This window comes from Alsobacter sp. R-9 (assembly GCF_054612375.1).
In genome coordinates, this window is sequence record NZ_JBTSWJ010000015.1 from 55,238 (window position 1) to 110,163 (window position 54,926).

At 70.6% G+C, this 54,926-nt stretch carries 57 protein-coding genes and 1 tRNA gene (2 of these 58 running past the window's edge); 27 read left to right on the forward strand and 31 right to left on the reverse strand.

Translation table 11 applies throughout. The features are described 5' to 3' along the window. Both ptsP and ACX9GQ_RS20865 read right to left on the reverse strand, forming a co-directional pair. Positions 1-1,255 carry the 5' portion of a phosphoenolpyruvate--protein phosphotransferase gene (gene ptsP, locus ACX9GQ_RS20860; RefSeq protein WP_459631522.1) on the reverse strand. It extends 1,013 nt beyond the left edge of the window, so the window shows 1,255 of its 2,268 coding nt (coding positions 1-1,255); it begins with the start codon at positions 1,253-1,255; its stop codon lies off the left edge, out of view. A 179-nt stretch (positions 1,256-1,434) separates the two neighbouring features. After that, the gene (locus tag ACX9GQ_RS20865) at positions 1,435-2,670 is read right to left on the reverse strand and encodes an aspartate kinase (RefSeq protein ID WP_459631523.1); all 1,236 of its coding nucleotides are present in this window, start codon (positions 2,668-2,670) and stop codon (positions 1,435-1,437) included. Positions 2,671-2,820: 150 nt separating this feature from the next. Between ACX9GQ_RS20865 and ubiG the strand changes: the two genes are divergently transcribed. Continuing rightward, the gene (gene ubiG, locus ACX9GQ_RS20870) at positions 2,821-3,567 is read left to right on the forward strand and encodes a bifunctional 2-polyprenyl-6-hydroxyphenol methylase/3-demethylubiquinol 3-O-methyltransferase UbiG (RefSeq protein ID WP_459631524.1); all 747 of its coding nucleotides are present in this window, start codon (positions 2,821-2,823) and stop codon (positions 3,565-3,567) included. Here the strand turns inward: ubiG and ACX9GQ_RS20875 are convergent. From ACX9GQ_RS20875 to ACX9GQ_RS20900, 6 genes are all read right to left on the reverse strand, one after another. Then, positions 3,537-4,310, reverse strand: a complete 774-nt coding sequence (locus ACX9GQ_RS20875; protein WP_459631525.1) for a methyl-accepting chemotaxis protein — start codon at positions 4,308-4,310, stop codon at positions 3,537-3,539. The two genes, ubiG and ACX9GQ_RS20875, sit on opposite strands and share 31 nt — an antisense overlap. A gap of 113 nt (positions 4,311-4,423) precedes the next feature. After that, positions 4,424-6,016 (reverse strand): methyl-accepting chemotaxis protein, encoded by a 1,593-nt coding sequence (locus ACX9GQ_RS20880; protein ID WP_459631526.1) that lies wholly within the window; start codon positions 6,014-6,016, stop codon positions 4,424-4,426. Between the two features lie 229 nt (positions 6,017-6,245). Next, complete coding sequence (locus ACX9GQ_RS20885) at positions 6,246-6,710, reverse strand: DUF1178 family protein (protein ID WP_459631527.1); 465 nt, start codon at positions 6,708-6,710, stop codon at positions 6,246-6,248. Between the two features lie 16 nt (positions 6,711-6,726). After that, positions 6,727-7,590 carry a carbon-nitrogen hydrolase family protein gene (locus ACX9GQ_RS20890; RefSeq protein ID WP_459631528.1) on the reverse strand — a complete coding sequence of 288 codons (864 nt, stop codon included), beginning with the start codon at positions 7,588-7,590 and terminating at the stop codon, positions 6,727-6,729. A gap of 15 nt (positions 7,591-7,605) precedes the next feature. After that, positions 7,606-7,860, reverse strand: coding sequence for a glutaredoxin 3 (gene grxC, locus ACX9GQ_RS20895; RefSeq protein ID WP_459631529.1), 255 nt, complete (start codon positions 7,858-7,860; stop codon positions 7,606-7,608). Positions 7,861-7,967: 107 nt separating this feature from the next. Then, on the reverse strand, positions 7,968-8,735 hold the full coding sequence (locus tag ACX9GQ_RS20900) for a ComF family protein (protein ID WP_459631530.1): 768 nt from the start codon (positions 8,733-8,735) through the stop codon (positions 7,968-7,970). Positions 8,736-8,832: 97 nt separating this feature from the next. Here ACX9GQ_RS20900 and ACX9GQ_RS20905 point away from each other — a divergent pair, with 97 nt between their 5' ends. Beyond that, positions 8,833-9,738, forward strand: coding sequence for a methyltransferase domain-containing protein (locus ACX9GQ_RS20905; protein ID WP_459631531.1), 906 nt, complete (start codon positions 8,833-8,835; stop codon positions 9,736-9,738). Here the strand turns inward: ACX9GQ_RS20905 and ACX9GQ_RS20910 are convergent, their stop codons facing one another. Beyond that, on the reverse strand, positions 9,739-10,515 hold the full coding sequence (locus ACX9GQ_RS20910; protein ID WP_459631532.1) for an HpcH/HpaI aldolase family protein: 777 nt from the start codon (positions 10,513-10,515) through the stop codon (positions 9,739-9,741). Between the two features lie 113 nt (positions 10,516-10,628). Beyond that, positions 10,629-10,952, reverse strand: a complete 324-nt coding sequence (locus ACX9GQ_RS20915) for a DUF1476 domain-containing protein (protein WP_459631533.1) — start codon at positions 10,950-10,952, stop codon at positions 10,629-10,631. 312 nt (positions 10,953-11,264) lie between these two features. Here ACX9GQ_RS20915 and purC point away from each other — a divergent pair, with 312 nt between their 5' ends. From purC to grxD, 6 genes are all read left to right on the forward strand, one after another. Next, positions 11,265-12,059 (forward strand): phosphoribosylaminoimidazolesuccinocarboxamide synthase, encoded by a 795-nt coding sequence (gene purC, locus ACX9GQ_RS20920; RefSeq protein ID WP_459631534.1) that lies wholly within the window; start codon positions 11,265-11,267, stop codon positions 12,057-12,059. Between the two features lie 275 nt (positions 12,060-12,334). Then, the gene (gene purS, locus ACX9GQ_RS20925) at positions 12,335-12,577 is read left to right on the forward strand and encodes a phosphoribosylformylglycinamidine synthase subunit PurS (protein ID WP_459631535.1); all 243 of its coding nucleotides are present in this window, start codon (positions 12,335-12,337) and stop codon (positions 12,575-12,577) included. A 3-nt stretch (positions 12,578-12,580) separates the two neighbouring features. After that, positions 12,581-13,282 (forward strand): phosphoribosylformylglycinamidine synthase subunit PurQ, encoded by a 702-nt coding sequence (gene purQ, locus ACX9GQ_RS20930; protein ID WP_459631536.1) that lies wholly within the window; start codon positions 12,581-12,583, stop codon positions 13,280-13,282. Between the two features lie 61 nt (positions 13,283-13,343). After that, positions 13,344-15,569, forward strand: coding sequence for a phosphoribosylformylglycinamidine synthase subunit PurL (gene purL / locus ACX9GQ_RS20935; RefSeq protein WP_459631537.1), 2,226 nt, complete (start codon positions 13,344-13,346; stop codon positions 15,567-15,569). 12 nt (positions 15,570-15,581) lie between these two features. Next, positions 15,582-15,818 carry a BolA family protein gene (locus ACX9GQ_RS20940; protein ID WP_459631538.1) on the forward strand — a complete coding sequence of 79 codons (237 nt, stop codon included), beginning with the start codon at positions 15,582-15,584 and terminating at the stop codon, positions 15,816-15,818. 56 nt (positions 15,819-15,874) lie between these two features. Continuing rightward, positions 15,875-16,213: a Grx4 family monothiol glutaredoxin gene (gene grxD, locus ACX9GQ_RS20945; protein ID WP_459631539.1), complete on the forward strand. Its 339-nt coding sequence runs from the start codon at positions 15,875-15,877 to the stop codon at positions 16,211-16,213. A gap of 75 nt (positions 16,214-16,288) precedes the next feature. Here grxD and tlpA read toward each other — a convergent pair whose 3' ends face one another. Continuing rightward, positions 16,289-16,954 (reverse strand): thiol:disulfide interchange protein TlpA, encoded by a 666-nt coding sequence (gene tlpA, locus ACX9GQ_RS20950; protein ID WP_459631540.1) that lies wholly within the window; start codon positions 16,952-16,954, stop codon positions 16,289-16,291. A gap of 40 nt (positions 16,955-16,994) precedes the next feature. On the opposite strand from tlpA, the gene argH reads away from it, so the two are divergent. From argH to ACX9GQ_RS21015, 13 genes are all read left to right on the forward strand, one after another. Then, the gene (gene argH / locus ACX9GQ_RS20955) at positions 16,995-18,386 is read left to right on the forward strand and encodes an argininosuccinate lyase (RefSeq protein WP_459631541.1); all 1,392 of its coding nucleotides are present in this window, start codon (positions 16,995-16,997) and stop codon (positions 18,384-18,386) included. A gap of 59 nt (positions 18,387-18,445) precedes the next feature. Then, a complete protein-coding gene (gene lptM, locus ACX9GQ_RS20960) occupies positions 18,446-18,712 on the forward strand; it encodes an LPS translocon maturation chaperone LptM (protein ID WP_459631542.1) in 267 nt (88 codons plus the stop codon). Positions 18,713-18,722: 10 nt separating this feature from the next. Then, on the forward strand, positions 18,723-20,015 hold the full coding sequence (gene lysA, locus ACX9GQ_RS20965; protein WP_459631543.1) for a diaminopimelate decarboxylase: 1,293 nt from the start codon (positions 18,723-18,725) through the stop codon (positions 20,013-20,015). A 100-nt stretch (positions 20,016-20,115) separates the two neighbouring features. Then, positions 20,116-22,890 (forward strand): TIGR02302 family protein, encoded by a 2,775-nt coding sequence (locus ACX9GQ_RS20970; protein ID WP_459631544.1) that lies wholly within the window; start codon positions 20,116-20,118, stop codon positions 22,888-22,890. A 96-nt stretch (positions 22,891-22,986) separates the two neighbouring features. Next, entirely contained in the window at positions 22,987-23,178 is a 192-nt protein-coding gene (locus ACX9GQ_RS20975) for a twin transmembrane helix small protein (protein WP_459631545.1), read from the forward strand. A 131-nt stretch (positions 23,179-23,309) separates the two neighbouring features. Next, entirely contained in the window at positions 23,310-23,888 is a 579-nt protein-coding gene (locus ACX9GQ_RS20980) for an acyloxyacyl hydrolase (RefSeq protein ID WP_459631546.1), read from the forward strand. Positions 23,889-23,930: 42 nt separating this feature from the next. Continuing rightward, positions 23,931-24,512 carry a cob(I)yrinic acid a,c-diamide adenosyltransferase gene (locus tag ACX9GQ_RS20985; RefSeq protein ID WP_459631547.1) on the forward strand — a complete coding sequence of 194 codons (582 nt, stop codon included), beginning with the start codon at positions 23,931-23,933 and terminating at the stop codon, positions 24,510-24,512. A gap of 13 nt (positions 24,513-24,525) precedes the next feature. Further along, complete coding sequence (locus ACX9GQ_RS20990) at positions 24,526-25,215, forward strand: rhomboid family intramembrane serine protease (RefSeq protein WP_459631548.1); 690 nt, start codon at positions 24,526-24,528, stop codon at positions 25,213-25,215. 205 nt (positions 25,216-25,420) lie between these two features. Then, entirely contained in the window at positions 25,421-26,167 is a 747-nt protein-coding gene (locus tag ACX9GQ_RS20995) for an electron transfer flavoprotein subunit beta/FixA family protein (RefSeq protein WP_459631549.1), read from the forward strand. Further along, positions 26,167-27,105: an electron transfer flavoprotein subunit alpha/FixB family protein gene (locus tag ACX9GQ_RS21000; RefSeq protein ID WP_459631550.1), complete on the forward strand. Its 939-nt coding sequence runs from the start codon at positions 26,167-26,169 to the stop codon at positions 27,103-27,105. Before ACX9GQ_RS20995 ends, ACX9GQ_RS21000 begins: the two co-directional genes overlap by 1 nt. A 121-nt stretch (positions 27,106-27,226) precedes the next feature. Then, positions 27,227-28,108: a 3-hydroxybutyryl-CoA dehydrogenase gene (locus ACX9GQ_RS21005; protein ID WP_459631551.1), complete on the forward strand. Its 882-nt coding sequence runs from the start codon at positions 27,227-27,229 to the stop codon at positions 28,106-28,108. A 53-nt stretch (positions 28,109-28,161) separates the two neighbouring features. Continuing rightward, a complete protein-coding gene (locus ACX9GQ_RS21010) occupies positions 28,162-28,359 on the forward strand; it encodes a putative motility protein (RefSeq protein ID WP_459631552.1) in 198 nt (65 codons plus the stop codon). 111 nt (positions 28,360-28,470) lie between these two features. After that, positions 28,471-29,040: an HNH endonuclease gene (locus tag ACX9GQ_RS21015; protein WP_459631553.1), complete on the forward strand. Its 570-nt coding sequence runs from the start codon at positions 28,471-28,473 to the stop codon at positions 29,038-29,040. A 6-nt stretch (positions 29,041-29,046) separates the two neighbouring features. On the opposite strand, the gene ACX9GQ_RS21020 is transcribed toward ACX9GQ_RS21015, so the two are convergent. The 4 genes from ACX9GQ_RS21020 to ACX9GQ_RS21035 all read right to left on the reverse strand — a co-directional run bounded on the left by ACX9GQ_RS21020 (position 29,047) and on the right by ACX9GQ_RS21035 (position 32,551). After that, entirely contained in the window at positions 29,047-30,432 is a 1,386-nt protein-coding gene (locus ACX9GQ_RS21020; RefSeq protein ID WP_459631554.1) for an amidase, read from the reverse strand. Positions 30,433-30,505: 73 nt separating this feature from the next. After that, a complete protein-coding gene (locus ACX9GQ_RS21025; RefSeq protein WP_459631555.1) occupies positions 30,506-31,039 on the reverse strand; it encodes a disulfide bond formation protein B in 534 nt (177 codons plus the stop codon). Between the two features lie 7 nt (positions 31,040-31,046). Continuing rightward, positions 31,047-31,628 carry a YqaA family protein gene (locus ACX9GQ_RS21030; protein ID WP_459631556.1) on the reverse strand — a complete coding sequence of 194 codons (582 nt, stop codon included), beginning with the start codon at positions 31,626-31,628 and terminating at the stop codon, positions 31,047-31,049. 59 nt (positions 31,629-31,687) lie between these two features. Beyond that, entirely contained in the window at positions 31,688-32,551 is an 864-nt protein-coding gene (locus ACX9GQ_RS21035; RefSeq protein WP_459631557.1) for a dienelactone hydrolase family protein, read from the reverse strand. A 165-nt stretch (positions 32,552-32,716) separates the two neighbouring features. Here ACX9GQ_RS21035 and ACX9GQ_RS21040 point away from each other — a divergent pair, with 165 nt between their 5' ends. Beyond that, complete coding sequence (locus ACX9GQ_RS21040) at positions 32,717-33,586, forward strand: RNA polymerase factor sigma-32 (RefSeq protein ID WP_459631558.1); 870 nt, start codon at positions 32,717-32,719, stop codon at positions 33,584-33,586. Positions 33,587-33,593: 7 nt separating this feature from the next. Here ACX9GQ_RS21040 and ACX9GQ_RS21045 read toward each other — a convergent pair whose 3' ends face one another. After that, the gene (locus ACX9GQ_RS21045; protein WP_459631601.1) at positions 33,594-35,054 is read right to left on the reverse strand and encodes a M48 family metalloprotease; all 1,461 of its coding nucleotides are present in this window, start codon (positions 35,052-35,054) and stop codon (positions 33,594-33,596) included. A 40-nt stretch (positions 35,055-35,094) separates the two neighbouring features. Further along, entirely contained in the window at positions 35,095-35,856 is a 762-nt protein-coding gene (locus ACX9GQ_RS21050) for a hypothetical protein (protein WP_459631559.1), read from the reverse strand. Positions 35,857-35,982: 126 nt separating this feature from the next. On the opposite strand from ACX9GQ_RS21050, the gene ACX9GQ_RS21055 reads away from it, so the two are divergent. Beyond that, positions 35,983-36,059: transfer RNA gene (locus ACX9GQ_RS21055), tRNA-Arg, on the forward strand. A gap of 21 nt (positions 36,060-36,080) precedes the next feature. Here the strand turns inward: ACX9GQ_RS21055 and ACX9GQ_RS21060 are convergent. The 11 genes from ACX9GQ_RS21060 to ACX9GQ_RS21110 all read right to left on the reverse strand — a co-directional run bounded on the left by ACX9GQ_RS21060 (position 36,081) and on the right by ACX9GQ_RS21110 (position 46,520). Continuing rightward, complete coding sequence (locus tag ACX9GQ_RS21060) at positions 36,081-36,593, reverse strand: GAF domain-containing protein (protein ID WP_459631560.1); 513 nt, start codon at positions 36,591-36,593, stop codon at positions 36,081-36,083. Positions 36,594-36,692: 99 nt separating this feature from the next. Continuing rightward, positions 36,693-36,857 (reverse strand): hypothetical protein, encoded by a 165-nt coding sequence (locus ACX9GQ_RS21065; RefSeq protein ID WP_459631561.1) that lies wholly within the window; start codon positions 36,855-36,857, stop codon positions 36,693-36,695. Positions 36,858-36,992: 135 nt separating this feature from the next. Next, positions 36,993-38,039, reverse strand: a complete 1,047-nt coding sequence (locus ACX9GQ_RS21070; RefSeq protein ID WP_459631562.1) for an aldo/keto reductase — start codon at positions 38,037-38,039, stop codon at positions 36,993-36,995. A 67-nt stretch (positions 38,040-38,106) separates the two neighbouring features. Then, positions 38,107-39,315: an AGE family epimerase/isomerase gene (locus ACX9GQ_RS21075; protein ID WP_459631563.1), complete on the reverse strand. Its 1,209-nt coding sequence runs from the start codon at positions 39,313-39,315 to the stop codon at positions 38,107-38,109. A 4-nt stretch (positions 39,316-39,319) separates the two neighbouring features. Next, positions 39,320-40,168, reverse strand: a complete 849-nt coding sequence (locus ACX9GQ_RS21080) for a carbohydrate ABC transporter permease (protein ID WP_459631564.1) — start codon at positions 40,166-40,168, stop codon at positions 39,320-39,322. Further along, entirely contained in the window at positions 40,165-41,052 is an 888-nt protein-coding gene (locus ACX9GQ_RS21085) for a carbohydrate ABC transporter permease (RefSeq protein ID WP_459631565.1), read from the reverse strand. Before ACX9GQ_RS21085 ends, ACX9GQ_RS21080 begins: the two co-directional genes overlap by 4 nt. 52 nt (positions 41,053-41,104) lie before the next feature. Further along, complete coding sequence (locus ACX9GQ_RS21090; protein ID WP_459631566.1) at positions 41,105-42,400, reverse strand: extracellular solute-binding protein; 1,296 nt, start codon at positions 42,398-42,400, stop codon at positions 41,105-41,107. Between the two features lie 173 nt (positions 42,401-42,573). Further along, positions 42,574-43,833, reverse strand: coding sequence for an alkaline ceramidase (locus ACX9GQ_RS21095; RefSeq protein ID WP_459631567.1), 1,260 nt, complete (start codon positions 43,831-43,833; stop codon positions 42,574-42,576). Next, a complete protein-coding gene (locus tag ACX9GQ_RS21100) occupies positions 43,830-44,984 on the reverse strand; it encodes an N-acetylglucosamine-6-phosphate deacetylase (RefSeq protein WP_459631568.1) in 1,155 nt (384 codons plus the stop codon). Before ACX9GQ_RS21100 ends, ACX9GQ_RS21095 begins: the two co-directional genes overlap by 4 nt. Continuing rightward, positions 44,975-45,745, reverse strand: coding sequence for a sugar isomerase domain-containing protein (locus tag ACX9GQ_RS21105; RefSeq protein ID WP_459631569.1), 771 nt, complete (start codon positions 45,743-45,745; stop codon positions 44,975-44,977). Before ACX9GQ_RS21105 ends, ACX9GQ_RS21100 begins: the two co-directional genes overlap by 10 nt. Positions 45,746-45,755: 10 nt before the next feature. Then, positions 45,756-46,520: a glucosamine-6-phosphate deaminase gene (locus ACX9GQ_RS21110; protein WP_459631570.1), complete on the reverse strand. Its 765-nt coding sequence runs from the start codon at positions 46,518-46,520 to the stop codon at positions 45,756-45,758. A gap of 178 nt (positions 46,521-46,698) precedes the next feature. Between ACX9GQ_RS21110 and ACX9GQ_RS21115 the strand changes: the two genes are divergently transcribed. Next, the gene (locus ACX9GQ_RS21115; RefSeq protein WP_459631571.1) at positions 46,699-47,724 is read left to right on the forward strand and encodes a LacI family DNA-binding transcriptional regulator; all 1,026 of its coding nucleotides are present in this window, start codon (positions 46,699-46,701) and stop codon (positions 47,722-47,724) included. Here the strand turns inward: ACX9GQ_RS21115 and ACX9GQ_RS21120 are convergent. Both ACX9GQ_RS21120 and ACX9GQ_RS21125 read right to left on the reverse strand, forming a co-directional pair. Then, positions 47,711-48,865, reverse strand: a complete 1,155-nt coding sequence (locus ACX9GQ_RS21120) for a DNA topoisomerase IB (RefSeq protein WP_459631572.1) — start codon at positions 48,863-48,865, stop codon at positions 47,711-47,713. The two genes, ACX9GQ_RS21115 and ACX9GQ_RS21120, sit on opposite strands and share 14 nt — an antisense overlap. 82 nt (positions 48,866-48,947) lie before the next feature. After that, entirely contained in the window at positions 48,948-50,144 is a 1,197-nt protein-coding gene (locus tag ACX9GQ_RS21125) for a multicopper oxidase domain-containing protein (RefSeq protein ID WP_459631573.1), read from the reverse strand. A 537-nt stretch (positions 50,145-50,681) separates the two neighbouring features. Here ACX9GQ_RS21125 and ACX9GQ_RS21130 point away from each other — a divergent pair. After that, on the forward strand, positions 50,682-51,080 hold the full coding sequence (locus tag ACX9GQ_RS21130) for a hypothetical protein (RefSeq protein ID WP_459631574.1): 399 nt from the start codon (positions 50,682-50,684) through the stop codon (positions 51,078-51,080). Between the two features lie 82 nt (positions 51,081-51,162). On the opposite strand, the gene katG is transcribed toward ACX9GQ_RS21130, so the two are convergent. Continuing rightward, a complete protein-coding gene (gene katG, locus ACX9GQ_RS21135) occupies positions 51,163-53,370 on the reverse strand; it encodes a catalase/peroxidase HPI (RefSeq protein WP_459631575.1) in 2,208 nt (735 codons plus the stop codon). Between the two features lie 186 nt (positions 53,371-53,556). Here katG and ACX9GQ_RS21140 point away from each other — a divergent pair, with 186 nt between their 5' ends. Further along, positions 53,557-54,462 carry a LysR substrate-binding domain-containing protein gene (locus ACX9GQ_RS21140; protein WP_459631576.1) on the forward strand — a complete coding sequence of 302 codons (906 nt, stop codon included), beginning with the start codon at positions 53,557-53,559 and terminating at the stop codon, positions 54,460-54,462. 107 nt (positions 54,463-54,569) lie between these two features. Beyond that, on the forward strand, positions 54,570-54,926 hold the start of the coding sequence (locus tag ACX9GQ_RS21145) for a substrate-binding domain-containing protein (RefSeq protein ID WP_459631577.1). 366 nt of this gene lie beyond the right edge of the window; only the first 357 of its 723 coding nucleotides appear in the window; the start codon lies at positions 54,570-54,572; the stop codon falls past the right edge of the window.

A 54,926-nucleotide genomic window follows, 5' to 3' on the forward strand; every position in this document is an offset into this window, starting at 1 on the left:
CGCGGAAGGCCCCCTCGACGTCCGGCTGGGGCCGCAGGTGGACCTGCGCCATGCCGCCGTCGACGATGATCGCGTCGCCGCTCTCGGCCAGGCCGGTGACATTGTCGACGTTCCCGACGGCCGGGATGCCGAGCGCGCGCGCGACGATCGCCACGTGGCTCGTCGGACCGCCCTCCTCCAGCACGAGGCCGCGCAGGCGCGAGCGGTCGTAGTCGAGCAGCGCGGCCGGGCCCATGGCCCGCGCCACGATGATGGCGTTGTCCGGCAGCACCGACTGCGAGACCACGATGTCGCGCCCGACCAGCCGGTGGAGCAGCCGGTTGGCGAGGTCGTCCAGGTCGTGCAGGCGCTCGCGCAGGTACGGGTCCGTCTGGCGCATCATGCGCGCCCGCGTGTCCGACTGGACGCGCTCGACCGCCGCCTCGGCCGTCAGGCCCGAGGTGATGGCCTCGCGCAGGCGGCGCAGCCAGCCCTGGTCGTGGGCGAACATGCGGTAGGTCTCGAGCACGTCCCGGTGCTCGCCGCCATGGGCGACGTCGCCCCGGTCGATCATGTCGTCGATGGAGGACCGCAGCTCGGCGATGGCCGCGTCGAGGCGCTCCGCCTCGCGCGCGGGATCGTCTGCGATCAGGTTCGAGACGACGACGCGGGGCTCGTGCAGGACGACGTAACCGAGGCCGACGCCGTCGGCGAGCGGCTGGCCGGTGAGCGTGACGGGGCGGCGCAGGGCGATGTCGGCGCCCGGCCGCGCCAGGGTCTGCAGCTCGCCCGAGGCCAGCATCTCCGCCAGCACCATGGCGGTCGTCTGCAGCGCCTCGACCTCCTCCTCGGAGTAGAGGCGGTGCGCCCGGTTCTGGACGACGAGCACGCCGAGCGTGTTGCCGCCGCGCAGGACGGGGACGCCCAGGAAGGACTGGTAGATCTCCTCGCCCGTCTCCGGCTTGTAGGAGAAGGAGGGGTGCGACTGCGCGTTGGGCAGGTTGAGCGGCTGCGCCTGCTGGGCGATCAGGCCGACGAGGCCTTCGCCTGCCCGCATCGTCGTCAGGTGGACGGCGTCGCGGTTGAGGCCTTCAGTGGCGTAGAGCTCGAGGGTGCTGTCGGCCCGCAGCACATAGAACGAGCAGACCTCCGCCACCATGTTGTTGGCGATGAGGACGACGATCTTGTCGAGGCGCGCCTGCGCGCTGACCGGCTCCGCCATCACCTCGCGGAGGCGGCGCAGCAGCAGACGCGGTCCGCCAAGAGCGCTTCGCATCAGCCCCTCGCGCCTCGCATGAGCCGTTCCCCCGCGTCACCACCGCCCCGGAGGACGGAACGAGTGCCCGAATCGTGGATGGCGTCCCCCCGGGGCCCGCCGCCCTCCCGCTTTATCCTACCGCCGGGCGTGAATGCAAAGTCCGCACCGGACGCCACCCGGCACCACGTATCGCGGGGCTAGGCCTTGTCGAGGCCATAGAGCGAATGGAGGGTCCGGACCGCCAGTTCGGTGTAGGCGGCGTCGATCAGCACCGAGAACTTGATCTCGGACGTCGTGATGGCCCGGATGTTGATGCCCTTGTCGGCCAGCGCCCGGAAGGCCTTGGCGGCCACGCCGGCATGGCTGCGCATGCCGATGCCGATGGCCGACACCTTCACCACGTCCGTCGCGCCCTGCAGCGAGGCGTAGGCGATCTTGTCGCGAGCGGCTTCCAGGATGGTCCGGGCGCGATCGTAGTCGGCCGTCGGCACCGTGAAGGTGATGTCGGTCGTGGTCGTGTCGTCCGACACGACCTGGATGATCATGTCGACGTTGATGTTGGCGTCGGCCAGCGGACCGAAGATCGCCGCGGCGACGCCCGGCTTGTCCGCGACGCGCCTGAGCGTGATCTGGGCCTCGTCCTTGGAGTAGGCGATGCCGGTGACGATCTGCTGTTCCACGATCTCCTCCTCGTCGCAGATGAGGGTGCCGGCCTGGGGCGTCGCCGGATCGTCGAACGACGAGCGCACATAGGTGCGCACCTTGTGCACCATGGCGAGTTCGACCGAGCGGACCTGCAGCACCTTGGCGCCGAGCGACGCCATCTCGAGCATTTCCTCGAAGGCGACGCGGTCGAGCCGCTTCGCCTTGGTCACGATGCGCGGATCGGTGGTGTAGACCCCGTCCACGTCGGTGTAGATGTCGCAGCGGTCGGCGCCGATGGCGGCGGCGATGGCGACGGCGCTGGTGTCCGAGCCGCCGCGCCCGAGGGTCGCGATCTGGCCCGTGGGCGCATGGATGCCCTGGAAGCCGGAGATCACCGCCACCTCGCCCCGGCCGAAGCCGTGCAGCAGGCCCGACCCGTCGATCCCCTCGATGCGCGCCGAGCCGTGGGCGGCGCTGGTGTGGATCGGGATCTGCCAGCCCTGCCAGGAGCGGGCCGGGATGCCCATGTCCTTCAGCACGATCGCCAGCAGGCCTGACGTGACCTGCTCGCCCGAGGCGACGACGACGTCGTACTCGGACGGGTCGTAGAGGGCGGAGGCCTCCTTGACCCAGCCGACGAGCTCGTTCGTCTTGCCGGCCATGGCGGACACCACCACGGCCACGTGGTGGCCGGCCTTGACCTCGCGCTCCACGTGCCGGGCGACGTTGCGGATGCGCTCCACGGTGGCGACGGAGGTGCCGCCGAACTTCATCACGAGACGGGCCATGGCGGGCTCGGGTGTCTCTCGGTAGGGCTGCGGCGGATGCGTGCCTTGCGTCACGCGCGCAGCCGTTGGAAAAGGGCGCACACTCATGACGGCGGCGGTGGGGCCTGTCAACGGTCGCCCGCCTCCGCCTTCCTGCCGAGGGAAATCCTGATGACCCACAGCGCCGGCGCCACCGTCGACCCCTCCGAGGTCGCGCGCTTCGAGCGGATCGCCCGCACCTGGTGGGATCCGGACGGTGCCATGAAGACGCTGCACCGCTTCAACCCGGTGCGCATCGCCTTCATCCGCGACCGGGCCGCGGCCCGCTGGGGCCGCGATGTCCGCGGCGGCCGTCCGCTCGAGGGGCTCACGGTGCTGGACGTCGGCTGCGGCGGCGGCCTGCTGTGCGAGCCGCTGGCCCGGCTCGGCGCCACCGTCACCGGGATCGACCCCGCGCCGACCAATGTCGAGGTCGCCCGGCTCCACGCCGCGAAGTCCGGGCTGGCCATCGACTACCGCCAGGCCACCGTCGAGGACCTCGTCGCCGAGGGACGCCGCTTCGACATCGTGCTGGCCATGGAGGTCGTCGAGCACGTCGCCGACGTGGGGTTGTTCGTGTCGGCCTGCTGCGACGCGGCGAAGCCGGACGGCCAACTCTACATGGCAACGCTCAACCGCACGCTGCGCGCCTTCGCGCTGGCCATCGTCGGCGCCGAGTACGTGCTCGGCTGGCTGCCGAAGGGCACGCACCAGTGGGAGAAGTTCGTCACGCCGGACGAACTCGCGGCCGCGATCGAGGACGGCGGGCTGGCCGTCTGCGAGCAGACCGGCGTGGTCTACAATCCGCTTTCCGGCACGTGGCGGTCGTCGAGCGACTGCTCGGTGAACTACATGGTGCTGGCCGAGCGCGGAGACTGAATCAGGGTCAGCCAGTCGGGGGCACCCGCCTCGACCCTCGCAGCCACCGGCAGGCGGTGGGCCGTCTCCGCGAGACCCATCAGCCGCGCCGCCTCGGCCGTGCTCGCGGCGATCTCCGCGGTGGACGTCACCTGGACGAGCAGCGCCTCGGAGACGCGCGAAAGCCTGCCGTGCAGGTCTCCCACCATGTCGTTGAGGCCGGCGACGCCCCGGATGCTGCCGAGGGCGCCGGACCGCACGCGCTCGATGCCAGCGGCGGCCTTCTTCGTCGCGTCGTGGGTCGCCGAGGACAGCGCCTTCACCTCCTGGGCCACCACGGCGAAGCCGCGCCCTGCGTCTCCGGCGCGCGCCGCCTCGATGGCGGCGTTCAGGGCCAGCAGGTTGGTCTGGCGGGCGATCGCCGCGATCATCTCCACAACCTGCCCCACCTCGGCGAGGGCATCGCGCAGCGCATCCGCGCCCTCGAGCGCCGACTTCACCTGCCGCCGCGCCGCATCGACGGCGGCATAGGAGCCGCTGACCTGCTCGGAGATGGTCCGGCCGGTTGCCGTCAACTCGTCGAGCGCGCTCGCGATGGCGGTGACGCTGGCCGCGGCCTCGCCGACGACGGTGGCGGGCGACGCCGTCCCCGGCGCCGGTTCGCGCGGCGGGCCGACCGCGGCGGACGATTCTCCGGGGGACGATGCTTGGGGGGCAGAAGCCGGGACGAAATGGGTCCCGTCAGGCGTCAGGGCAAAGGACATGGGTACAATCTGCGAACTGAAAACGCCGCGAGACTGGACGCATCAAGTTAAGATTTCATCCCCATGGTCACCATTCGCTAAGGATGTGGAACGGCGGTTCTCGCAACCTTGAGTTATGCGACGAGGCCCGCCTCGACCAGCTGGTCGGCCGTGAAGACCAGTCGCAGGCAGCCCCAGTGGCGTCCGCCCACGAAGACCGGGGCCGAGACGTCGACGACGGCGACGGAGGTGCCGTCAGGCAGCGGAAGGCCATAGGACTGGATGAGCGACGGCCGCAGGTTGCGGGCCGCCGCGAGCCCGTGCACGTCAGCCAGGACCTGATGCTGAAGCGGCGTGACGACCGCGCCGTGGCCCCGGTGGCAGGGCACCGCGGGCACGGCATTGCGGTCGAGGAGGCCCGCCACCAGCACGTCCGGCGGTCCCGCCGCAGCGTGCGACAGCGAAGCGGAGCCGAAGGCGGCGAGCCCGCCGGTCCATGCCGCGGCGTCGCCGCCGTCCCGGAACACGTCGCGAACCCGGGCCTCGCCCCGCGCCAGCAGGTCGTCGATGCGGGTTCCGAGCTCCGATGCCGCCGCCCCGCAGCGGCGCACGAGGGGCGCATAGACGGTCGACAGCCGCTCCAGCATGGTCTCGAGGGCCGACCGCGACGTCTCGTCGCAGGCCACGATGCGCACCGCGATGCCGTTGCTGCGAGCCGACACGATCCGCACCTCGAACTGGCCGAGGCCCGGCACGGTCAGGACGGCGGCCTCGCCGGCGTGCTCGGCGAGCCGCTCCGCGGTCAGCAGGAAGGCACCGTCGGCCGAGACGTTGCCGGTCGAGACGGACAGCGTCCGCCCGCCCAGCGTGAGGGTCGCGTGGCGCACCAGCGGCAGCCGGTCCGGCACGATCTGCGCCGTGTCCGCCTGGCGCACCAGGATCGAGGCATGGTCGTTGAGCAGCGAGATCGTCGCGTCGGCACGGTCCGCGGCGCCTTCGGCATCGCGGGCAAGACCCGCCGCCTCGGCGCCCAGCCCCTCGATGGTCTCGGCCTCGCGGTTCACCTCCTCGGCGAAGGCGGCGGCCTCCGCCGCGCTGCGGCCGATCTCCACTGTGGTCTGGACCTGCCGGGACACCGCCTCCACGACCGCCTGGAACGACGTGCGCAGCGTGACGATCGCCTCGCCGAGCTCGCCCACGTCCTCCATGCTGGTGACGGCGTTGGCCCGCACCCGGTCGATGGTCGAGGCGATGCGGCTCGTCGCCTCCTGTGTCGCAACCGAGAGCGCCTTGACCTCCTGGGCGACGACGGCGAAGCCGCGCCCGGCTTCGCCCGCCCGCGCCGCCTCGATCGTGGCGTTGAGGGCCAGCAGGTTGGTCTGCCGGGCGATGGAGGAGATGAGGTTCACGACGTCGCCGATCTCGACGATCGAATCGCGCAGCAGCGCCGCGGCCTCGCGGGCGCGGCGTGCCCGGTCGCGGGCGGCATCCACCGTCGCGCTCGAATCCGTGATCCGGCTGGAGATGACGTGGCTGGCACCACCGAGATCATCGAGGGCCCGGGAGATCGCACCCGCGTTGTTCCGGGCGGCCTGGGCCATGCCGGAGAACACCTCGGCCCGGCCCCGCAGCCGCTCGACGAGGCGGAACGTCTCGCGCAGGCGCCGTCGCAGCTCGAGATTGGCGTCTCCGACCTCGCGGACGTCGCGGAAGACGTCCGCCTGCATCAGCCGGATGGTTTCGGTACCGTCGCGGGGAACCGGGCGGGGCGCGACTTCGGCGGCGGGTGCCGGAGACGGGGCAGCGGCAGTGACAGCCGTCGCCGGCTGCCGGCCCCACCACTTCGCCAGCCTCTGCGCCAACACACCCATAACGAGATCAAGACCACCTGCCGCAACCGTCAGGAGAATGCTCCTGCCGGGTTAAGAAATAGACGCCTGTGGCTTGGCCGTTCCGTCAGTTCGCCTCGTCCGGGAGGAAGGGAAGCGGCAGGGCATCGATGCCCTCCTCGGCCAGGGCCCGGGCCTCCTCGACGGTGGCCTCGCCATAGATGGCGCGGAATTCGGCCAGGCCCTCATGCATCTTGCGGGCTTCCTCGGCGAAGCGCGGGCCGACGTGCTCGGCGTTCTCGGCGACGTGCTTGCGCAGCGCCCGGACGAGTTCCCGGAACGCCCTCTCGCGCTCGGACATCAGCGCCATCGGCACGGGCGCCTCCGGCGTGGTCGCCGGCACGGGGAGCCCGCGACGCTCGTGGTCCGTGCGGGCCACGCTGGGCGCCATGATCTGCTTCTCGACCTTGGCGCTTCCGCAGGCCGGGCACGTCACGAACCCTGCCGCCTTCTGCGAGTCGTAGGACGCGCTGTCGCGAAACCAGCTTTCGAATTCGTGACCTGCCTCGCAGGCGAGGGCATAGCGGATCATGGGATCGGCAGGGGGATCAGGCCGTGCCGGTCCGGACGGTCTCGCCGTCCGCGACCGACACGACGACGTTGCGCGTGTGCTTGAGGGTCGGGATACGGCCGCGCGCATCGCCGACGGCCGCGGGGTCGATCTCGGCCATGATGACGCCGGGCGCATCTCCCGCCTCGGCCAGCACGCGGCCCCACGGGTCGACGATGATCGAGTGGCCGAACGTGTCGCGCCCGTCCTCGTGGTGCCCGGCCTGCGCCGCAGAGATCATGAACGAGCCCGTCTCGATGGCCCGGGCCCGCTGGAGGACCACCCAGTGCGCCTCGCCCGTCTGCTTCGTGAAGCAGGCCGGCGCCGACAGCACGTCGGCCCCCGCCTCGGCCAGCGCCCGGTAGAGGTAGGGGAAGCGGATGTCGTAGCAGATGCTGAGCCCCAGCCTCACGCCGGGCAGGTCCACGGCCACCGCGGACAGGCCACCCGTATAGGTGTTGGATTCCCGCCAGCTCTCGCCGTTGGGCAGGTCGACGTCGAACAGGTGCACCTTGTCGTAGCGGGCCATCAGCTCGCCGTCGGCGCCGATGACGAAGGCACGGTTGGCGACCTTGCCGTCCGGGCGCAGGATCGCGAGCGAGCCGGCATGGAGGTGGATGCGCAACTCGCGCGCCAGCGTCCGGAACGCCGCCAGCATCGGGTCCCGCTCCTCCGTCGCCAGCACGGCGAAGAGCCCGTCCCGGCTGCGGTTCACCGCGTTCGACATCTCCGGCGTCTGCACGTAGCGCGCGCCGGCAGCGGCCGCCTCGCGGATCATGCCGGCCGCGGCGTCGATGTTCGCCGCGGGGTCGGTGCCGGACCGCATCTGGACGCAGGCTGCGATGAAGGGCGCGGGTGCCATCGGCTGGGTCTCCGGTCAGGCTGCGAGGAGGGTGTCGAGCTTGCCTGCCGCGTCGAGCGCGTGCAGGTCGTCGCAGCCCCCGACATGGGTGGCTCCGATGAAGATCTGCGGCACGGTCCGGCGCCCGCCCGCCCGCTGCGCCATGGCCGCCTGCTCGCTCGGGTCGGCGACGTCGATCTCGGTGAATCGGACGCCCTTCTGCGTCAGCAGCGCCTTCGCGGCGTGGCAGTAGGGGCACCAGGCCTTGGTGTAGATCGTGACGTCGGGCATTCCAGGCTCCTCGGGCCGCGGGGTCGACCGCGTCCTTATATAGGGGAAGGCCCCGGCGGGTTTCAAACCACGCCCGCGCCATGGGGATGGAGGTCGGAAAGTCTCCGTCACGGCGCCGTACAGACGAGGGCGAAGGTCAGGACGTCCACTTCGGTGGCGCCTGCCCGCAGCAGAACCCGCGCCGCGGCGTTCGCGGTCGATCCCGTGGTCATGACGTCGTCGACGAGCACCACCCGGGCGCCAACGAGCCGGGGTGCCCGCGCCTCGTCGACGGCGAAGGCGCCCTGGAGGTTCTCGGCCCGCTCATTGCGGGTGAGGCCGACCTGCGGCCGGGTCGCGCGACGGCGGCGCAGCAGCCGGTGGTCGACCGCCAGGCCGCGACGGCCCAGCGCGGCGGCCAGAAGGCTCGCCTGGTTGTGCCGGCGTCGCCAGAGCCGCCAGGGATGGAGGGGCACCGGGACCAGGAGCGGTGAGTCCCGGAGGAGGTCCTGCCCCGCCGCCGCCATCCAGGCGCCCATGGCCGGCGCGAGATCCAGCCGGTCGCCGTACTTCAACCGGTGGACGAGATCGCGCGCGACACCCTCGTACCGCGCAACAGATCGCGCCCGGGCGAAGACCGGGGGCCGCGCCATGGCCGCGGGGGAGACCAGCCCTGCGCCTCCGTCATAGGCGAAGGGAAGCCCGAGCCGCTGGCAGAACGGCGCCGTGATCCATGGCATCGCCCGCCAGCACGGTGCGCACAGCCCGTGCGGCGCGGCCGTCGGCGCGGCGCAGGCGACACAGGCCGGCGGATAGGGCAGGTCGCACAGCCGCCCCATCCACGCCGAGAGGCGAGGCAGCAGTCGGATGGTCGGCGACAGGGCCAGCGGCGGCATTCCGAAGCCTAGCGTCGGAACACCGGCCCGGCATCACACCTTTGACGCGAAGGCCCTTGCGACCCATAAACCGCGCTCGCCACGACGGGAGACACCCGTGACCGCTGCACCCCGGCTCTTCGACCGCGTCCTGCAACGCAGGCGCCTCGCGCGTGCCCTCGCGGCGGGCGACGAGGCCTTCTTCCTCGTCCGCCGCGCGGCGGACGACCTCGCCGACCGCCTGGCAGCCGTGCTCCGCCGCTTCCCCGACGCCGTCGACGTCGGCACGCCGACCGCCGTAGCCGCGGAGGTGCTGGCCGCCGGCGGAAAGGTCGATCGGCTGCTGCGGCTCGCGCCGGTCGTGACGGTTCCGTCCACGACCGGGCCGGGATGCGTGCAGACCGTGGCCGACGAGGAGGTCCTGCCCCTCGCGCCGGAAAGCGTCGACCTCGCGGTGAGCCTCCTGGCGCTCCAGTCCGTCAACGACCTGCCGGGCACCCTCGTCCAGATCCGCCGCGCCCTGCGGCCGGATGGCCTTTTCATCGGCTGTCTCCTCGGCGGCGCCAGCCTGACGGAGCTGCGCCAGTGCTTCGCGGAGGCGGAGAGCGAGATGGAGGGCGGCGTCAGCCCCCGCGTAGCGCCGTTCGCCGACGTGCGCGACATGGGCGGGCTGCTGCAGCGCGCCGGATTCGCCCTGCCCGTCACCGACGTGGAGACGATGACGGTGCGCTACGCCGACGCGTTCCGCCTGTTCGCCGACCTGCGCGCCGCCGGCGCGACCAACGCGCTGGTCGAGCGCCGCCGCAGCCCGCTGCGGCGGGCGACGCTCATGCGCGCCGCCACCCTCTATGCCGAACGGTTCAGCGATCCCGACGGCCGGGTCCGGGCCACGGTCGAGTTCATCTGGCTCTCCGGCTGGGCGCCGCACGAGAGCCAGCAGAAGCCGCTGCGGCCCGGGTCGGCCCGCATGCGGCTGGCCGAGGCGCTCGGCGTTCCCGAGCAGCCGACGGGCGAAAAGCCCTGATCAGGCCCGGGCCTGGTCCACCATCGTCTTCACGCCGAGGCGGATCTGCTGCACGTCGTTGCCGATGGCGATGAGGTCGTAGCCCATCTGCCGCATCTGCTTGGCGCGCGCGCCGCTGGCGGCGAACATGCAGGCGGCCTTGCCGTGGGCGCGGCAGCGCTTGAGCACGTGGTCCAGCATCTCGTCGACGGCCTTGCTGCCGGCGTCCAGCCTCGGCGGGGAGGACAGGGCGATGGACAGGTCCGACGGGCCCACGAAGACGCCGTCGATGCCCGGAACCGCGAGAATGTCGTCGAGTATCGCGAGCGACTCGCGCGTCTCCACCATGGCGATGGCGACCGTGAGCTTGTTCGCCTTCTCGAGATAGTCCTGCATGCCGAGGCCGGACACGTTCAGCGCCAGCGGGGGACCCCAGCTGCGCTCGCCGACCGGCGGGAACTTCGTGTAGGCGGCGAGGCGCCTGGCGTCCTCCACCGTGTTGATCATCGGCGCGATGATGCCCGAAGCCCCCACGTCGAGCATGCGGGACGCCGTCTGGAACTCGCCGACCGGGATGCGGACGATGGCGGGCTTGCCGGCGAGCAGCACCTGGCCGATCCCCTGCACGGCGTTGCCGATGGTGACCGACCCGTGCTGCATGTCGAGCGTGACGGTGTCGACCTCCTCGCGGGCGACCAGCCCCGCGATCAGCGGATCGGGAAGGCCGACCCACCCGGTCAGCAGGCCGGACCCTCCCCCGATCGAGCGGGACAGGGCGGCGAAGGCGTCTGCGGTCATGGGCGTGGTCCCCCGGGAACGGGCCGGTTCGATACCGGCCTCTGCGCGCGGGAGACTAGAAGTGCGGCCCGCCCCGGGCAAGCCGGCAGCGGGACAGGGCGGCCATGCGCGGCTCAGCCGCTGGCGCGGATGTCCGCGATCGCCTTCGCGAGGAGCTCGCCCATCGCCGCGCGGATCTGCTGCTCGGTCACGCCGACGCCGGCCTTGGCGAAGTCGGCCGCCACCTTGCGCATCACGTCGTCGTCACCGGCCTCCTCGAAGTCGGCCAGGATGACTTCCTTGGCGTAGGCCTCGGCATCGGGGCCCGACTTCCCGAGTTTTTCGGCGGCCCACAGGCCGAGCATCTTGTTGCGACGCGCCATGGCCTTGAACTTCAGTTCCTCATCGTGGGCGAACTTCTTCTCGAAGCCTTCCTCGCGCTTCTGGAACGTGGTCATGTGCTTCCTCTCCGGCGTGCGGGTCCTTGCTCGATGGCCCCTCAGGGGTCCGCCGACGATATAGTCACGGCCCGGCCGCTTCGCCATGAGCAGGGTCAACAATTTGCGTTTTCCCCTGCAATGCACCATATAGCCGCCGAACCGGGCAGGACGGCCACGGCGCCATCCCCCGCGGGCGGCAGCCCCGTCGTTGTGCTCGCACCATCGATCGGCTAGCGTGCGACCAGGGTTTGGGACCGGGTTCGCCACCGATCATCCGTTTTCCGCCCGCCGTTCTGCCGCGGACGTATCCAAGGTGAGTCACGGCTTTCGATGGATTTCCTCAAGACACGGTACACGCCGATGAACCGCCGCCGTCGCATCTACGAAGGCAAGGCCAAGGTCCTCTACGAGGGACCGGAGCCGGGGACCTTGATTCAGCATTTCAAGGACGATGCGACCGCATTCAACGCCAAGAAGCACGAGGTCATCGACGGCAAGGGCGTGCTGAACAACCGCATCTCCGAGTACATCTTCCAGCACCTCAACGACATCGGCGTGCCGACTCACTTCATCCGTCGGCTCAACATGCGCGAGCAGCTGATCCGTGAGGTGGAGATCATTCCGCTGGAGATCGTGGTGCGAAACGTCGCCGCCGGCTCGCTGGCGACGCGCCTCGGCATCGAGGAAGGCACGCAGCTGCCGCGCTCGATCATCGAATTCTACTACAAGAACGACGCGCTCAACGACCCGATGGTGTCGGAAGAGCACATCACGGCCTTCGGTTGGGCGACGCCGCAGGAGATCGACGACATCATGGCGCTCGCCATCCGGGTCAACGACTTCCTGTCCGGCCTCTTCCTCGGCGTGGGCATCCGCCTCGTCGACTTCAAGATGGAGTGCGGCCGGCTGTGGGAAGGCGACATGATGCGCATCGTCGTCGCCGACGAGATCAGCCCGGACAGCTGCCGCCTGTGGGACATCAAGTCCAACGACAAGCTGGACAAGGACCGCTTCCGCCGCGACCTCGGCGGCCTCGTCGAGGCCTATGCGGAAGTCGCCCGCCGGCTCGGCATCATCACCGAGAACGAGCGCGTCGGCGCCACCGGCCCGAAGCTGGTGCAGTAGCTCCTTCGGTTCGGACGAGACAAAGGCCCGCCGCGAGGCGGGCCTTCTCATTTCAGGAGCCGAACGCTGGATCGATCCGCGCCCGTCGCAGCCGCGCGAAGGGGGTTTTCCCCGCTCGTCCTGCACGATCCGGGCTCCGTGCTGTCCCTGACGGCCCTTGGGGTTGCCTTGCCGCTCGCGAGCCTCTATCGCGATACCGGTCTCGCCTGACCGGGAGCGGTGGCTCCCGCACGGCCGCGCCATCCTGACCGAGAGCCGCCGAGGAGCCCCGCCCGATGAAAGCCCGCGTCATTGTCACGCTGAAGACCGGCGTCCTCGATCCGCAGGGCAAGGCCATCGAGGGGGCCTTGCGCTCGCTGGGCATCGAGGGCGTCGACAGCGTGCGGCAGGGCAAGGTGTTCGACATCGAGCTCGCCGGCAGCGACCGCGCCCGGGCCGAGGACGGCCTGAAGGCGGCCTGCGAGAAGCTCCTCGCCAATACGGTGATCGAGAACTACCGCATCGAGATCGTGGGCTGAGCCATGAAGGCAGCGGTCGTCGTCTTCCCCGGATCCAACCGCGAGCGCGACATCGGCAACGCGCTGAAGCGCTCGACCGGCCGCGAGCCGGCCTATGTCTGGCACGCCGACTCCGTGTTGCCGGCGGGGACGGACCTCGTCGTCCTTCCCGGCGGCTTCAGCTACGGGGACTACCTGCGCTGCGGGGCCATCGCCGGCCGCGCCAACATCATGGATGCAGTGCGCGCCCACGCCGCCCGGGGCGGGCTGGTGCTGGGCGTCTGCAACGGCTTCCAGATCCTCGTGGAGTCGGGGCTCCTGCCGGGCGTCCTGATGCGCAACGCGCAGTTGAAGTTCGTCTGCCGGATGCAGCACCTCAAGGTCGAGCGCGCCGCCGCGCCGTTCACGGCGGCCTATCGCCCGGGCCAGGTCATCGAGGTCTGCATCGCCCACGGCGAGGGGAACTACATCGCCGATGCCGATACCATCGCCCGGCTGGAGGGCGAGGGACGCGTCGCCTTCCGCTATTGCGACGCCGCCGGCACGGTCGGCGGCGCGGCGAACCCCAACGGCTCGCTGAACGACATCGCCGGCATCTACTCGGACCGCTTCAACGTGCTCGGGATGATGCCGCACCCCGAGAACCTGATCGACCCGCTGGCGGGCGGCACGGACGGCCGCGGCCTGTTCGACAGCCTCGCCGCGGCCAAGCCGCTGGCCGCCTGAGCGGCCGCACCCGACGTTTCGCGGGTCCACGGGCCCGCCGCCCGACGCGCAGGAGACCGGCGTGATCCGCAACGACATCAAGATCACCCCCCAGCTCGTGGCCGAGCACGGCCTCAAGCCGGACGAGTACCAGCGCATCCTCGACCTGATCGGGCGGGAACCCACCTTCACCGAGCTCGGCATCTTTTCGGCGATGTGGAACGAGCACTGCTCGTACAAGTCGTCCCGCATCCACCTGAAGACCCTGCCGACCAGCGCGCCGTGGGTCATCCAGGGTCCCGGCGAGAACGCCGGCGTCATCGACATCGGCGACGGGCTGGCCTGCATCTTCAAGATGGAGAGCCACAACCACCCGAGCTTCATCGAGCCCTACCAGGGCGCGACGACCGGCGTCGGCGGCATCCTGCGCGACGTGTTTACCATGGGCGCCCGGCCCATCGCCTGTCTCAACGCGCTGCGCTTCGGCGACCCGTCGCATCCGCGCACGCGCCACCTCGTGGCCGGCGTCGTCGCCGGCATCGGCGGCTACGGCAACTCCTTCGGCGTGCCGACTGTGGGCGGCCAGATGGGCTTCCACACACGGTACGACGGCAACATCCTCGTCAATGCCATGGCGGTGGGCATCGCCCGGGCGGACGAGATCTTCTACGCCAAGGCCACCGGCGTCGGGAATCCGATCGTCTATCTCGGCTCCAAGACCGGTCGCGACGGCATCCACGGCGCCACCATGGCGTCCGCCGAATTCGACGACAAGTCGGAGGAGAAGCGCCCGACCGTGCAGGTCGGCGACCCCTTCGCCGAGAAGCTCCTGCTGGAGGCCTGCCTCGAGCTGATGAAGACGGGCTCCGTCATCGCCATCCAGGACATGGGCGCCGCCGGCCTCACCTGCTCGGCCGTCGAGATGGGCGCCAAGGGCAACCTCGGCATCGAGCTCGACCTCGACAAGGTGCCCTGCCGCGAGCCCGGCATGACCGCCTACGAGATGATGCTCTCGGAGAGCCAGGAGCGCATGCTCATGGTGCTCGACCCGGCGCGGGAGAAGGAGGCCGAGGCCATCTTCCGCAAGTGGGGCCTCGACTTCGCCGTCGTGGGCCACACCACCGACACCCTGCGCTTCGTGGTGAAGCACCAGGGCGAGGTGATGGCCGACCTGCCGATCAAGGAGCTCGGCGACGAAGCCCCCGTCTACGACCGGCCGCACGTGCCGACCCCCGCCAAGGGCCCTGTCGACCCGTCGTCGGTCCCCTCGCCGGTCTCGAATGCCGAAGCCCTTCTGCGGCTCGTCGGCTCGCCGGACCTGTGCTCGAAGCGCTGGGTCTGGGAACAGTACGACCACATCATCCTCGGCAACACGATCCAGAAGCCGGGAGGGGACGCCGCCGTCGTGCGCGTCGAGGCGGGGCCGAAGGGCCTCGCCCTCACCTCCGACGTGACGCCGCGCTACTGCGAGGCCGACCCGTTCGAGGGCGGCAAGCAGGCGGTGGCCGAGGCGTGGCGCAACATCTCGGCGGTGGGCGGCCGGCCGCTCGCCATCACCGACAACCTGAACTTCGCCAACCCCGAGCGCCCCGACGCCATGGGCCAGTTCGTCGGCTGCATCCGGGGCATCGGGGAGGCGTGCCGGGCCCTCGACTTCCCGGTCGTGTCCGGCAACGTATCGCTCTACAACGAGACCAACGGGCGCGGCATCCTGCCGACGCCCACCATCGGCGGCGTCGGCGTCGTCGACGATGTGGCGGCCACCGCGACTCTCGCCTTCAAGGCGGCGGGGGAGTCGATCGTCCTCGTCGGCGCGACGGCTGGCTGGCTCGGCCAGTCGATCTGGCTCAAGGAAATCGCCGGCCGCGAGGAGGGCGCCCCGCCGCCCGTGGACCTCGCCGTCGAGCGTCGCAACGGCGACGCTGTGCGCAGCCTGATCACGGGAGGGGCGGTGACGGCGGTGCACGACCTCTCCGACGGGGGCCTCGCGGTGGCGCTGGCCGAGATGGCGATGGCCGGCGGCGTCGGCGCCACGATCACGGCGCTGCCGAAGGGCGTCCCGGCCCACGCCGCCCTGTTCGGCGAGGACCAGGGCCGCTACCTCGTCACCTGCCCTGCCGACCGGGTCGACTGGGTCATGAACACGCTGGCCGCGGCCGGCGTGCCGGTCCAGTGCATCGGCGACACCGGCGGCGACACGTTGACCCTGCCCGGCGAGAAGCCCATATCGGTGGCGGACCTGACCCGTGCCCACGAGTCGTGGCTGCCCGGCTACATGGCCGGCCCCGATGCCATCGTGGGCGCCTGAGGAGACGACGCCATGGCCATGGACGCCCGCGACATCGAGCGGCTGATCAAGGAAGCCCTGCCGGACGCGCGCGTCGAGATCCGGGACCTCGCCGGCGACGGCGATCACTACGCGGCCACGGTCGTGTCCTCGGCCTTCAAGGGCAAGACCCGGGTGCAGCAGCACCAGATGGTCTACGCCGCGCTCAAGGGGAACATGGGCGGCGTGCTCCATGCCCTTGCGCTGACGACGGGCACGCCCGACAATTGAGCCACTGAAACCCGCAACGGCGCGCCTTTGACCGCGCACGAGCAAGGACGAGAGCGATGAGCGTTCAGGACCAGATCAAGGCCGAGGTCACCGGCACCGACGTGGTGCTCTTCATGAAGGGCACGCCCCAGTTCCCGATGTGCGGGTTCTCCGGGCAGGTCGTGCAGATCCTCGATTACCTCGGCGTGCCCTACAAGGGCATCAACGTCCTCGAGGACGAAGCCATCCGCCAGGGCATCAAGGACTACGCCAACTGGCCGACGATCCCGCAGCTCTACGTGAAGGGCGAGTTCATCGGCGGCTGCGACATCGTCCGCGAGATGTTCCAGTCGGGCGAGTTGCAGCAGCACCTCTCCGAGAACGGCGTGCCGGTGAAGGCCCCCGCCAAGGCGTGAGGTGAGATTCACGCCTGAAACGAACAAGGCCGCCCGATCGGGCGGCCTTTTTTTGTGGGCTAAGCCGGAAGGCCCTCACTTTCCCAGCGCGGCGCGGATCATCTTCAAGGCGTCCTCGCTCGCCCACTCGGCCGGTCCGGCCAGCGTCGCGAGCTCGCAGCCGCGCGGGTCGATGATGAGCGTCGTCGGCATGCCGAAGGCCTTGCCGACCATCTTCAGCTCCTGGAAGACCTTGGCCGACGGATCGGCGTAGTAGCCGAGCGTCGTGATGCCGTTCTCGACGAGCCAGGCCTTCGGCTTGTCGAGGTTGCGGGTGTCGATGTTCACGGCGACGACCGTGAAGGCGTCCCCGCCCATCGTCTTCTGCAAGGTGTCGAGGGCCGGCATCTCCTTGCGGCAGGGGACGCACCATGTCGCCCACAGGTTGAGGAGCACCGTCCGGCCGCGGAAGTCCGCGAGCGTCATCGGCTTCCCGTCGGGCCCGGCGAAGGACAGGTTGGGCAGCGGCTTCGGTGTCTTGGCCACCTGGACGGCGGCAACCTCGCCGCGGGCCGTGGGCTGCATCGCGGCCGCGATGGGGGCGGCGGCGCTGCAGTCGGCCTCGGCGGCGTTGCCGGCGCCCCCGCTCGTCACGTATAGGACGACCACGGCAAGACCGGCAGCTCGGCCGATGCCCGCCCAGTAGCGCCAGACGCTCCAACCGGAGCGGCAGGGGGCGGTGGCGGCGGCTTCCGAGGACATGGCGGGTACGGGACCGGTCGGGCGAGAAGCAGGTGAGGTCATGAGCAACAAGATGTGGGGCGGGCGGTTCGCCAGCGGACCTGACGCGATCATGGAGGAGATCAATGCCTCCATCGATTTCGACAAGACCCTCTGGCGCCAGGACATCGCCGGCTCGCGCGCCCACGTCGCCATGCTGGCGAAGCAGGGCATCGTCACGGCCGGCGATGCCGAGGCGATCGATCGTGGTCTAGCAGCGGTCCACGCCGAAATCGAGGCAGGAACATTCACGTTCTCGCGGTCCCTCGAGGACATCCATATGAACGTCGAGTCCCGGCTGGCGGAGCTGATCGGCCCGCCGGCGGGCCGCCTGCACACGGCGCGTTCACGCAACGACCAGGTCGCGACCGATATGCGGCTGTGGGTGCGCGACACGGTCGACCAGCTCGACAGGCAGCTCGCCGACCTCCAGCAGGCGCTCGCCGAGAAGGCCCTCGCCTTCGCCGGGGCCGTGATGCCGGGCTTCACGCATCTCCAGTCTGCGCAGCCGACGACGCTGGGCCACCACCTGCTCGCCTATGTCGAGATGCTGGGACGCGACCGCGGCCGGCTGCACGACGCCCGGGCCCGCATGAACGAGTGCCCGCTTGGCGCCGCTGCGCTCTGCGGCACCTCGTTCCCCATCGACCGGCACGCCACAGCCGCCGCGCTCGGCTTCGACCGGCCGACCGCGAACTCCCTCGACAGCGTCGCCGACCGCGACTTCGTGCTGGAGACGCTCTCCGCCGCCTCGATCTGCGCCGTCCACCTGTCGCGCTTCGCCGAGGAGATCGTGCTTTGGGCGACGCCGCAGTTCGCCTTCGTGCGGCTGTCGGACCGCTTCTCCACCGGCTCGTCCATCATGCCGCAGAAGCGCAACCCCGACGCGGCCGAGCTGGTGCGCGGCAAGACGGGCCGGGTCATCGGCGCGCTCAACGCGCTGCTCATCATGATGAAGGGCCTGCCGCTCACGTACGCCAAGGATATGCAGGAGGACAAGGAGGGCACCTTCGACGCCCTCGCCACGCTGTCGCTCTGCATCGCCGCCATGGCCGGGATGGTGCGGGACATGGAGCCCAACACCAAGGCCATGAAGAAGGCCGCCGGCGCCGGCTACGCCACCGCGACCGACCTCGCCGACTGGCTCGTCCGCACGCTGAAGATGCCGTTCCGCGAGGCGCACCACGTCACCGGGCGGATCGTCGGGCTGGCGTCGGCCCGCAACGTCGGGCTGGAGAAGCTCACCCTCGACGAAATGCGCGGCATCGAGCCGCGCATTTCGCAGGAAGTGTTCGAGGTGCTCGGCGTCGAGCGGTCCGTGCGCAGCCGCGTCAGCTACGGCGGCACGGCCCCCGCGCAGGTGCGCCGGCAGGCGAGGCGCTGGCTGTCGAAGCTGGCGCGCGAGCGGCGCTGAGCCCGCTTCCGCCGCCCCGTCCTTTGGGTATGATGCCCGCCGTTCTGGAGACCAAGCCGGTGTCGTTGTCGCTTCCCTCCGCCGCGCGGATCGTCGTCGTGGCCCTTCTCCTCGGCGCGGCCCTCTCGGCCTGCGGCCGCAAGGGACCGCTCGAGCCGCCGCCCGGCGCAGCCGGCGAAGCCAAGCCGGATCCGCTGTCGCAGCAGAACGAGAGCGCCACCCCCGGGGTGAAGACGCTCGTTCCCACCGTCACCCCCGTGGGAAGCCGGCGCGGCAAGCCGATCACGCCGCCCAAGGACGACTTCATCCTCGACCCGATCCTCTGAAGGCCGCCCCATGCACCACTTCGATTACAGGGGCGGCGTCCTGCACGCCGAGGGCGTGGACCTGCGCACGATCGCTGCGGAGGTCGGCACGCCTTTCTACTGCTATTCGACGGCCACGCTGGAGCGCCACTACCGCGTGTTCTCGGAAGCCTTTGCCGACGTGCCCTCGCTCGTCTGCTACGCGATGAAGGCCAACTCGAACCAGGCCGTTCTGCGGACGCTGGCGCGCCTCGGGGCCGGCATGGACGTGGTGTCGGAGGGCGAACTGCGGCGCGCCCGGGCCGCCGGCGTGCCCGGCAACCGCATCACCTTCTCCGGCGTCGGCAAGACGGCCGTCGAGATGGCCTATGGCCTCGACGAGGACATCCTCTGCTTCAACGTGGAGTCGGAGCCGGAGCTCCACGTGCTCTCCGAGCTCGCCAGCGCCCGCGGGCAGGTCGCCCGCATCGCGATCCGCGTGAACCCGGACGTCGACGCGAAGACGCACCACAAGATCTCCACCGGAAAGTCCGAGAACAAGTTCGGCATCCCGATCTCCCACGCCCGCGAGGTGTACGCCCGCGCCGCGGCCCTGCCAGGCATCAAGGTGACCGGGATCGACATGCACATCGGCAGCCAGATCACGGACCTGCAGCCCTTCGACGACGCGTTCGCCCTGCTGGCCGATTTCGTCCGGGAGTTGCGTTCCGACGGCCATGCCATCGACCACATCGACCTCGGCGGCGGCCTCGGGATCCCGTACCGGGAGGACAACGAGCCGCCGCCCGATCCGCGGCGCTATGCGGAGGTGGTCAAGGCCAACACCCGCGGCCTCGACTGCACGCTGGTGTTCGAGCCCGGGCGGCTGCTGGTCGGCAATGCCGGCATCCTCGTGACGCAGGTCGTCTACGTGAAGCACGGCGACGGCAAGACCTTCGTCATCGTCGACGCCGCGATGAACGATCTCATCCGCCCGACGCTCTACGAGGCGCACCACGACCTGCGCCCCGTCGTCGCACCGGCGACGACCGCCGGCCGCATCGTCGCGGACGTGGTCGGCCCCGTCTGCGAGACGGGCGACTACATCGCCCTCGACCGGGAGATGGCGGAGCCGAAGGCCGGGGACCTGATCGCCATCATGACGGCGGGCGCCTACGGAGCTGTGCAGGCGGGAACCTACAATTCCCGCCGGCTGGTGGCGGAAGTCATGGTGACCGGCGCGTCCCACGCCGTCGTCCGTCCGCGCCAGACCTACGAGGAGCTGATCGGGCTCGACGTGCTGCCGCCGTGGCTGCGCGCCGATCCGCCGCTCGCGTCGCGCTGAGGGTTCCGACAGGCTTGTGAACGGGGCCGGGGCCACCGGGGGTGGCCAGCACGGCTCCGCGTGCTACCTTTGGTGTCTTGGGACGCCGAAGGATGCCGCGATGAGCGACGACGTGCCTGGACCGGTTTCCGCCAACGACCGCGCCCGCAGCGCCATGGAGACGATCACGTCCCTGGGCCGCCGCGCCGCGGCCGGGCTGCTCTGGGAACGGCTCTGGCCCCGCCTCACGATCACGCTGGTCGTCGGTGCCCTCTTCCTCATCGTCTCGTGGCTCGGCCTTTGGCTTGCCGTGCCGACCTGGGCCCGGATCGCCGGTGTCGCCGCCTTCGGCCTGCTGTTTGCCGGAACCCTCGTCGCCGCGGTCCTGGTGCCGCGGCCGACATGGCGGGAGATCCTCGGCCGGCTCGACCGCGACAGTGCGATCGCCCACCGGCCCGCGACCGCGATCGCGGACGAGAACGCCATCAACACCGCCGATCCTGGCACCCGCGCGCTGTGGGAGGCACACCGTGCCCGCGTGCTGGAACAGGCGGCCCGGCTCAAGGTCGCCCCGCCGTCGCCGCGGCTCAGCGAGCGCGACCCCGTCGCGGTCCGATTCGCGGTGGCGCTGGCGCTCGTCGCGGCGTTCTTCGTGGCGGGCCCGGAGCGCAACATCCGGCTCGCCTCTGCCTTCGACTGGAAAGGCCCGCCCCCCGAGGTGGCAGCCTTCCGCATCGACGGCTGGATCGATCCGCCCGCCTACACCCAGACGCCTCCCGTCCTGCTCGACCTGAGGCCCAGGGCGGGGCAGTCCGCCTCGATGGCGGTGAAGGTGCCCGCAGGCTCGACCCTCGTCGTCCGCGCCTCGGAGTCGGACGGCGTGGACATTGCGGTCACCGGCGGCGTGGCCGCGAAGGAGGACCCCGCTTTGGCGAGGCCCGCGGAAGCCGCAGCGCCGAAGGTGCAGCAGGCGGCGGTTCAGTCGAGGCAGCCGACGGCTCCGGGCCAGCCCCGCGTCGCGGGCCTCGAGAAGCGCTGGGAGATCAAGGGCGACGGCGCCGTCACCGTGAAGCGGGGCTCGGAGACGCTCGGCTCGATCACGATCACCGCCATCGTCGACCGTCCCCCGCAGATCCAGCCGATCGGCGAGGCCACGCCCGGCGAGGGCGGGACGCTGGCGCTGTCCTACGAGATCAAGGACGACTACGGGGTGGTCTCGGCCGAAGCCCGCTTCGGCCGCCCGCTGCGGGGCGGAAAGCCGATGGAGACCAAGCGGCCGCCGCTCGTCCCCGCGCCGACCGTTCCGCTGACCCTGCCCGGCGGCGACAACCGCGACGGCGAGGCGCGCACCACCACCGACCTCTCGGCCCACCCGTGGGCCGGGGCCCGCGTCGAGCTGACGCTCGTGGCCAAGGACGAACTCGACCAGCAGGGCGAAAGCGTCACCTTCAACGTGACCCTCCCGCAGCGCCCGTTCTCGAAGCCCCTTGCCAAGGCACTCGTCGAGCAGCGGCGCGACCTGATCCTCGATCCCGCGAGCCGCAGCCGCATCATGCAGGCACTCCTGGCCCTGCAGATCGCGCCCGACCGCTTCACGCCGGACGCTTCGGTCCACCTCGGCCTGCGCACCGCCACGACCCGCCTGCGGACGGCGCGGACGGACGCAGACCTGATCGGCGTCGCCGACTTCCTCTGGGAGATGGCGCTGCAGATCGAGGAGGGCGACCTCTCGGATGCCGAGAAGGCGCTTCGGGCGGCGCAGGAGAACCTGCAGCAGGCGATGGACCGCGGCGCCTCCGAGCAGGAGATCCAGCGCCTCATGCAGGAACTGCGGCAGGCGATGGACCGCTTCCTGCGCGAGTTCGCCGAGCGGATGATGCGCGAGCAGCGCGACAACCCGCAGCAGAGCGACCAGATGGATCGCAATCAGCGGGTGATCACGCAGCAGGACCTCAACCGCATGATGGACCGCATGGAGCAGATGATGCGCAACGGCCAGATGGCCGACGCGCAGCGGATGCTCAATGAACTCAAGCGGATGATGGAGAACCTGCGCACCGCCCGTCCGATGCAGGGTCAGCGCAACCAGGCCATGCGGGAGATGGACAAGAGCCTCGACGAGCTCGACCGCATGACCCGCGACCAGCAGCAGCTGCGCGACAAGACCTTCAACGAAGGCCAGCGCCGTCGCGACCAGACCCGCCAGGGTCAGCAGGGTCAACAGGGCCAGCAGGGCATGCAGCAGGGCCAGCGCCAGCAGCAGGGACAGCGCGGACAGCAAGGCCAGCGCGGTCAGCGTGGCCAGCAGGGTCAACAGGGCCAGCAGGGCGAGAACGGCGACGGCGAGATGGGCCAGGGCGACCAGGAGGGAATGGAGGGGCTGGGCCAGCGCCAGCAGGCCCTCCGCCGCCAGCTCGAGGAGCTCAAGCGGCGGATGCAGCAGAACGGCATGAGCGGCGAGCAGGGCCTCGACGACGCCGAGGACGCCATGCGCCAGGCCGAGGGCGCCCTCGGCGAGGGCCAAGACGGCCAGGCCGTCGATGCTCAGGGCCGTGCGCTCGACGGTCTTCGCCGTGGCGCCCAGGGCCTCGCCCAGCAGATGCAGCAGATGCAGCAGGGCGAGGGTCAGGAGATGGCGGGCGAGGAGGACGGCCCGGGCCAGCCCGGCTCTCCCAACCGACGCGCCCAGTCGTCGGAGCCCAACGACGATCCGCTCGGCCGCCCGACGCCCAGCACCGAGGCCGGCGACCGGTCGAAGTTCCGCCGCGCCGGCAAGGGCGGCACGCTGGAGCAGCGTGCGCGCGAGGTCACCGAGGAGCTGAGGCGGCGCCTCGGCGATCCGGCCCGCCCGCAGGAGGAACTCGACTACCTCCAGCGCCTGCTCCCGGCGAACTGACGAGGCGACCGGCGCTGGCACGCGCCGCCGCGCCTGATAAGGAGAGGGCGGGCCCGCCGGGATGAAGGGGAGGGTCTGCCAGTCCCGGAGTGAACCTTGTCACTGTCCTTCGAAAGCGTCGTGCCGTTCGCCCTGGCGGCGGTCACCGTCGTGCTGCTGCTCGGCCTCGTGAACATGATGCGGGGCGGCAGCGCCAACACCTCGCAGCGCCTGATGCGGTGGCGCGTCGGTCTTCAGTTCCTCGCCATCCTGATCGTGCTGGCCGCCATCTGGATGCGTGGCGGTTGAGCCACACTGGCCTAAAAAGCGAAACTGCGACGTAGAAACACAAGGGGCCGGATGCAAGGATCGTGGGCGCAACCTGCAGCATCGCGAATCGATTCATGGCCGGCCGCATGGCTTTCCGACACTTCCGTTTGTTGCCTGCCCTGATCCTCGCCGGCGCGGCCTCCGCGGCCAGCGCAGCGGACCTTCCGTCCCGCAGCGCGCCGCCCGCTCCCCCGAGCCCCGTGGCGGCTCCGGCTGCTTGGCCGAGCTACGAGGTGCGGCTGGGCGTCTTCGCGCACGATCCCTGGTCACCCGAGTCGGGCAGCGTCGACATCAACGGGGAAGTGCTGACCCCGCGCCTCTTCTCGCTGCCGAACCCCAGCTTCAACGCCCTCGCGCCGCGTCTCCATGCGGGCGCCACCGTGAACACCGCCGGAAAGACCAGCAGCGCCTATGCCGGCTTCACATGGACGGTGGACGTCGTGGCCGGGTTCTTCGTCGAGGCCTCGCTCGGGGGCGCCGTCCACAACGGCAAGACCGGGGACGTCATCTATCCGGACTGGAATGCCCTGGGCTGCTCGCCGCTCTTCCGCGAGTCGGCGTCGATCGGCTACCGGTTCACGGAAAAGCTGAGCGTCATGGCGACGGTGGAGCATCTCTCCAATGCCGGGACGTGCTCCCAGAACCGGGGTCTCACCAACGCCGGGCTTCGACTGGGCTACAGCTTCTGAGCTGACGCCCTATAAGTGCGAGTCCAATCGGAGACTCGCAGAATGGTCGTTCTGAACCGCATCTACACCCGCACCGGCGACGGCGGCACCACGGCGCTTGGCACCGGCGAGCGCCGGCCCAAGTTCGACCTGCGCATCGAGGCCTACGGCACGGTCGACGAAACGAATGCCACGCTGGGGCTCGCCCGCCTGCACACGGCCGGCGAGCATCCCGTTGTCGATGCCATGCTCGCGCGCATCCAGAACGACCTCTTCGACCTCGGTGCTGATCTCTGCACTCCCGACGACGGGACCAAGCTCGAATGGGAGCCGCTGAGGATCGTCGACACGCAGGTCGAGCGGCTCGAGCGTGAGATCGACGAGTTGAACGCGGAACTGAAGCCCCTGCGCTCCTTCGTCCTTCCCGGCGGAAGCGCCGCGGCCGCCGCGCTGCACCTCTCGCGGACCGTGTCGCGGCGGGCCGAGCGGCTGATGGTCGAGCTGGCGGGACGGCCGGGCGAGACGGTGGGCGAACCCGCGCTGCGCTACATCAACCGGCTCTCCGACTTCCTGTTCGTCGCCTCCCGCTACGTCAACGCCCGCGGCGAGGGCGACGTGCTGTGGGTGCCCGGCCAGAACCGCTGAGGTCGCGTCGCCCGTGTTCATCCCGCTGAGGGACCAGGTCCCGCTGCGCAGCCTCGCGGCGCCTCACGTGACGCGGGTGATCCTCGGCGTCACGGTGCTGGTGTGGGCGATCACGGCCAGCGGCATCGTGCCGGGCGGGATCGAGACCGCCGCCGTCATCGGCGGGGTGATTCCCGCCGTCCTGTTCGGCCATGCGGTGCTGCCGGCCGGCTACGACCTGCTGCCGCCCTGGCTGACGCTCGTGACCAGCCTGCTGCTGCACGGCGGCTTCCTGCACCTGCTGGGCAACATGCTGTTCCTGCAGGTCTTCGGCGACAATGTCGAGGACTCGATGGGCCACGTCCGGTTCGTCGTCTTCTACGTGACCTGCGGCGTGGTGGCGGGGCTTGTCCACGCCGCGATGGCACCCGGTTCGGAGCAGCCGCTCATCGGCGCGTCGGGCGCGGTGGCCGGCGTGGTCGGCGCCTACCTCGTCCTGCACCCCCACGCCCATGTCTGGGGGCTGGTGCTGAACGTCATCCCCCTGCGCATTCGGGCGGCCTGGGCGCTCGGGCTCTGGTTTGCCGTGCAGGTCTACCACGTGGCGGCGGGCGACGAGCCGTCGACGGCGTGGTGGGCCCATGTCGGCGGCTTCGTCGCCGGCGCGCTGCTCGTCCTCGTCCTGCGCAGGCCGGCCTCGCCCTGGGGTCCCGCGCGGGGCTGACATCCCCTTTTCGGCGCGTTGACAAGGCTTCCGGGCCACGATTACGGTCCCCCGCGATCAGTCGCCGTCGCAGGGGACGCGCCCGCCGGTCGCATCGAGACCAGCGGCCGCCCGCCAGGAGCCGAAAGTGCGACGCCCCGTCGCTGAGCGGCAGGCCAGGCGATGACAGTGGACGGAGCGGCCGCTCCGTCGTGGAGGTGAGCCGATGAAGATCCTCGTCCCGGTGAAGCGGGTGGTCGACTACAACGTGAAGATCCGCGTGAAGGCGGACGGGTCGGGCGTCGAGCTCGCCAACGTGAAGATGTCGATGAACCCGTTCGACGAGATCGCGGTGGAGGAGGCGATCCGCCTCAAGGAAGCCGGCAAGGCCACCGAGATCGTCGCCGTGTCCATCGGGCCGGCGCAGGCGGCCGAGACCATCCGCACCGCGCTCGCGATGGGCGCCGACCGCGGCGTGCTGGTGAAGACCGACGGCGTCGTCGAACCGCTCGCCGTCGCCAAGATTCTCAAGGGCGTGGTCGAGGCCGAGCAGCCGGGGCTCGTGATCCTCGGCAAGCAGGCCATCGACGATGACTGCAACCAGACCGGGCAGATGCTCGCCGCGCTGCTCGGCTGGCCGCAGGGCACCTTCGCCTCCAAGGTCGAGCTGGGCGACACCGCGACGGTGACCCGCGAGATCGACGGCGGCCTGCAGACGGTGGAGCTGAAGCTGCCCGCCATCGTCACGACGGACCTGCGCCTGAACGAGCCGCGCTACGCCTCGCTGCCCAACATCATGAAGGCCAAGAAGAAGCCGATCGACGAGAAGACGCCCGCGGACTACGGCGTCGACGTGTCGCCGCGGCTCAAGGTGCTCAAGACCGCCGAGCCGGCCGGCCGCAAGGCGGGCGTGAAGGTGGGCTCGGTCGCCGAGCTCGTTGGCAAGCTGAAGAACGAAGCCGGAGTGCTGTGATGCCCGCGCTGCTGATCGCCGACCACGACAACGCGTCCCTCAAGGACGTCACCGCCAAGGCGCTGACCGCCGCGCGTGCCCTCGGCGGGCCGGTGCACGTGCTGGTCGCGGGCTCGGGCGCACAGGCTGCCGCCGACGCTGCCGCGAAGCTCGAGGGCGTGGAGAAGGTGTTCCTCGCCGATGCCCCGGCCTACGCCCATGGCCTCGCCGAGCCGCTGGCCGCGCTGGTCGTGTCCCTCGCCGGCCCCTACGACGCCATCGTCGCGGCCTCGACCTCGACCGGCAAGAACGTCGCCCCGCGCGTCGCCGCCCTCCTCGACGTGATGCAGGTGTCGGACATCACCAAGGTGGTGTCGCCCGACACGTTCGAGCGGCCGATCTACGCCGGCAACGCCATCCAGACCGTGCAGGCCACCGACGCGAAGAAGGTGATCACGGTCCGCACCGCGTCGTTCCAGGCGAGCGGCGCCGGCGCGTCCGCCCCGGTCGAGCCCATTGCCGCCGCCGCTGACCCGGCGCTGTCGAGCTTCAAGGGCGAGGCGTTGTCGAAGTCGGACCGGCCGGAGCTGACGTCGGCCAAGATCATCATCTCGGGCGGCCGCGCCATGCAGAACGCCGAGAACTTCAAGACCTACATCGAGCCTGTGGCCGACAAGCTCGGCGCCGCCATGGGCGCCTCGCGCGCCGCGGTGGACGCCGGCTACGCTCCGAACGACTGGCAGGTCGGCCAGACCGGCAAGGTCGTGGCGCCGGATCTCTACATCGCCGTCGGCATCTCGGGCGCGATCCAGCACCTCGCCGGCATGAAGGACTCGAAGGTCATCGTCGCCATCAACAAGGACGAGGAGGCACCGATCTTCCAGGTTGCCGACTACGGCCTCGTGGGCGACCTCTTCCAGATCCTGCCGGAACTCGACAAGGAACTGGCGAAGGGCTGACACGGGAGGCCCCGATGTCGGCCAAAGGCTGACATGGGGCGAAAGTCCCCTCGCGCCGGCGCGGCGCGGGGGCTAAAGATGGAACGATCCAACCGTTCGACGCGAGCGCCAGGCAGGAACAATGTCGATCTCAATCCGACGCATAGGCATCATCGGCGCAGGACAGATGGGCAACGGCATCGCCCAGGTCTGCGCGCAGGGCGGCTATGACGTGTCGCTGAACGACATCAGCGAGGATCGCATCCACGCCGGCCTCGCCACCATCAACGGCAACATCGCCAAGCTGGTGCAGAAGGGCACGATCGACGAGGTGGCCCGCCGCGAGGCGCTGGCGCGCATCAGCGCCGCGCCCTCCTACGAGGACCTCGGCACCTGCGACCTCGTCATCGAGGCCGCGACCGAGAACGAGGAGGTGAAGCGCAAGATCTTCACCATGCTCTGCCCGGTCCTGAAGCCGGACGCGATGGTCGCGTCGAACACGTCGTCGATCTCGATCACGCGCCTTGCCTCCGTCACCGACCGGCCGGAGCGATTCATTGGCATCCACTTCATGAATCCGGTGCCGCGCATGCAGCTCGTCGAGCTGATCCGCGGCATCGCGACCGAGGATCCGACGTTCGAGGCGGCGAAGGCCTTCATCGATTCGCTCGGCAAGACGGTAACGGTCGCGGAGGATTTCCCGGCCTTCATCGTCAACCGCATCCTGCTGCCGATGATCAACGAGGCGATCTACACGCTCTACGAGGGCGTGGGTTCGGTCGACGCCATCGACACAGCGATGCGGCTCGGCGCCAACCACCCGATGGGCCCGCTCCAGCTCGCCGACTTCATCGGCCTCGACACCTGCCTGTCGGTCATGCAGGTGCTGCACGAGGGCCTGGCCGACAGCAAGTACCGGCCCTGCCCGCTGCTCGTGAAATACGTCGAGGCCGGCTGGCTCGGCCGCAAGACGAAGCGCGGATTCTACGACTACCGCGGCGAGAAGCCCGTCCCGACCCGTTGAGGGTCGGGGACTCCGACAAGGCTCCCTCAACCTTTGGTCGATAGGGTCGGCTCATGTCGACTATCGGTTCCAGCACGGACATCGCCGCCTCGCTCATCGCCCAGCGCCAGCAGATGACGCAGGAGCAGGTCGGCATCGCCATGATCCGCAAGGAGATGGAGGCGCAGCAGGCGCTGATCGCCCTGCTGGCCGACTCTGCCGGCCCGCCCCCGTCACCGGGGACGGGGCAGGTCGTCGACCGCCGCGCCTGAGCCGGCTGCGTCGTTTCCGCGCCGTCCGGGCGCTTCACATCGGCGTCACGAACCCTATAGACTATGAAACAGGGCGGGTTCGCCCTGTCGCGGTCAAGGGAGCCGGTGTCGGTGACGATACACGTTCACCAGCCCGTGTCGCCGGAGGCCTGTCCGGCACTCGTGCTCAACGCGGACTATCGCCCGTTGAGCTACTACCCCCTGTCGCTCTGGGGCTGGCAGGACGCAATCAAGGCGGTCTTCCTCGACAGGGTGAACATCGTCTCGTTCTATGACCGGACGGTCCGAAGTCCGAACTTCGAAGTCCGCCTCCCCTCCGTCGTTTCGCTCAAGACCTACGTCAAGCCTTCTCGCCAGCCCGCCTTCACGCGGTTCAACGTCTTCCTGCGCGACCGCTTCACCTGCCAGTACTGCGGCTCGCGCGACGACCTCACCTTCGACCACGTGATCCCGCGCAGCCGCGGCGGCCAGACCACCTGGGACAACGTCGTCGCCGCCTGCTCCCCCTGCAACCTTCGCAAGGGCGACCGCATGCCCCGCGACGTCGGGATGGTCCCCCACCAGATGCCCTTCGCGCCGAGCGTGCACGACCTGCACCAGAACGGCCGGCTCTTCCCGCCGAACTACCTGCACGACAGCTGGCTCGACTACCTCTACTGGGACACCGAGCTCGAGCCCTGAGCCGCGTCAGGCCGTGATCGGCCATGGCCGCTGCGGCGGCCTCCCCTCCTCGACCAGCCGTGCGAGCCGCAGCACGCCGACATCGTCGAAGCGACGCCCGACGATCTGCACCCCGACGGGCAGTCCGTCGCGGTCATAGTTCCAGTTGACCGACACGGCAGGGTTCTCGGCCATGTTCCACGGCACGGTGAAGCCGATGTGCTCGAAGGGCTTCTCCGGATCGTGCAGCGGCGAGGCCCATTCCGCTGCGAAGGCCACGCAGGGCGCCGTCGGCGACAGCACGACATCGACCTCGTGGAACAGCCGCGCCGCCGCGTTGCGCATGGCCACCGTCTGGTTGTAGCCGCGCAGCACGTCGAGGCCGGACCGGCGCTCGCCGGACTCGGCCCACTCCCGGATGTAGGGCAGGATCTGCTGGCGCCGCTCGGGCGTCAGGCGCGAGACATCGTCCCACGCCCGGACCCGCCAGAAGTCGTCGAGTCCGTCGAGCATCGCCCGCGTCAGGATGGCCGGGAGGGGCACGACCGTCGCCCCGGCGTCACGGAACAGCGCCGCCGCCTCGTGAAGCGCGGCGAGGACGTCCGGCTGGACCTCCATCCCCGCCGCCTCGGTCATCAGGCCGATGCGCAGCCCCCGCGCGGACCCCGCGAGGTCGAGCCACGGCAGGTCCTGCGGCGGCAGCGCGGTGGCGTCGCGCCAGTCGGGCTGCGACAGCACCGTCATCATCAGCGCGGTGTCGGCGACCGTGCGGGTCAGGGGCCCGGCGATCCGCCCCAGATAGGCGGGATCGATCGGCACGCGGCCGTGGCTGGGCTTCAGGCCGACGAGCCCGCAGAAGCTGGCGGGCAGGCGCACGGACCCGCCGATGTCGGTGCCGAGGTGCAGCGGCCCGTAGCCCGCCGCCCCGGCCGCCGCCGCCCCCGCGCTGGAGCCGCCCGGATTGCGGTCGAGGTGCCACGGGTTGCGGGTCAGCGGGTGGAAGCTCGACAGGCCCGACGTCAGCATCCCGTAGTCGGGCATGGTCGTCTTGGCGAAGATCACCGCCCCCGCCTCGCGCAGGCGTGCCGCCGGCGGCGCGTCCGCCGCCGCCGGTGACAGCCCGGTGGCCGCGGTCCCGAGCGGGACCGGCACGCCCTTCGTGGCGATGTTGTCCTTGATCGTCACGGGCACGCCGTCGAGCAGCCCGAGCGGGCGACCCTCCGCCCAGCGCCGGGCCGACGCCTCTGCGTCCCTCAGCGCCCCCTCCGGATCGAAGGCGTAGAGCGCAGCGAGCACCGGCTCCCGCTGCCGGGCCTGCGCGACGACCGCCTCCATGACGTGGAGGGGCGTGAGATCGCGCGTGCGGTAGCGCTCGGACAACTCGGTGGCGGACAGGGACAGGATGGCGGACACGGCGCTGGCACTCCGGATAGGGCGCCGCGAGAGTAGCGCCGGGGAGGCGGCGCAGGAAGCCGCAGCCGGCGCGTCAGCCCCGCGCCCGCAGCGCGCCGAGCGCGGCCCACCCCGCCAGCCCGGTCGCGATGACCGCGTTCCACGCGGCGAGCGACAGGCCGAGGATGCGCATGGCCACCTCGTCGCAGCGCACGACCTTCACCGTCTCGAGCTGGCGCAGGAAGTCCCCCATGCCGGAGGGCTTGGCGATCGCGCCGGTGCAGCCCGTCGGACCGGGCCAGAAGCCCCACTCCACGCCGGCGTGATAGGCGCCGAGCACGCCGCCGGCGAGGAAAAGCAGCGCCAGCAGCCCGAGCACGAGCGCGGTGAGCAATCCGCGGGGACGGCGCGATGCAAGGCCCGCCGCCACGAGCGCCAGCGGGATGCCCGCGTAGTAGGGGATTCGCTGCGTGAGGCAGAGCTCGCACGGCTTCACGCCCAGCACGTGCTCGATGAACAGGGCGCCGCCGATCGTGGCGGTCGCCACCGCCGCGATGCCGATGGCGGCGACCCGGCCGTCGACCAGACGGTCGAACGCGGAACGGTCGGACGCGGGGGATTCGCTCATGACTGCCTCAGAGGATCTTCGTGAGGATCCAGAAGCCCAGGACGATCACGCCGATGCTGCCCAGCGCGACCGCCGTCAGGTGACGCTCGATGAACGCCTTCAGCGGCTTTCCCCAGCGGTTGAAGATGCCGGCGATGATGAAGAAGCGCGCGCCGCGGGTCACGATCGACAGCAGCACGAACATCGGGAAATTGTAGCCCAGCGCCCCGCTGACGATGGTGACCACCTTGTAGGGGATGGGCGTCAGCCCCTTCACCAGGATGAAGAGGGCGCCCCAGGTCGCGTACCACGCCTTCACAGAGTCGATCTTGTCGGCGAGCCCGTAGAGCCTCAGCAGCCACATCCCCACGCTGTCGAAGAGCAGCGCCCCGATGGCATAGCCGAGAATCCCGCCTGCGACCGAGGTGACGGTGCAGATGGCCGCGTAGTGCCAGGCCCTGTCCGGCCGCGCCAGCGACATGGGCGCGAGCACCACGTCCGGCGGGATCGGGAAGAACGAGCTCTCCGCGAACGACACCGCTCCCAGGGCGTACGGCGCACGCGGGCTTTCGGCGAGGGAGACGGTCCAGTCGTAGAGGCGCTTGAACATGGGGGCTCCTGTCGCGCCGCGTGTAGCGGAAGCGACAGGAGCTGTCCAACGCGCCGGGCTCAGCCCAGCGTCTCCCGGAAGAACGCGACGGTGCGCTGGAAGGCGAGCTGCGCCGCCTCCTTGCTGTAGCGCTCGGCGCTGGTGTCGTTGTGGAAGGCGTGGTTCACGCCCTCGTACATGAAGGCCTGGTATTTCACCCCGGCCGCCTTCAGCGCCGCCTCGTAGGGCGGGAAGGTGCCGTTGACGCGCGAGTCGAGGCTCGCGAAGTGCATCATCAGCGGGGCCTTGATGCGGGCCGCGGCCTCGGCGGGCGGCGCGACGCCGTAGAACACCACCCCGGCGCCGAGCTCGGGCTCGCGGGTGGCGATGATGTTGACCATGCCGCCGCCCCAGCAGAAGCCGACGGCGCCGACCTTGCCGTTGCTCATGGGATCGGCCTTCAGGAACGCCATGGCCGCCTTGGCCTGCCGCACGACCGCTTCGCCGTCGAGCTTGGCGAACATGTCCCGCGCCGCGTCGGCATCGGCCGGCGTGCCGCCCAGCGGGGTGAGGAAGTCGACGCCGAGCGCCAGAAACCCTTCCGCCGCGAAGCGCCGCGTCACGTCCTCGATATGGGCGTTCAGCCCGCGGTTCTCGTGGATGACGATGATCGCGCCGGTCTTGCCGCCGGACTTCGGCTTGGCGAGGTAGCCGGAGAGGTCGACGCCGTTGACCTGCGTCTTCACCCGCTGCGTGACGATCCGGCCGTCGGACTCGGGAACCTGCTGCGCATGGGCATAGTTCGGTTCGAGGACGGCCAGCGCCGCCGCCGCGGCTGCCGGCGACCCGGCCATGAGGCCGAGCCTTTCGAGGAACACGCGCCGGGCGAGCGGCTTGTGCGTGTACTCGTCATAGAGGTCGATGATGCGTTGTTCGAGCGCCATGAAGTTCGGTCCTCTCCCGCGGATGTTTGGGCGGCTCTGCCGGCCACCAGCCCAACCATGGGACCCGTCGCCCGAACTTCAAAGCACAACTGCGCGAGCCCGGCCGGGTGATCCGAAACCGGCAACCATCCGTAAAGCTACCGATTGGCGTGGGAGATCCCGGTCATGGGCGAGATCGCAGGCGTTCGTCGCACCTTCGTGAAGGCGGCCATGGATGCCCCTTTCCTGACCCGGGAGGACGAGCATGCGCTTGCCGTCCGCTGGAAGGACGAGGGCGACGAGGACGCCCTCCACCGCCTCGCCGCCGCCCACATGCGGCTCGTGATCGCCATTGCCGCCCGCTTCCGCCATTACGGCCTGCCGATGGCCGACCTGATCCAGGAAGGCCATGTCGGCCTGCTGGAGGCCGGCGCCCGGTTCGAGCCGGACCGCGAAGTGCGCTTCTCCACCTATGCCACGTGGTGGATCCGCGCGTCGATCCAGGACTACATCCTGCGCAACTGGTCCATCGTCCGCGGCGGGACCAGCTCGGCCCAGAAGGCGCTCTTCTTCAATCTGCGCCGCCTGCGCGCCCGCCTCTCGCAGGCCGCGGCCGGCGACGACACGGTGGACATCCACCAGGGGATCGCCGACGCCGTGGGCGTGTCCCGCGCCGACGTGGCGCTCATGGACGCACGCCTGTCCGGCAGCGACATGTCGCTGAACGCGCCGCTGACCGACGAGTCCAACGGCGCCACGGAGCGGATGGACTTCCTCGTCGACACGGCGCCCCTGCCCGACGAGACCGTGGGCGAGGCGATCGACAGCGAACGCCGTGTGCGCTGGCTGCGCTCGGCCCTGACGGTGCTGTCGGACCGCGAGCTCAACATCCTCCACGCCCGCCGGCTGAGCGAGGAGGCGGCCACGCTGGAGGCCCTCGGCGACAGGCTCGGCATCTCGAAGGAGCGCGTGCGCCAGATCGAGAGCCGCGCGATGGAGAAGCTGCGCCGCGCCCTCCTCGAGCGTCACCCCGACGCTGCCGCGGCGATGGTGTGAGCGCGGCCTACTCGACGACGATCTTGTAGGTCTGCCCCGGTTTCAGCGCGCCGCCCCGATCGAGGCCGTTCAGCACCATGAAGCGCTCGACGGGTCGGTCGAGCCCGCCCATCCGTGCCGCGATGCTCTCCGCCGTGTCCCCGGGCTTTGCCACGACGAGCGCCAGGCGGAGCGGGCGGACCGCGGCGATCTCGGACGTCGTCATCGGGCGGAAACTGTCGATGGTCTGCCGGAAGGCCCGGTCGATGTCCGGCGTGATGGCGCGGGCCGCGAGGATGAAGCGGTAGACGCCGTTACCGGACTGGATGGCCGCCATCCGGAAGCTCCACTCCTCCCCCCGCGCCGTGGCCGAGACGCCCGGCAGGCCGCTGACCATGATCTCCTCGATCGGCCCGACGGTGGCGCCTTCGATCCACCCCGACTCGAGATAGGCCGCCAGCGTCTGCCCCGCCGGCAGCTTGACGCTGTCGAAGCGCATGGCCTGCGACCCGCCGGCCCCGACGCCCGCCACCGCCACCGCGGAGTTCTCCAGAACGAATCCGGGCGGGGCCGCGAAGGTGAAGCCCAGCTGCGGGTGCAGGAACCGGTTGGCGCGCACCATCCCTTCCGCCGGATCGTCGCCGAAGGTGATGCCGTCGATGGCGGAGAGATAGGTCTTCCGGTCGTTCTCGCCGATGCCGGGCCCGGAGATCGAGCGGGCGGCACCCAGCGCCAGCGCGACACGCTCGGGCGTCGAGGGATGGGTCGAGAGGAAGTTCATGCCCTGCTGGCCGGACTTCTCGCCCATCATCGTCGCCCGCATGGCCGTCTGCCGGCCGAGCGAGGCGAGGAAGCGCGCCGCACCGTAGGGATCGAAGCCCGCCTTGGCGATGGTCTGAACGCCGATCTGGTCCGCCTCGAGTTCCTGCGAGCGGGAGAAGCTGGCGATCGAGAAGCGCGAGCGTGCCTGCACGACCTCGCCTGCGACGGGGTCTTCCAGCACCTCGGACACCACCCGGCTGACGAGCTGGGAGCGACGTTCCAGTTCGGCCCGCTGGTACGCGTGGTTGGCGGTGACGTGCGCAACCTCGTGCGCCATGACGGCGGCGATCTCGGACGTGTCGTTGGCCAGCGCCAGCAGGCCGCGCGTCACGTAGACGTTGCCGTTGGGCAGCGCGAAGGCGTTGACGACGGGCGAATTGAGGATCGTGACCTTGGGATCCGGGGTGCCGCCTGCCTTCGCCACGCGTCCCATGACGTCGTTGAGCATGCGCTCGGCCTGGGGCGAGCGGTACTCGCCGCCGAACATCCCGACGAGCTTCTTGTGCTCGCGCTGGGCAGGGCTGTCGAGCCCGGTGACACGAGGCGCCGCGGCCGGAACGGCCGGACCGGCGGAGGTGGGCAGGCCGAGCCGCTCGGCTGCGCAGCCGGCGAGCAGCAGGGCGAGCGCAACGGCAAGCACGAGCCGGCGCCCCTGTCCCGTCCGCATCACCGCCAAGTCACCACGTCCAAACACCACTCGGGCGATCCTACTCGAGGCGCTCCATCGCCTCCGGAACGGTGACCTCGATCCGGGGCCGCCCCGCTCCGCCAACGACGACGCCGCGCACGCGGACCCGCCGTCCCTCCATCGCGGCCATCGTCATGCCCGATGCCTCGAATCTCCGCAAGGACCGTTTCGAAAGGGTAACGGTCAGGCTTTCGCCCGACATCGTGCCAAAATTGAGGTAGACGACGGCCCGCCCGGCCCGGAGTCGGGATATCCGCCCCTCCACCACCCGATAATGGCCGTCCGCGGCGGCGATCTCGCCCGGCCGGTCGGCCGCGAGCATCCAGCCGCGCCCCCAGATGCCCCGTGCGGCGCGGCGGGAGGATGCCTCGGCCGCCAGCCACTCGCGCACGCAGCGCGACGGCAATCCGTCCGGCCGCAGCACGGCATGGCCCTCGGCAATGAGGTGAGCCTGGAGCGGCGTGGCGCTGCGCATCAGCACCATCGCCGTTCGACCCCAGCGGTCCGGGGGTCCGAGCGACACGGCCGAGACGGGCCCCTCCGACAGCCACGCTGCCGCCGCCCGTTCCGCCGCGTCGTCCGGCCGGCCGGCCGGCCATGCCACGCCCGCGAGGACCGCGGGGTTGCCCCCCACCAGCCACTCGCCGTCGCCGACCGAAAAGACATCCCCCGCCGGCCGCGCGCCCGGTATGCACGGGGTGGCCTCGACGGTCGCGGCCGGCGCCGCCGCGGCCGCGTGGGACACCAGGGCAAGGACGATGAGGAGGCCGCGGACGTTCACCGGCCGCCATGGTCGCGGGCCCCGCGACGACCGTCCACGCACCGGGAGTTGCGGAGCCGGGCGCCGACGGCGACCCGTGCGAGTGGCTGCAAATCGCGGACGACTGTGCTAGTGGATCGCCTGCGCGGTTCCGTAGCTCAGCAGGATAGAGCAGCGGTTTCCTAAACCGAAGGTCACAGGTTCGAGTCCTGTCGGGACCGCCATCCCGCCGCCGGCGAGGCCGATCAGGCCCCGCGCGCCAGTTTGGGCGCGCGCGCCCCGAACTGCTTCAGTTCGTTCAGCGCGATATGCGCGATGTTCTTCAGCACCAGCGTCTCGGACAACGTCATCCCGCGCGGCTTGCGGTCGATGATGCACAGGGAACCGACCCGCACGCCGTCGCCGAGCACGAGGGGTGCTCCGGCGTAGAAGCGGATGTGAGGCTCGCCGAGGACGAGCGGATTGCCCCGGAAGCGGGGGTCCTCGAGCGCGTCATGGACCACCATCACGTCGTCCGAGCGGATCGTATGGTCGCAGAAGGCGATCTCGCGCGGCGTGCCCTGCATCGCGAGCCCCTGCCGGCCGGCAAAGATCTGGTCGTCCCGCGTGAGGATCGTGACGAGCGCGACGGGGACGTCGAAATGCGAGCGTGCCACCTCGGCCACGTGGTCGAAGACGGCGTCGGGAAGGAAGGGAACCACTCCCAGGTCCCTCAGCGCCTCCAGGCGCCGGCGTTCGGCAAGTTCGGTGATGGACATTCGCGCCCCCGGTGTCAGGGCTTCGCTCTAGCCCCGCATCCCCTAAGGTCCGGTTGAGGTCGCCGTCGAAAGACGCGCCAATGCAGCGCCCGGGCCCACTCAGCGGTCGCGGTTCGGACGGCTGCGGCGGGCCGCCGACAGGGCCACGCCCGAACCAGCGACGCCTGCGCCGATGGCGAGCCCGGCCGGCAGCATGCCCAGCACGGCCGCCACGTCGACGACGAGCAGGGCGAGCACCAGCGAGACGATGGTCGTGTTGGACATGATGGGCCGCGGGGGACGACGACGCGGCAGAGTTTACAGAAGGTTGACGGTCCCGACGCAATGGGACCGATGTCCCCCGCCCGCCGGGACGATCGAACCATGCCCCTGGCCGGACGTCCGGTGGAGGCGGCGCGCCTAACGGGCGCCGGCGCCGCCCTTGTTCTGGTTGGTCCACATGATCGTCGCGTGCCGGCCGCCCGGCTCCCGCTCCAGTGCGTAGCAGTCCCCCGCGGGACCCGGCGCGCCTGCTATGGCGGCAGCGATCTCGGCCTCGTCCTGCGCCGTGAGCCGCAGCGCGTCCACCGCCACGATGTCGGCCAGGTGTTCCGCCGTGCGGGCACCGACGATGGCCGTCGCGACGCCGGGCCGATCCAGCACCCATCGTGTCGCCACCGCCGACAGGCTGACACCGTGGCGCCGGCCGACGCCGTCCAGCGCGCGCAGCAGGGCCTGGAACCGCTCCCAGCCGCCGAACTCGTCGATGATCAGCCGGTACTTCACCAGCGAGCGGTTGGCGAAGGGCGGCTCAGGATCGGCCGCGCCCAGCCACCGCGCCGAGAGGAAGCCGCCGGCGACCGCGCCGTAGCACTGCAGCGCGATGCCGTTCGCCGCCGCATAGGCGGCGAGCCCGTGCTGGGGACGACGGTCGAGGACCGAGTACTGCAACTGGTTCGAGACGAGGGGAATGCCGGCCTCGATGAAGGCCTTCAGGTGGGCCGTGTCGAAGTTCGTCGCGCCGATCAGGTCGATCTTGCCGGCCCGCTTCATGTCCGCGAGCCATGAGAGCGCGTCGACGGCCCCGGGCACGGCATAGTCCCACCAGTGGAACTGGACCATGTCGAGCCGCTCCACGCCGAGCCGCGACAGCGACCGGTCGACCAGCGCCTCGACCTCCGGCCGCTTGAGCGTGGGCAGCGCGTCCCGGTCCGGGACGATCTTGGTGTGGATCTTGACCCCGGCCGCCAGAGCGGGGTGCCGGCGGCGGAATGCGCCGATGGTCTCCTCGACGCCGATGTAGTGGTCGGCGCAGTCGAACGCCGTGACGCCGGCCTCGGCGAAGTGGCGCATGTCCTCCACGGCCTGCTCCTGCGCCACGGCCGGCCCGTGACGCTCCGCCAGCTGCCAGTTGCCCTTGACGATGCGGGACACCCGGTAGCCGGGTGCGATCTCGACGGTCTGCAAGCGCCTGTCTCCTGATCCTCGGGGGCGGATGATGGTCCGGTTCGCCGGCGCGGGTAAAGCCCGCGGCTCAGGCCGCATCCCCCGCGACGCGCAGCGCAGCCAGCAGGCTCAAGCCCGTATGGTAGCCGGGATCGAGGTCGGGGGTTGCCGGCACGACGTCGATCGGCCCGTCCGCCGTCAGCGTCTGGAATGCGACGGGCGGATCCACCCGCCAGTAGCGGGTGAAGAAGGCCTCGTCGGCGCGGCGCCACAGCGCGAGCGCCGCGGCATCCCGCGTCCGCGCGTGGAGGAGCGCCGCCGCGCGGATCGTTTCCGGCAGCGACCACCACGGGCAGTTCGGCGACGTGGGCCGGCCGCTGGCCAGCGACACCTTCAACGCGATGCCGGGGCCGTGGAAGCCGATGCGGGCGGTGGCGGCGAGGACGTCGCCGAGCGCCCTGACGGTGGCGTCGTCGTCCTGTCCCTCCAGCCATTCCAGGCCGAAGCCGGCGAACTCGATCGCGTGGCCCGGATTGCAGCCGTCCTCGCCCGGCACGTCGGCGAGCGTGCCGCCGGTCGTGCGATGGCGCGCCAGCACGTGGTCGATGAACCGCCGCCCGAATGCCGCCGCCTCGGCGAACCCGCAGTGCCGGAGCATCGCCGCGGCGCCGAGCAGGATCATCCGGGGGCCGTACTCGTCGCGGATCGAGCCGCCGGCCGCGTCGTCGAGCCGCTGCCGCTCGTCGGAGACAAAGCGCCCGTCCTCGATCGCCCGCACCACCTCCAGCAGCCGTTCCACGTGGGCGGCCGCTTCCGCCGGGGCGTAGCGAGCGGCGGCCGCCACGAGGCCCTTCCGGACGAACGTGTCGGAGAAGGTGAACAGGTCGCCTGCATCCGCCTGCGGGTGCAGGACGCCATCCGCGTCCGGCCACACCGGCTTGAGGTCGGCGTCGTAGGCGAAGTAGCCGTGCCCGTGCCGGGAATGGAGGTCTTTCAGTCCCGCGTAGAGGGCGCGCCCGGCCTCGTCAAGCCGCCGCGCGAGAGCGGGGTCCGTGGACTCGAAGAACGCGGCATGCGTGGCGATGGCCTCCAGCGCCCGGCCCTGGATCCAGCCGAAGGTGACGTCCGGTCCGCGCCATCCGTCCCCCGGCCCGTAGTCGCGCAGGGTGACCGCGTTCATCTTGGTGTCGACGAAGGCGCCGTGCCGGCGGGGACGGTCGAGCATCCAGCGCAGGGCCGCAGCGTTCGCCGCGACGTAGCGGGCGCGAGCCGCCGCGAGAAAGTCCGCCGTCTCCATCCGCTCAGTCCTTCAGCCCGCTGCTGGCGACGCCCTGCACGAAGTTCCGTCGCAGCAGCGAGAACACGATGATGGTCGGCACCAGCACCACCGTCGCGGCCGCGCTGAGGCGGCCGAGGTCGACGGTGAAGCCGGTCTGGAACAGGGCGAGGCCCACCTCGACGGTGTAGCTCTCCTTCGTCGTCGCGACGATCAGCGGCCACGTGAAGGCCGTCCACGCCTGGAAGAAGGCCAGCACGCCGAGCGCGCCCAGCGGACCGCGCAGCAGCGGCACGACCACCCGCAGGAAGATCCACCACTCCCCCGCCCCGTCGACGCGCGCCGCCTCGAGGAGTTCGTCGGGGATCGAGGCGATGACGTTCTGGCGGATGAGGAAGATGCCGAAGCTCATCACGAGGTAGCCGACCAGCAACCCAGCCGTGCTGTTCAGCAGGCCCATCTTCTGCACGTTGAAGAAGAGCGGGATCATGTAGACCTCGAACGGCACGATCGCCGTCGAGAGGATGATGGCGAAGATCACGTCGAGCGGCCGTGAGCGGAACTTCGCCAGCACGTAGCCGGTGATCGCCGAGGTCACCATGATCGCCGCCGTCGACAGCGTGGCGAACAGGAGGCTGTTCCACATCCAGCGCAGCAGCGGCGTATCGGCGAGCACCGCCGTCAGGTTGGAGAGCGTCGGGTCGCGCGGCAGGATGGCCGGCGGCCAGCGCAGGATGTCGGGCGGCGTCTTGAACGCGTTCGAGACCAGCAGCACCAGCGGCAGCAGCATCGCGAGGCAGAACAGGATCAGCACTGCATCGATGAGGCGCGCGGTGATCCGCTCGCGCGTCCGCGGTGACAGCGCGCCGCTCATGCCCGCCCCCGCTCGCGCAGCAGGCCGAACTGGATGCCGGTGAGCGCCAGCACGACGAGCAGCAGCACCACCGCCTCCGCCGCCGCGTAGCCCACGCGGTAGTTGCGGAAGCCGTTCTCCAGCATGTCGAGGACGAGCACCCGCACCAGATGCCCCGGCGCGCCCTGCGCGTCGGATGCGAGCACGAAGGCCTGCCCGTACACGTTGAAGCCGGCGACGAGAGTCACCACCGAGACGTAGAGCGTGATCGGCTTGAGCAGCGGGACCGTGACGTAGAGGAAACTCTGCACCGGCCCGGCGCCGTCGAGCTTCGCCGCCTCGTAAAGCGACACCGGCAGGTTCTTGATGCCGACGAGGAAGATCAGCACCGCGTAGCCCAGCGTCTGCCAGGCGCACAGCACGATGATGGAGACGACCGAGAGGACGGGATCGAACAGCCATGCCTTCGGCGCGACGCCGAACACCGACAGCACCGCGTTGAGGGGACCGAGGCGCGCGTCGAAGATCCATTTCCAGGCCATCGCCGCCGGCACCAGCGACACGACGTGGGGCAGGAAGATCGACGTCTCGTAGAAGGCCGAGAGGCGCGACGAGGTCCGCGCGTGGATCAGGGCCGCCAGCACCATCGCCAGCGGGATCGTCAGCGCCAGAACGCCGAAGGCGATGATGGTGGTGTTGCGCAGCGCCTCGAGGAAGAGGGGATCGGTGGAGAGCTCGACGAAGTTCTCCAGCCCGACGAAGGGCCTGACCTTCGAGATCAGGTTCCACTCGTGGAGGCTGAGGAACAGCACGTCCCCGATGGGATAGAGGCGCACCCACGCATAGATGGCGAGGGTGGGAAGCAGCGCGGCGACAATGAAGGTCCAGCGCGCGCGAGCGATCATCGGGGGAATCCGCGGCCGGACGGGGAGGCGTTGCCGCCTCCCCGCTCGAAGGTCACTTGGACGCCAGAAGGCCGGCGCGGCGCAGGATCGTGTCGGTCTCCGCCGCCGCGTCCTTCAGAACCGCGTCGATGGCGGCGTCGTTGCCGGCGAGCGACGGGTCGCCGAACGCCTTCACCAGCCGGGCGGCGAGGCGCGACAGGATCTCCTCGACCGGGGCGATCGCCGGCAGCGTGAAGAACGCGTAGTCCTTCGGGTAGCTGACGAAGGCCTTGAAGGCAGGCTTGCGGGCAACGACCGGGGCGTAGTCCACGTCCTTGCGGTTCGGCAGCCAGCCGACGTTGTCGAGCAGCCACACGGCGTTCTCGGGGCTGTTGGCGGCGAGCGCGAAGTCCCAGGCCACGCGCGCCTTCTCGCCCTCGTTCGGCGTGTAGATGAACACCGGCGCGACGATGGTGCCGCGCGGCAGCAGCGCCGTGGCGTACTTCAGGTTCGGCGCCTTCTGCGCGATGTCGCCGATCACCCACGACTCGCGGATGAACATCGCCGTCTGCTCGCGCTCGAAGGCGTCGGCATCCGCCGGCATTTCCGGCGTCACGACCTTGTGGACGTGGACGTTGTCGATGTACTGGCGCAGCGTCTTGCGGCCGGCCTCGGTGGCGTAGGTCGTCAGCCACTTGCCGTCGGCCTGCTCCTCGATGAGGTTGCCGCCGTTCTGGAACAGGTTGATCCAGAACTTCTCGGCGATGCCCGCTCCGCCGCCCGAGAGGCGCATGCTCCAGCCGCTGACGGTGGCCACGCCCTGCGCGTTGCGCTGCGTCAGCTTCTTCGCGTACTCTGTGTAGTCCGCGAGCGTCTTCGGCGGCTCGGCGAGGCCCGCCTTCGCGAACATCTCGGTGTTGTAGAAGAGAGCGCCCTGGCCGCGGAACAGCGGCATGCCGTAGACCTTGCCGCCGACGCTCGCCGTCTTCTGGATGAAGGCGTCGTAGTAGGTCGTGTTTCCGACGAACTGGCCCACGTCGGCCGGCGCCGGCTTCAGAAGCGAGGCCTCGATGTAGCGTTGCGCGGTCGAGTTCGCGAGTTCGATCACGTCGGCCGCGGAGTTGGAGGGCAGGGCGAGCGCGAGCCGCTTCTCGTGCTCGCGCAGCGGGATCGCCTCCACCTTCACCTGCAGGTTCGGGTACTTGCCTTTCAGGCTCTCGCCCACCTTCTGGTAGAACGGCACCATCTCGGGATAGCCGCTCCAGACCGTGAGGGTCTGGGCCTGCGCCGAGGCCGCGCCGAGCGCGAGGCCCATGGCGGTGGCGGCGAGCGCGAGGACGGCGCGGCGGGACGTGTGAGCGATGGCCATGGGTCTCCCCTCCGGTAGGGATGAACGACGCTGGATGAAGCGCTGCGGCGGCCGGGCCGGGTCCCCGCGGGGCCGGGGCGACCGGGCCTCGTGGGCCTGCGACGGACGTCGGAAACAGGATGCAAGGCTGTCGTGCAACCGGTTGCGTGTCAAGCGAACGCCAGCACGGTTCATCACGCCTCCCGGACCCCCGTCCCGAGGTTGATGACGGCCTCCGCCAGTCGCTCGGCCGAGCCCGCCGCATAGCCGGCCGGCATGCCGTAGTAGCGGTGCGCCTCTTCGACCTCGTAGCCGCCGCTGGCATACTCGCCCACCGGCGGCAGATAGCCGCGGCACTCGTGCGCATACCCCACGACCATGCAAGGCGCCGGCAGCGCTGCGCGCACCGCGACGCCCGTTTCTGCAAAGATTTCCCCGGGCAACGCGGCGAGCGTGAACGCTCCCCAGCGCAGCACGCCGACCCGCGTGGGGAGCGGCAGCAGCGGCTCGCGGGCCAGCGTGCGCGACCAATCGAGCCACGCGGCGAAGAGCGCGCGGCGGCCGGGATCGGGCTCCGACAGGGTTCTGCGAGTCCACTCCGCGGCCAGCTCGGACAGCCGTCCCTCCTCCCGGCGGTCGAGGTGCAACAGGACGTCCGCGGCAGCACCAGAGCAGGAATTCAATGCAACCGGTTGCATGATCGCGGTCAGTGCCGAGGCCGCCACGCGCCCGCCGACGCGGTCCGCCTCGGCGAAGGTGCGGGCCGGATTCGCGGCGGTCGTGATCGACCCGTGGGCGGTGTGGCCCGTGTTGGCGTCGCCGGCGCAGCCGGTGAGGAACAGCGCGACGGTCCCCGGATGCGCCGTCTCCACCGCCTCACGCACGACGGCGGGATAATCGGCCGTGTAGAGCCGGTTGTCCGCGCCCAGCACCACCGGGTGGCAGGCGTGCGAAACGAGATGGGCGATCGGCGTGCCGTCGTCTGCCATGACCGAGAGCACGGGGACGTCGGAGTCCGTGAGCCCTCCCGCATGCCGCCGGTTGCGAGCCACCCCGGGGTCGCCGCCACGGCCGAAGGCGAGCCGTGCCGGCCGCCGTCGCGCCAACGCGGCGAGCGCCGCCTCGACGCAACCGTCCTCCAGCCGCTGCAGGAAGACCGGGTCGGCCGCCGTGCCGAGCCCCGTCAGGGTCGAGACGGGACCGCCGTGGTTGTGCAGCGCCGCCGTGACGATGGCTGCGTCCGGCAACGGGATGCGCCGGCGGATGCGGGCGCTCGTCTCCGGCGACAGGGCGACGACGTCCGCCACCACGAGCACGGTGTCTCCCACCGCCAGCGCCCGCGCGGTCAGGGGATCGTGTACCCCGGTGGCGGGTTCCGAGCGTGCCACGAAACCCGCCATGAGAAGGCCGGGCGGCGGCGTGATGTCGACGACGGCCGCGCCGGCGCCGATCACGATGCATCTCCAGCGAGTCGTCCGGTGGCGAGATCGACGCCCTGGCCGGCCACGACCACCGCCTCGAGGCGAGGCGGGCCGGCACCGCCCATCCCGGACAGGAGGACGAAATCAGCCGGCATCCCCGGGTCGAGCGTCCCGGCCTTCAACCCGGCCGCGCGGGCGGGGTTGCCGGAGACCATCGCGATCGCTTCATCCGGCCCGAAGAGCCTCACCAGCAGCGGCAGCGCATCGAAGAGCGTGCGGGCGGCGCCCGCGAGGTAGGGCGTGCCGCGCACGCCGAGCCGCCCGTCCGCCGTCAGCTCGACCTCCCCGCCGATGGGCTGGCGGTACACGCCCGGCGGCAGCCCGCCGAGCGCCGTGACGTCCGAGACGGCGACGCAGCGCCCTGCCCCTTTGGCGCGCGCCATCGCCTTCAGCGTATCGGCAGGCAGGTGGTGCCCGTCGGCGATGAAGGTCGCCGTGAGCCGATCCTCGGCGAGTTGCGTCCACAGGATGTTGGGATGGCGCGGCAGCGTGGCGGCGATGCCGTTGCCGAGATGGGTCGAGAAGGTGGCCCCCGCGTCGACGGCCGAGAGCACGTCGGCCGGCGAAGCGTCGGTATGGCCGATGGCGACGCGGATGCCCTCGCGGGCCAGGGCGGCAACGTAAGCCGCCGTGTCCGGCCAGTGGGGCGACAGCGTCACCATCCGCACCCGGCCGCCGCTCGCCTCCTGCCATCGGCCAAACAGCGCGAGGTCGGGCGGCCTCACGTCCGCCAGCGGATGGGCGCCGCGCGGCCCGTCCACCGGGGAGATGTGCGGCCCCTCCACATGCAGGCCGGCCACCGCGTGGCCGACCTCCGGGAAGGCCTCGCAGGCCTCGGCGATGGCGCGCATGGCGCGCAGCATCCGCTCCTCCGGGGCCGTGATCAGCGTCGGCAGCAGGGTCGTCGTGCCGGTCGCCCGCAGGGCACGCACAAGGTCCAGCACGGTCCGCGGCGTCAGGTGTTCCCCGTTCAGGTCGTGGCCGGCATAGCCATTGACCTGGAGGTCAACGAAGCCGGGCGCGAGCCAAAGCCCGGAGCCGGCATCGCCGGGACCGACCGCGCGGATGCGGCCGTTCTCGACCTCGACGGAGAGGTTCGACGCGGCAATCCGCGTCACAGCCACCGCACGCGCTCCCGGAAGCGGTGCAGGAAGCGCGCGTTGGCCTCGTCGCCGCCGGGTGCGTTGCCGCTGCGCCAAACCGGGGGCTCCACGCCCCGCTCGACCAGTTTCGCCACCGTGCGGATGACGAGGCAATTGAGCGCGAAGGCGTTGGCGAAGGTCGACACCGCGGCGATCCGCGATTCGAACCCCGGCACGGAGACGGCGACGTCACCGATGTCGACCTTGGTGTCGACGGCGATGTCGACGAGGTCGTGCAGGTTCTGCTTCGTGGGGTGGCGGGCCGGATGCTCCGGCGCCGTCCGCGACGCGTGCCGGCGCGAGCTGATGCCGATGAGGAACACGCCGCCGTTGCGCGCCTCGATGGCCGCGTCGATCAGCGCCGCGTTGATGCCGTAGGCGTTGACAAGGATGAGGAGGTCGCCTTCGCCCAGCCGGCGGTCCGAGATCACGATCCGGCCATAGCCCGGCGTCCGCTCGACCGCCATGGAGCGCAGCGCGCCGTTGGAGAGCAGCGTGCCCTCGTCGAGGATGGCGGAGACGTGCATCAGCCCGCCGGCGCGGAAGAAGATCTCCTGTGCCGCGAGGTTGGAATGCCCGCCGGGGCCGTAGACATGGACGAGCCGGTCCGCGGCGATCTGATCCGCCACCCGCGTCGCGGCACGGTCGAGCGGATCCCGTTCGTCGCGCAGGATCTCGCCCATCAGGGCCGTGACGCTGGCGAGGTAGCCCTCGCAGAGGGCGTCGGCGTCGATGGCGGTCATGGCGTCTCCCTCACCGGGGGTCGGACTGCGCGTCGAGGTAGAGCGTGCAGTGCGGATGGCGGCGCAGCGCCGTGGCGGGGCAGGCCTCGCCATAAGGTCCGAAGAGCGTGGCCCGCACGGCATCCCGCTTCTGCGGGCCGGGGACGACGCAGACCATGCGGTCGCAGTCCAGCAACCGCGGCACGGTGAGCGTCAGCGCATGGGTCGGTACGGCGGCCAGCGAGGGGAAGCAGGCGTCGTCCACCTGCTGCTGCCGGCAGATGGCGTCGAGTTCCACCACCTTGACGGCCAGCGGGTCGCGGAAGTCGGCGACCGGCGGATCGTTGAAGGCGATGTGCCCGTTCACGCCGATGCCGAGGCAGACGATGTCGACGGGTGCCTCGGCGAGACGCCGCGCGTAGTCGGCCGCGCACGCCTCGGGCGATGCGAAGGCTTCGGGCCGGATGAGGTGCACGGCGCCGAATGGCAGGCGTTCGAACAGCGCGCGTGTCAGCCAGGCGCCGAAGCGTTCCGGCGCGCCGGGGGCGAGGCCGACATACTCGTCCATGTGGAAGGCGGTGACGCGGCTCCAGTCGAGCCCCGGCGTCGCGACCAGCGCATCGAGCATCTCCTGCTGGCTCGGTGCCGCGGCGAACACCATGCGCGCCGCGCCCTTGCGGGCCAGCACGTCGCGCAGGTGCGAGGCGGCCTCGGCGGCCGCCGCCTCGCCCATGGCGCGCCGGTCGGGGAAGCTTCTGACGGGAATCGACGCCTCGGCGGCGGGCGCGGACGACATGGTGAGGGTCCTGTCGAGGCCTCGCTGGCGGCTGCGCCGGCCGGGCCCCTGCGACGTCGAGCATTCTCTGCAACCGGTTGCATGTCAAGGCGACGAGCCCTCTGCGCCCATAGCGCAACCGCGACGGTCGGTGCTACGACAGTCGGGGCCGCGCCGGGGCGGCCGGAGGGTCGGTGGCATGGACGAGCCCCGTCGCGGAAGGCCGACGATCCGCCAGGTGGCGGATGCTGCGGGCGTGTCCCGCGCCACCGTCTCCCGCGCCTTCACCCGGCCGGCGATGCTCGGGCAGGCGACGGTCGACCGCATCCGGTCCATCGCCGCCGAGATCGGCTACCAGCCGAACCAGGCGGCCCGTGCGCTCAGCACGGGGCGGCACGGCAACATCGCGCTGATCGTGCCGGACGTGGCCAATCCCTTCTTCCCGCCCCTCATCAGGGGAGCGCAGGCCCGCGCCGACCTCGATGGCCTCTGCCTCTTCCTCGGCAGCTCCGACGAGACGCCGGAGCGCGAGGACATGCTGGTCGGCAAGTTCGCCGGGCAGGTGGAGGGTATCATCCTCGTCTCGTCCCGGCTTGACGAGGCCCGCATCCGCCAGCACGCCGAACGGGTGCCAATCGTGCTGATCAACCGTGACGTGGAGGGGCTGCCCCGCGTGCTCATCGACAGCACGCCCGGCATCACCGCCGCGGTCGAGCATCTCGCCGGGCTCGGCCACCGCTCGATCTGCTACGTCGCCGGTCCGGCGGGCTCGTGGTCCAACCAGCAGCGCCGGAAGGCGGCGCGGGCCGCGGCCAAGCGGCTGGGGATCGAGCTCGTGGCGGTGACGGCACAGCGGGCGAGCTTCGAGGCGGGGCGCGACACCGTGCCCGCCGTGGTCGCCACCGGGGCGACCGCCGCCGTCGCGTTCGACGACGTGACCGCGCAGGGACTGCTCGTCGGCCTCGCGGAGCGTCGGATCGGCGTGCCCGACCGCTTCAGCGTGATCGGCTGCGACGACGTGCTCGGGGCCACGACCTATCCGTCGCTCACTACCGTCTCGGCGAGGCTGGACGAGGCCGGCGAGGTGGCGCTCGACGTGCTGGGAGACGTGCTGCGGCGCCGCTCGATGCGGGAGATCCGCTACGTGCTGGACACCCACCTCGTCGTGCGCGGAAGCACCGGCCCCGCCCCGCGCGCGCCCGGCCCGCGGATCACGCCCCTCTGACGCTCTTCCCGTGCTGCGCGGCAGAGGCTGCAAGCCGCCGCGCCAGCGAAGCCCGCGGCGGCCGCGCGTCCTGCAGCCGCGCGCGCAGAAGGTCGAGAAGGGCGACCTCCTCCGGACGCAGCGCGGTGCCTTCCTCGGCCAGTCCCTCCTCGATCTCCTCGCTCACCTCGGCCAGGAGCGAACCTTCGAGATACGCGTCCACCACATGGGGATGCACGTAGCACTTGCGGCAGATCGTGGGGGTGTTGCCGAGCCGTGCCGCCACCCGCTCGATCGCCGCCTTGACGCTCTTCTTCGTCCGCGCGTCGGGATCCAGCTGCTCGAACTCCCGCAGGGCCAGCGCCGCCAGCACCGTCCCGTGCCAGGTTCGCACGTCCTTCGCGGTGATGTCGCGTCCCGTCGCCTCCCGCAGGTAGGCGTTCACGTCGGAGGAGCCGACAGGCTGCCGCGCGCCATCCTCGTCGATGTACTGGAAGAGGTGCTGGCCGGGCACGTCCTGGCAGGCCTTGACGATGCGTGCGATCCGCCGGTCGCGGACGCTGAGGCGCCAGGTCCGTCCGCTCTTGCCCTTGAAGGCGAACCGCAGCTCGCCCCCCTCGACCGCGACATGCCGGTCACGCAGTGTCGTCAGGCCGTAGCTGCCGTTCTGCCGCGCATAGTCGGGATTTCCGACGCGGATGAGCGTGCTTTCGAGGAGATGCACCACCGTGGCGAGCACCTTCTCGCGCGGCAGTCCCTTGCGGGCCATGTCCGCCGCGACACGCTGCCGAAGGGCCGGGAGCGCGGCCGCGAAGGCCATCATGTGGTCGAACTTGGCGCTGTCGCGGATCTCTCGCCACCGCGGGTGGTAGCGATACTGCTTGCGTCCGCGTGCGTCGCGCCCCGTCGCCTGGATGTGCCCGCGCTCCGACGGGCAGATCCAGACGTCCGTCCACGCCGGTGGGATGGCAAGCGAACGGATGCGCGCCAGCGCCGCCTCGTCGCGTACCGGCCTTCCGCGGTCGTCGCGGTAGACGAAGCCCTTGCCCGCCCGGCGCCGTCTCAGCCCCGGCTCGCCGTCATTGACATAGACGAGGCCGGCCGACATCGCCGCGTCCTGCGGGTCGACGATGCCCTCTTCCGCGTCCGTCCTCTCGTCCACGCCCGTGTCCCGGTCCGGCCAGGACGGGACAACGGGGTGCAGACCTGCCGGTTCCGGCCGGAGCCGGGGGAAGGCGTGCCGCTCAGACGATGTCGATGTTGGAGAAGGCGTAGCCCTCGTAGACCGGGTCGCCCGCATTGTGACGGCGGCCGGTCACCCAGTCGAAGAACTCGAACTCGGCGCGGAAGCTCCGTCCCTTCGTCGCAAGCGCCCGGTTCTCGGGCGAGCCGAGGTCGATGATCACCTCGTAGCGCGTGGCGGTGGCGAGCCTGAAGTCCTTGACCTCGCGGGTCGGGCCGACGGGCTGCGGAGCGTTCCACGGCTGGTTCAGCGCGTGCCCGTCGACCGAGACGATCGTCGCGTCGAGCCCGCCGAGCGCCACGCGCATCTGCGAGTAGGACGCGTTGATCATGCGGATCAGGATCTTCTGGCCCGGCCGCGCCGTGATGCGGCCCTTGGCATTGGCCACGCCCGCCCGTGACGGCGTCCCCGTGACGAGGAAGTACTTCGGCTCGAAGATGTTGAGGCCGACGTCCTCGCCGCACAGGCCGTCGCCATGCTCGAGCAGGTGCCAGCGTGGATCGATGTCGTCGAAGACCCACATCTGCTCGACGTCGTAGAGCGGGCCGCCCTCGAACACCGCGATCCGCCCCGACGCATCGGGCTTCGGATCCACGATGATGGCGCCGTACAGACCCATCTCGAAGTGCAGCGGCGTGTTGACGTGGCAGTGGTAGATCCACGTCCCGCAGGTGTTGGCCTGCCACTGGTAGATGTACTCGTCGCCCACCTCGAACGAGACGTGGCCGACGCCGTCGTTGAACGGCGTGGGCTCGATGCCGTGGTGGTGGATGGTATGGGCGCCCTTGGCCGACTTCAGCCGCACATGGACGAGGTCGCCCTGCTGCACGCGCATCAGGGGCGACGGGACCGCACGCGACTTGCTGCCGATCCGCTCGTCCTGGAAAACCCAGAAGTCGAGGATCTTGCCGTCCGGCATGGTCATCGTGTGGCTGGCGATCTTGCGGTCGAACCACACGGTGGCGGTCTGCCAGTCCGGGGTCGGCGGGTCGGCCTTGTAGACCTTGCAGCCGAACGTCTCGTAGTTCTCGAGGCCGCCCGTCGACAGCGTCCTGAAGTCAGGCATGCCGCCGCTGTACGGCCCCGGGCCCGGCGCGCCCGTCGTCTTCGGGCCGAGGGTGGCGGTCTGGGCCAGGACCTCGCCGGCAGCGAGGGTCGAGGCTGCGGTCACGGTCGTGGCTGCTGTCGCATTCGACATGGGGGGTCCGTCCTGCTCGCAACTGCGTCGCAGACCCGACATCTCAACGCGGGGAGCGGGAGCGCGGCCGGGCCGCTACTTCGCTTCAAGGTTGAGAAAGCCTGAACCTGCTCATGAAAGCTGTAGCGAAAACGGGCCAGCGCTTGAACGGACCAAAGCGGGCCTCGGGCGTCCATCGAAGGTCCCATGATCGCGGGTCGAAGGTCCGGCAGCGTGAGCGTGGCGCCTCGTCGCGCAAAGGTTTTGTATATCCACGGCGCAGGATCGTGAGTTGTGGCGTCGGGAGCTGACGTCATGCGCCTTCGACGAAGGCCTCACTCCGGTGCTAATGCACACAAATTAGGCCTATACTCAGCCATCCTGAGCGGCTGTTCTTGTCTCTACCGTGGTCCGACAGGATTCTTGCGGGAGATGAACGGATCGGGATCCGCAGCGATCGGGTTCCGGTACCGGCTCGGACGGATGGTTATCCGCCGTTAACGTGGTGTCTGCTCCGGCCACAACAGAGCCTTTCACGACCGGTGGTAGGCGTGATGCATGCTCCACCGATCCCTGCGTGCAGTTCTCGCTCTCCTGGCCCTGGCAGCGCCCGGTGCGGCGCTTGGCGACGAGCGCGGCGTCGAGGACAGGCCGATGCCCGTCCTCGATACGGCCCGGTACTGCACGTTGCAGGCGGCGGCAAACGAGGGCCGCTACGACCGAAGGCAGTGCGACGCCGACGAGGCTCGCAGCGCGAGCATCGTCGGCCGCCAGTGGGCCTTCATGCCCGACGAGGTGCGGATCAACTGCGCTTCCATCGCGAGGGGCGAGCGAGGCTCGTACTTCGTGCTCGAAGCCTGCCTGCGCAACTACGGCCGCCCGTTCTGGCGGACCTTCGCCGACGAGGGCCGGGCGGGCGACCGCTACCAGCAGTTCACGAAGGCGTTTCGGCGTTGAATGAAGCTTCGCGGCGCGCCGCCGGAGAGAGTGCCGGCGGGCGCGGCACGATGGCCGCGCCCGCCGGGCATCACATGCGTGATCAGGCGAGGTCGAACCGGTCGAGGTTCATGACCTTCGTCCAGGCCTTCACGAACTCCGAAACGAACCGGCCCTTACTGTCGTCGCTGGCATAGAGCTCGGCCAGCGCGCGCAGCTGCGAGTTCGACCCGAAGACGAGGTCGACGCGCGTCGCCGTCCAGCGCGGAGCGCCGGTCTTGCGGTCGCGGCCCTCGAAGACGTCCTCCTGCGAGGTCGACTCCTTCCACACCGTGCCCATGTCGAGCAGGTTGACGAAGAAGTCGTTGGTCAGAACGCCGGGCCGCGCCGTGAAGACGCCATGCGCGGTGCCGCCGGTGTTGGCGCCGAGCACGCGGAGCCCGCCCAGCAGCACCGTCATCTCCGGCGCAGTCAGCGTCAGCAGCTGCGCGCGGTCGACGAGCAGCTCCTCGGCCGAGACGGTGAAGCGGGTCTTCTGGAAGTTGCGGAAGCCGTCCGCCTGCGGCTCCAGCACCGAGAAGGACTCCGCATCCGTCTGCTCCGCCGTGGCGTCGGTGCGCCCCGGCGTGAACGGCACGGCGACGTCATGCCCCGCCGCCTTGGCGGCCTTCTCGACGCCCGCATTGCCCGCCAGCACGATGAGGTCGGCGAGCGATACCTTCTTGCCGCCCGTCAGGGAGGCGTTGAAGCGCTGCCGGACGCCTTCGAGCGTGTCGAGCACGCGGGCGAGCCGGGCCGGCTCGTTCGCCGCCCAGTCCTTCTGCGGCGCGAGGCGGATGCGCGCGCCGTTGGCACCGCCGCGCTTGTCCGACCCGCGGAAGGTCGAGGCCGACGCCCACGCCGTGAAGACGAGGTCCGCCACGGAAAGGCCCGAGGCAAGCACGGCCTCCTTGAGCGCCTTTGCGTCGGCGGCGTCGATCAGCGGATGGTCGACGGCCGGGACGGGGTCCTGCCAGATCAGGTCCTCGGCCGGCACTTCCGCGCCGAGGTAGCGGACCTTCGGGCCCATGTCACGATGGGTCAGCTTGAACCAGGCGCGGGCGAAGGCGTCCGCGAACTGGTCGGGGTTGGCGTGGAACCGCTTCGAGATCTCGGCATAGGCCGGGTCGACCTTGAGCGCCATGTCGGCGGTCGACATCATCAGCGGCACGCGCTTCGAGGGATCGTGCGCGGCAGGCGCGTGGTCCTTCTCGGCGAGGCCCTTCGCCGCCCACTGCCAGGCGCCGGCGGGGCTCTTCACGAGCTCCCACTCGTAGCCGAACAGCACGTCGAAGTAGCCCATGTCCCACTTGACCGGATTGGACGTCCAGGCGCCCTCGAGGCCGCTGGTGATCGTGTCGCCGCCCTTGCCCGAGCCGTAGGTGCTGAGCCAGCCCAGCCCCTGCGCCTCGATGCCGGCGCCCTCCGGCTCGCGGCCGACATGCGCCGCGTCGCCCGCGCCGTGCGTCTTGCCGAAGGTGTGGCCGCCGGCCACGAGCGCGACGGTCTCCTCGTCGTTCATCGCCATCCGCGCGAAGGTCTCGCGGATGTCGCGGGCCGACGCAGCCGGGTCGGGCTTGCCGTTCGGGCCTTCCGGGTTGACGTAGATGAGGCCCATCTGCACCGCGGCGAGCGGGCTTTCGAGGTTGCGCTCGCCGGTGTAGCGCTTGTCGCCGAGCCAGGTGTCCTCGGAGCCCCAGTAGATGTCCTCCTCGGGCTCCCACACGTCGGCGCGGCCGCCGCCGAAGCCGAAGGTCCGGAAGCCCATCGACTCGAGGGCGCAGTTGCCCGCGTAGATCATCAGGTCGGCCCAGGAGATCTTGTCGCCGTACTTCTGCTTGATCGGCCACAGCAGGCGGCGCGCCTTGTCGAGGTTGGCGTTGTCAGGCCAGCTGTTGAGCGGCGCGAAGCGCTGCGTGCCCGAGGAGGCGCCGCCGCGCCCGTCCGCCGTGCGGTAGGTGCCGGCGCTGTGCCACGCCATGCGGATGAAGAGCGGCCCGTAGTGGCCGTAGTCCGCCGGCCACCACTCCTGCGAGGTGGTCATCAGCTTGAACAGGTCCTCGCGCAGTGCCTTCAGGTCCAGCGTCTTGAACGCCTCGGAATAGCGGAAGGCCGGCCCCATCGGGTCGGACAGCGCGGAGTTCTGGTGGAGGATCCGCAGGTTCAGCTGGTTCGGCCACCAGTCGCGGTTCGACAGCCCGCCGACGGTCGTCGGCATCCGGGCGCCGTGCATGACGGGGCACTGGCCTGACTTCTCGACTTTCGCGTCCATGGTTTCCTCGTTGTCTCGTGGTGACGGGCGGCAGTCGTCCGGAGGAAGCAGCGACCCTGCGCCCTGCACAGGGTCCGGGCCATTGACACAGGTCAGAGGCCCTCGCTCACGACTCGGCGTGATCTCTAGCAGAGCAGCACGATAGGCCTAAGTTGGATTATCTGATGGCTCTGATAACTATAGATTATGACCAACTTCACGCTCCGGCAGCTCCGCTATTTCCAGGCCCTGGCTCAGCACGGCCACTTCGGCCGCGCCGCGGAGGCCTGCTCCATCTCGCAGCCCGCCTTGTCGGTGCAGATCAAGGAGCTGGAGGAGGCGCTCGGCGCCGACCTGATCGAGCGCGGTGCGCGCCAGGTCCGCCTCACCAGTTTCGGCGAGGCCTTCGCGAGCCGATCTCGCGACGTCCTCGCCGCGGTCGACGACCTGGCCGAGCTCGCCCGCTCGTCCCGCGACCGGCTCGTCGGGCGCCTGCGGATCGGCGTCATCCCCACGGTGGCTCCCTACCTGCTCCCCACCCTCATCGGCAACCTGCAGCGGATGAACGGCGACCTCGACATCCGCATCCGCGAGACCCTCACCGACAAGCTGATCCAGGACATCGCCGACGGGCGGCTCGACACCGCCATCGTCGCCCTCCCCGTCTCGGAACCGTCGCTCGCGGAGGCGCCGCTGTTCTCCGAGCGCTTCGTGCTCGTGCGGCCGCAGGCCGACGCGGGGAAGCCCGTGCCGCCGCCCGACATGCTGCGCGAGATGCGCCTGCTGCTGCTGGAGGAAGGCCACTGCTTCCGCGACCAGGCCCTGTCGTTCTGCAACCTGGCGTCGGCCCCGCCCCGCGACATCCTCTACGGCAGCTCGCTGTCGACATTGGTGCACATGGTGGGCGCGGGAATCGGCGTGACGCTGATCCCCGAGATGGCGGTGCCCGTGGAGACCCGCTCCGCCGCCGTGTGCGTGGCGCGGTTCGACGGGACGGAGCCGGCGCGGACCATCGGGATGGTGTGGCGCCGGACGAGCCCCCTCGCCCGCCAGCTGGCCCAGGTGGCGGAGGTCGTGCGCGCCTCGGCCCAGGAGGTCCGCGATCGGGCCTGACGGTCGCGGTGCTCCGCCATTGCTGAAGCGCGTTCAGCAATCGCCCGAAACAAACCGTTTGATTATGGCTGCCCTCGCTCCTTTCCTGACCGCCGCAGGGAACGGGAATGACGCTCGGAACGGGTCAGGCGATGGCGAAGATGACGTGTCTCTCCTCGATGGCGACGCGCCGGATCCTCGCGGACCTCGCGGCCCGCTTCGAGGCTTCCGGGGGTGGGACCGTCGCCGTCGAGTCGACGGGAGGGGTCGATGCCGCCCGCCGGGTGCGCGAGGGCGAGGTCGTCGACGTCGTGGTGCTCGCCTCACCCGTGATGCAGGCGCTGGAGGCCGAGGGCCGGCTGCTCCCGGGCAGCCGCGTCGACCTCGCGGAATCGGAGACGGTGATCGCCGTGCGGGCCGGCCTGCCCCACCCGGACCTCGCCACCGTCCCCGCGCTGCGCGCCTCCCTGCTGGAGGCCGGCGCG

Bases quoted from the DNA above. Each gene is read 5' to 3' on its own strand.
- ACX9GQ_RS21125 (WP_459631573.1), bottom strand. From the start codon at position 50,144: ATGTCGAATGCGACAGCAGCCACGACCGTGACCGCAGCCTCGACCCTC.
- ACX9GQ_RS20900 (WP_459631530.1), bottom strand. From the start codon at position 8,735: ATGCCGCCGCTGGCCCTGTCGCCGACCATCCGACTGCTGCCTCGCCTC.
- ACX9GQ_RS21005 (WP_459631551.1), top strand. From the start codon at position 27,227: ATGTCGATCTCAATCCGACGCATAGGCATCATCGGCGCAGGACAGATG.
- purQ (WP_459631536.1), top strand. From the start codon at position 12,581: ATGAAGGCAGCGGTCGTCGTCTTCCCCGGATCCAACCGCGAGCGCGAC.
- ubiG (WP_459631524.1), top strand. From the start codon at position 2,821: ATGACCCACAGCGCCGGCGCCACCGTCGACCCCTCCGAGGTCGCGCGC.
- ACX9GQ_RS20890 (WP_459631528.1), bottom strand. From the start codon at position 7,590: ATGGCACCCGCGCCCTTCATCGCAGCCTGCGTCCAGATGCGGTCCGGC.
- ACX9GQ_RS21040 (WP_459631558.1), top strand. From the start codon at position 32,717: ATGGGCGAGATCGCAGGCGTTCGTCGCACCTTCGTGAAGGCGGCCATG.
- ACX9GQ_RS21110 (WP_459631570.1), bottom strand. From the start codon at position 46,520: ATGTCGTCCGCGCCCGCCGCCGAGGCGTCGATTCCCGTCAGAAGCTTC.
- ACX9GQ_RS21085 (WP_459631565.1), bottom strand. From the start codon at position 41,052: ATGATCGCTCGCGCGCGCTGGACCTTCATTGTCGCCGCGCTGCTTCCC.
- tlpA (WP_459631540.1), bottom strand. From the start codon at position 16,954: ATGTCCTCGGAAGCCGCCGCCACCGCCCCCTGCCGCTCCGGTTGGAGC.
- ACX9GQ_RS20875 (WP_459631525.1), bottom strand. From the start codon at position 4,310: ATGTCCTTTGCCCTGACGCCTGACGGGACCCATTTCGTCCCGGCTTCT.
- ACX9GQ_RS20985 (WP_459631547.1), top strand. From the start codon at position 23,931: ATGGTCGTTCTGAACCGCATCTACACCCGCACCGGCGACGGCGGCACC.
- ACX9GQ_RS20915 (WP_459631533.1), bottom strand. From the start codon at position 10,952: ATGACCACGTTCCAGAAGCGCGAGGAAGGCTTCGAGAAGAAGTTCGCC.
- lysA (WP_459631543.1), top strand. From the start codon at position 18,723: ATGCACCACTTCGATTACAGGGGCGGCGTCCTGCACGCCGAGGGCGTG.
- ACX9GQ_RS21130 (WP_459631574.1), top strand. From the start codon at position 50,682: ATGCTCCACCGATCCCTGCGTGCAGTTCTCGCTCTCCTGGCCCTGGCA.
- ACX9GQ_RS21115 (WP_459631571.1), top strand. From the start codon at position 46,699: ATGGACGAGCCCCGTCGCGGAAGGCCGACGATCCGCCAGGTGGCGGAT.
- ACX9GQ_RS20885 (WP_459631527.1), bottom strand. From the start codon at position 6,710: ATGATCCGCTATGCCCTCGCCTGCGAGGCAGGTCACGAATTCGAAAGC.
- ACX9GQ_RS21105 (WP_459631569.1), bottom strand. From the start codon at position 45,745: ATGACCGCCATCGACGCCGACGCCCTCTGCGAGGGCTACCTCGCCAGC.
- ACX9GQ_RS21025 (WP_459631555.1), bottom strand. From the start codon at position 31,039: ATGAGCGAATCCCCCGCGTCCGACCGTTCCGCGTTCGACCGTCTGGTC.
- ACX9GQ_RS20880 (WP_459631526.1), bottom strand. From the start codon at position 6,016: ATGCAGGCGGACGTCTTCCGCGACGTCCGCGAGGTCGGAGACGCCAAT.
- ACX9GQ_RS20865 (WP_459631523.1), bottom strand. From the start codon at position 2,670: ATGGCCCGTCTCGTGATGAAGTTCGGCGGCACCTCCGTCGCCACCGTG.
- purC (WP_459631534.1), top strand. From the start codon at position 11,265: ATGGATTTCCTCAAGACACGGTACACGCCGATGAACCGCCGCCGTCGC.
- ACX9GQ_RS21140 (WP_459631576.1), top strand. From the start codon at position 53,557: ATGACCAACTTCACGCTCCGGCAGCTCCGCTATTTCCAGGCCCTGGCT.
- ACX9GQ_RS20910 (WP_459631532.1), bottom strand. From the start codon at position 10,515: ATGACCGCAGACGCCTTCGCCGCCCTGTCCCGCTCGATCGGGGGAGGG.
- ACX9GQ_RS21030 (WP_459631556.1), bottom strand. From the start codon at position 31,628: ATGTTCAAGCGCCTCTACGACTGGACCGTCTCCCTCGCCGAAAGCCCG.
- grxD (WP_459631539.1), top strand. From the start codon at position 15,875: ATGAGCGTTCAGGACCAGATCAAGGCCGAGGTCACCGGCACCGACGTG.
- ACX9GQ_RS21035 (WP_459631557.1), bottom strand. From the start codon at position 32,551: ATGGCGCTCGAACAACGCATCATCGACCTCTATGACGAGTACACGCAC.
- ACX9GQ_RS21045 (WP_459631601.1), bottom strand. From the start codon at position 35,054: ATGCGGACGGGACAGGGGCGCCGGCTCGTGCTTGCCGTTGCGCTCGCC.
- argH (WP_459631541.1), top strand. From the start codon at position 16,995: ATGAGCAACAAGATGTGGGGCGGGCGGTTCGCCAGCGGACCTGACGCG.
- ACX9GQ_RS21000 (WP_459631550.1), top strand. From the start codon at position 26,167: ATGCCCGCGCTGCTGATCGCCGACCACGACAACGCGTCCCTCAAGGAC.
- ACX9GQ_RS21010 (WP_459631552.1), top strand. From the start codon at position 28,162: ATGTCGACTATCGGTTCCAGCACGGACATCGCCGCCTCGCTCATCGCC.
- ACX9GQ_RS20940 (WP_459631538.1), top strand. From the start codon at position 15,582: ATGGCCATGGACGCCCGCGACATCGAGCGGCTGATCAAGGAAGCCCTG.
- grxC (WP_459631529.1), bottom strand. From the start codon at position 7,860: ATGCCCGACGTCACGATCTACACCAAGGCCTGGTGCCCCTACTGCCAC.
- ACX9GQ_RS21060 (WP_459631560.1), bottom strand. From the start codon at position 36,593: ATGTCCATCACCGAACTTGCCGAACGCCGGCGCCTGGAGGCGCTGAGG.
- ACX9GQ_RS21090 (WP_459631566.1), bottom strand. From the start codon at position 42,400: ATGGCCATCGCTCACACGTCCCGCCGCGCCGTCCTCGCGCTCGCCGCC.
- ACX9GQ_RS21075 (WP_459631563.1), bottom strand. From the start codon at position 39,315: ATGGAGACGGCGGACTTTCTCGCGGCGGCTCGCGCCCGCTACGTCGCG.
- ACX9GQ_RS21065 (WP_459631561.1), bottom strand. From the start codon at position 36,857: ATGTCCAACACGACCATCGTCTCGCTGGTGCTCGCCCTGCTCGTCGTC.
- ACX9GQ_RS21080 (WP_459631564.1), bottom strand. From the start codon at position 40,168: ATGAGCGGCGCGCTGTCACCGCGGACGCGCGAGCGGATCACCGCGCGC.
- ACX9GQ_RS20995 (WP_459631549.1), top strand. From the start codon at position 25,421: ATGAAGATCCTCGTCCCGGTGAAGCGGGTGGTCGACTACAACGTGAAG.
- katG (WP_459631575.1), bottom strand. From the start codon at position 53,370: ATGGACGCGAAAGTCGAGAAGTCAGGCCAGTGCCCCGTCATGCACGGC.
- ACX9GQ_RS20970 (WP_459631544.1), top strand. From the start codon at position 20,116: ATGAGCGACGACGTGCCTGGACCGGTTTCCGCCAACGACCGCGCCCGC.
- purS (WP_459631535.1), top strand. From the start codon at position 12,335: ATGAAAGCCCGCGTCATTGTCACGCTGAAGACCGGCGTCCTCGATCCG.